The sequence below is a fragment of the Pseudomonas gingeri genome (genome assembly GCF_013386115.1).
GTDB lineage: Bacteria > Pseudomonadota > Gammaproteobacteria > Pseudomonadales > Pseudomonadaceae > Aquipseudomonas > Aquipseudomonas gingeri.
Genome location: NZ_JACAOR010000013.1, coordinates 342,749 through 400,419 on the forward strand (window position 1 = coordinate 342,749; position 57,671 = coordinate 400,419).

Here is a 57,671-nt window from a genome sequence, read left to right on the forward strand (position 1 = left end):
ACCTGGACAGCCTGCCGCTGTATCTCAATGGCGCCGACGAGCAGCCGTTCCGGCTCTACGAGCAACTGCTGGGCAATGCCTGCGCGGTCTTCGCCCGTGCCCCCGGCGGCGACTGGGTCGAACGCCTGCCGCCGGATGCCCTGCGCGCCTGCGGCTTCGATGACCGGGAAGCAGCGATGCCGGTGGTGGCCCAGGCCTTCCAGGGCTATCGGCTGCTGCAGGAATACTTCGCCCTGCCGCAACGCTACCTGTTCGTCGAGTTCGCCGGGCTGGGGCGCGCGGTCAAACGCTGCGCCGGCCAGGAGCTGGAACTGATCGTGCTGTTCGAGCGCTTCGACCAGAGTCTGGAAGGCAGCGTCGGCAGTGCGCAGTTCGTGCCCTTCTGCACGCCGGCGATCAACCTGTTTCCCCGTCGCGTGGACCGCATCCACCTTTCCGACCGGGTCAACGAGCACCATGTGATCGCCGACCGCACCCGGCCCATGGACTTCGAGATCCACTCGCTGACCGGCGTCACCGGCCACGGCACCGGGCCCGACCAGCCGTTCCTGCCGTTCTATGCCGTGCGCGATCCGTCCCGCTATGGCCGCGACCAGGCCTACTACACCCTGCGCCGCGAACCGCGGGTGCTGTCCAGCGAACAACGGCGCAAGGGCACCCGCTCGACCTATATCGGCAGCGAGACCTTCATCAGCCTGGTGGACAGCCAGCAGGCCCCGTACCGCCACGACCTGCGCCAGCTGGGCGTCAGCGCCCTGTGCACCAACCGCGACCTGCCGCTGTTCATGAACGTCGGCACCGGCAAGAGTGACTTCACCCTGGCCGACAGTGCCCCGGTGTCGGCGGTGCGCTGCCTGGCCGGGCCGAGCCGGCCGCGCGCCAGCCATGCCCATGACAACAAGGCCTGGCGCCTGATCAGCCAGCTGTCGCTGAACTACCTGTCACTCAGCGAACAGGGCCAGGGCGCCGCTGCCCTGCGCGAACTGCTGCGCCTGTACGGCGACAGCAACGACGCCGCCCTGCACTTGCAGATCGAAGGCCTGCGCGAGGTCAGCAGCAAGGCCTGCACCCGGCGCCTGCCGATGCCCGGGCCGATCGTCTTCGGCCGCGGGCTGGAGATCACCCTGGAATTTGACGAGAACGCGTTTCGCGGCACCGGGGTGTTTCTCCTCGGCGCGGTGTTCGAACGTTTCCTGGCACGCTATGTGTCGATCAACAGTTTTACCGAGACGGTGATCCGTACCACCGAACGCGGCGAGATCATGCGATGGAAAGCCAAGCCCGGACGCCGTCCGACCCTGTGAGCACGCTCACGGCGATGCAATCCGAGCCCTGGGAATACGATTTCTTCCAGGCGCTGCGGCGTATCGAGTGCGAATCGCCGCACCTGCCGCGCTTCGGCCATTCGTTGCGCCTGGCGGACGATCCGTTGCGCCTCGGCCAGCAGCTCGATTGTGCCTTCGCCCCGGCGACCCTGGCGTCGATGTCACCGGCCACCGAGACCACGCCGGCACGCCTGGAACAGTTCTTCTTCGGCCTCGGCGGCCCCAACGGCCCGCTGCCGCTGCACCTCACCGAATACATGCGCGAGCGCCAGCGCAATAACGCCGACAGCACCAGCAAGCGCTTTCTCGATGTCTTCCACCACCGCCTGCTGAGCCTGTTCTACCGGGCCTGGGCCGAAGCGCGGCCGACCGTCAGCCACGACCGCCCGGATGATGACTACTGGTCCGCGCGCCTCGCCGCCCTGAGCGGCCGGGGCATGCCCAGCCTGCTCAAGCAGGGCTTGATCCCGGATACCGCCAAGCTGCACTTCAGCGGCCACCTCGCCGCGCAGACCCGCTATCCGGACGGCCTGAAGGCGATCCTCAGCGAGTATTTCGGCCTGCCGGTGGAAATCGAGGAATACGTCGGCCAGTGGCTGGAGCTGCCGGAACGCAGCCGAGTCGGGGTCAGCGCCCACCAGCTGGGCGTGGACTTCTGCCTCGGGCGCCACGTCTGGGATCGCCAGCACAAGTTCCGGATCCGCTTCGGCCCGCTGAAGCTCGATGAATACATGGGCCTGCTGCCCGACGGCGAACCCTTCCGCCATCTGGTGGCCTGGGTCGCCGAATACCTGGGACACGAGCTGGACTGGGACCTGAACCTGGTCCTCGAACAGCCCGAAGTCCCCAGGTTGCAACTCAACGGCCGGTTCCGCCTGGGCTTCAACACCTGGGTCGGCCAACCCCGAGACGATGCCAGGGACCTGATCCTGGCCCGGCATTACGCCGAACACGCCACACCAGCCCACCACTCAAGGAGCACAGAGCATGGGTGAAATCAGTCGCGCCGCGCTGTTCGGCAAACTCAACAGCGTCGCCTACAAGGCCATCGAGGCCGCCACGGTCTTCTGCAAGCTGCGGGGCAATCCCTATGTGGAACTCGCCCACTGGTTCCACCAGTTGCTGCAATTGCAGGACTCGGACCTGCACCGGCTGGTGCGCCAGTTCAACCTCGAACCGGCGCGCCTGGCCCGCGACCTGACCGAGGCGCTGGACCGCCTGCCCCGTGGCTCGACCTCGATCACCGACCTGTCGTCCCATGTCGAGGAAGCCGTGGAGCGCGGCTGGGTCTACGGCAGCCTGATGTTCGGCGAGAGCCAGGTGCGCACCGGCTACCTGGTGCTCGGTATCCTCAAGACCCCGAGCCTGCGCCATGCGCTGCTGGGATTGTCGACGGAGTTCGACAAGATCAAGGCCGAGGCCCTGAGCGAACGTTTCGACGAATATGTCGGTGACTCGCCGGAAAACAACCTGGTCGCCAGCGACGGCTTCAATGCCGGTGCCGTGCCGGGCGAAGCCAGCGGTGCCATGGCCCCGAGCGCCATGGGCAAGCAGGAAGCCCTCAAGCGTTTCACCGTCGACCTGACCGAACAGGCCCGCAGCGGCAAGCTCGACCCGATCGTCGGCCGTGACGAGGAGATCCGCCAGCTGGTGGATATCCTCATGCGCCGGCGCCAGAACAACCCGATCCTCACCGGCGAAGCCGGGGTCGGCAAGACCGCCGTGGTCGAGGGCTTCGCCCTGCGCATCGTCGCCGGCGACGTACCGCCGGCCTTGAAGGATGTCGAGCTGCGCAGCCTCGATGTCGGCCTGTTGCAGGCCGGCGCGAGCATGAAGGGCGAGTTCGAACAACGCCTGCGCCAGGTCATCGAAGACGTCCAGGCCTCGCCCAAGCCGATCATCCTGTTCATCGACGAGGCCCACACCCTGGTCGGTGCCGGTGGCGCCGCCGGCACCGGCGACGCAGCCAACCTGCTCAAGCCCGCCCTCGCCCGCGGCACCCTGCGTACCGTGGCCGCCACCACCTGGGCCGAGTACAAGAAGCACATCGAGAAAGACCCGGCGCTGACCCGCCGCTTCCAGGTGGTGCAGGTCGCCGAGCCCTCGGAAGACAAGGCCCTGCTGATGATGCGCGGCGTCGCCTCGACCATGGAAAAACACCACCAGGTGCAGATCCTCGACGAAGCGCTGGAGGCCTCGGTCAAGCTGTCCCATCGCTATATCCCGGCGCGGCAGCTGCCGGACAAGTCCGTCAGCCTGCTGGACACCGCCTGCGCGCGGGTCGCCATCAGCCTGCACGCGGTGCCGGCGGAAGTCGATGACAGTCGCCGACGCATCGAGGCCCTGGAAACCGAGCTGCAGATCATTGCCCGCGAACACGCCATCGGCATCGATACCCGCGCCCGCCAGAACAACAGCGAGACCTTGCTGGGCAACGAGCGCGAGCGCCTGGCCGAACTGGAAAGCCGCTGGGCCGAAGAAAAAGGCCTGGTGGACGAACTGCTCGCCACCCGCGCCGAGCTGCGCGAAAGCGTCGGCGTGGTCGACAGCGAGGCCGGCACCGAACAGGGCCACGCCCTGCGGGAAAAGCTGGTCGACCTGCAACAGCGCCTCAGTGCCCTGCAAGGCGAAACCCCGCTGATCCTGCCGACCGTGGACTACCAGGCGGTGGCCTCGGTCGTGGCCGACTGGACCGGCATTCCGGTGGGCCGCATGGCCCGCAACGAACTGGAAACCGTGCTCAACCTCGACCAGCACCTGCAAAAGCGCATCATCGGCCAGGACCATGCCCTGCGGATGATCGCCAAGCGCATCCAGACCTCCCGCGCCGGCCTCGACAACCCGAGCAAGCCGATCGGCGTGTTCATGCTCGCCGGCACCTCCGGCGTGGGCAAGACCGAAACCGCCCTGGCCCTGGCCGAAGCCATGTACGGCGGCGAGCAGAACGTCATCACCATCAACATGAGCGAGTTCCAGGAAGCCCACACCGTCTCGACCTTGAAGGGCGCCCCGCCGGGTTATATCGGCTATGGCGAAGGCGGCGTGCTGACCGAGGCCGTGCGGCGCAAGCCCTACAGCGTGGTGCTGCTGGACGAGGTGGAAAAAGCCCACCCGGACGTGCACGAGATCTTCTTCCAGGTCTTCGACAAGGGCGTGATGGAGGACGGCGAAGGCCGGGTGATCGACTTCAAGAACACCCTGATCCTGCTCACCACCAACGCCGGCACCGAGCTGATCTCGCACCTGTGCAAGGACGCCAGCAACGTGCCGGACCCGGAAGAGATCGCCAAGGCGCTGCGCCAGCCGTTGCTGGAGATCTTCCCGCCGGCGCTGCTCGGGCGCCTGGTGACCATTCCGTACTACCCGCTCAGCGACAGCATGCTCAAGGCGATCACCCGCCTGCAGCTGGGCCGCATCAAGAAGCGCGTGGAGAGCACCCACAAGGTCGCCTTCGACTTCGACGACGCGGTGGTCGACCTGATCGTCTCGCGCTGCACCGAGACCGAAAGCGGCGGGCGGATGATCGATACGATCCTGACCAACAGCCTGCTGCCGGACATGAGCCGCGAATTCCTCACGCGCATGCTCGAAGGCAAGGCCCTGGCGGGCGTGCGGATCAGCGAGCGGGATAACGAGCTGCACTACCAGTTCAGCGACGCAACTTGACTACGCCATAACCTGTAGGAGCTGGCTTGCCAGCGATGATAGCGACACGGTGTCCTTCCAGACCGCATCGCCTGGATCGCCAGCAAGCCGGCTCCTACAAGTGTGTAGCGCTCCATCTATCGCATTCAACGAGATAATCGATGCAATTCACACAAGCCACCCGCCTGGCCCAGATCAACAGCCCACTCGGGCCGGACGTGCTGTTGCTCAAGGATTTCGGCGGCGGTGAGGAACTGGGTCGGCTGTTCGACTACGAATTGCACCTGACCTCCAGCGACGGCGCCATCGACCTGAACCAGTTGCTGGGCAAGCCCATGAGCCTCACCCTGCAATTGCAGGGCGGCGGCGCCCGGCATTTCCACGGCATCGTCGCGCGCTGCAGCCAGAATGTCAGCCAGGGCCAGTTCGCCAGCTACTCGGTGACCCTGCGCCCCTGGCTCTGGCTGCTGACCCGGACCTCCGACTGCCGGATCTTCCAGCACCAGAGCATCCCGCAGATCATCAAGCAGGTGTTCCGCGACCTCGGCTTCTCCGACTTCGAGGATGTTCTCAGCCAGCCCTACCGCGAGTGGGAATACTGCGTGCAGTACCGCGAGAGCAGCTTCGATTTCGTCAGCCGGCTGATGGAACAGGAAGGCATCTACTACTACTTCCGCCATGAAAAGGATCGCCACGTACTGGTCCTGGCCGACGCCTACGGCGCGCACCACCCGGCGCCGGGCTACGAGTCGCTGCCCTACTATCCGCCGGACGGCCAGCATCGCGAGCGCGACCACCTCAATGGCTGGCACCTGGCCCAGGAAGTCCAGCCGGGCTCGCTGGAACTCAACGACTACGACTTCCAGCGCCCCAGCGCGCGGATCGATGTGCGCTCGGCCATGCCGCGCTCGCACACCGCCGGTGACTATCCGCTCTACGACTACCCCGGCACCTATGTGCAGAGCCAGGACGGCGAGCACTACGCCCGCACGCGCATCGAAGCCATCCAGAGCCTGCATGAGCGCGTCGAGCTCAACGGCAACGCCCGTGGCGTCGGGGCCGGGCACCTGTTCAGCCTGACCGGCTTCGGCCGCCAGGACCAGAACCGCGAGTACCTGATCGTCGGCGCCCGTTACTACATCGCCCAGGAAAACCTCGAATCCGGCGCCACCGCGGCCGGCGCGCAGTTCGAAAGCAGCCTGACCTGCATCGACGCGCAGCAGAGCTTCCGTCCGCTGGCGAACACTACGCGGCCCATCGTCAAGGGCCCGCAGACCGCGGTGGTGGTCGGTCCCGCCGGCGAAGAGATCTGGACCGACCAGTTCGGCCGGGTCAAGGTGCACTTCCACTGGGACCGTCACGACCAGTCCAACGAGAACAGCTCCTGCTGGATCCGCGTGTCGCAAGCCTGGGCCGGCAAGAGCTGGGGCTCGATGCAGATTCCGCGGATCGGCCAGGAAGTCATCGTCAGCTTCCTCGAGGGCGATCCCGACCGGCCGATCATCACCGGCCGGGTCTACAACGCCGAGCAGACGGTGCCCTACGACCTGCCCGCCGCGGCGACCCAGAGCGGCATGAAAAGCCGTTCGAGCAAGGGCGGCACGCCGGCGAATTTCAACGAAATCCGCATGGAGGACAAGAAGGGCGCCGAGCAGTTGTATATCCATGCCGAGCGCAACCAGGACATCGTGGTCGAGGTCGATGAAAGCCACTCGGTGGGCCATGACCGCAACAAGAGCATCGGCCACGACGAAACCGTGCTGATCGGCAACAACCGGGTGCGCATCGTCAAGCAGCAGGACGTGTTGGCGGTGGGCCAGAGCAAGACCGACAGCATCAGCCAGAGCTACCTGATCGAGGTGGGCGAGAACCTGCGCCTGGTCTGCGGAGCCAGCGTGCTGGAGCTCAACGCCAGCGGCCAGATCAACCTCTGCGGCGTGCAGATCAGCTTCCATGCCAGCGGCGATGCGCAGTTCAACACCGGCGGCGTCCTGCACCTCAACAATGGCAAGGGCGCCGACGCCGCGCCCGACGGCGACGGCATGAAGGGCACGATCGACGCCAAGGTGGCGTCCGCCTTCCCCGCGCCCAAATAAGGAGCATTGCCTGCCATGACCTACCGAATCAACGAACTCCAGTTCCAGCTGCCGGACAGCGAATTGCTGGATGCCTCGATCAATATCCTCAAGTTCCCCGAGCTGGGGACCTCGCTGATCGTCAGTCGCAGCGTGCTGGCCGAGGGCGAGGACCTGCGCGGCAATTTCGACACCCAGCTCAAGCGCCTGGAGCAGCAGGTCCAGGAGCTGCGTTACCAGCCGCGCCAGGATGTGCGGCTGGGGGCCGACCAGTCCATCGACGCCATCGAATTGCGCAGCCAGTTCAGCAAGGGCACGGAGAAAGTCTTCCAGTTCCAGCTGGCGTTCGTGCCTCCCGGCACGCGCAAGATGATCGCCCTCAGCTACGTCAAGGCGCAGCCCCTGGGCGATGCCGAAACCGCGCACTGGGCCACGCTCAAGCACAGCCTGACGCTGACCTGACGGATGTCTGACGCGCTCTGGGCGGCCCGACTGGGAGACGGGCTGGAACACACCTCGGTGATGGCCGACATCCTCGGCGGCGTGCTGGAGGTGGCGGCCAACGTCGCCATCGGCGCACTGGCGACGGCGGCGGTGGTCGCGGCGACCGGCATCACGGTGGCCACCGGCGGCCTGGGCGCCTGCCTGCTGGGAGCGGTGGTCGGGGTGATCGTCGGCGTGGTCATGAGCAAGACCGGCGCCGACAAGGGCCTGAGCAGTATGTGCGAGGGCATCGGCAATGCGTTGTTCCCGCCCACGGTACAGGCGACGATCCTGACCGGCTCCACCAACACCCTGACCAACTCCATTCCCGCCGCGCGGGCAGCCGGCACGGCCCCTCCCCCGGCCCCGGCCGGCGGCGCGCCCCACAGCGAGAGCGCCGCCCCCGCCGAGGAAGAAGCACCGGCCGGGGAAGGCCCCGGTTTCCTCGATATGGCCAAGGGTTTCTTCTCGCAGATGTGGCGCCCCACCGTCGCCACCCCGGGCCCCGGCACGGAGCCCAAGCCGCTGGATCTGGTCACCTGCATGAAGCATCCGCCGATGCCACCGCAGTTTCTCGCCGAAGGTTCGGAGAAAGTCAGCATCAACGGCCAGCCGGCCATACGCAGCGGCGACCGCAGCACCTGCGATGCCAAGGTGGTAGCGTCCGGCATGGTGTCCTCGAACGTGACCATCGGCGGCGGCTCGGTGGTGGTGCGCGAGATCCGCAGCGGCAAGACGCCGGGCATCGGTCTGGCGATCACCGTGCTGATGATGCTCAAGGGCGGCAAGGGGAAGTTCATCAGCAATCTGCCGTGCATGTTGCTGTCGGGGCTCAACTCGTTCGTCGTCAGCCAGGCCACCGGGGCGTTGACCCAGGCCATCGCCGGCTCACCCAACCCGGTCCACGCCGCTACCGGTGCCAAGATACTGGGTGGCGAGGAAGAACTGGATTTCGCCCTGCCCGGCATCCTGCCCATCGACTGGCAACGGTTCTACAACAGCCGCGATGAGCGTAATGACAGCCTGCTGGGTGCCGGCTGGAGCGTGCCCTATGAAATCAGCGTACGCATCGAGCCACATCCCGAAGGCGGCGAGCGCCTGGTTTATACCGACGAGCAGGCCCGCCGCATCGACATGGGCTCGATCCCCCTGGGCGGCGCGGTATTCAGTGCCGGCGAAAGCCTGGCCGTGCGCCGTAACGGCAACGGGCAATTGCTGATCGAGAGCGATGACGGGCTGTATCGGCTGTTCGAACCGACCCTCGCGGATCCATCGTTGCTGCGCCTGAGCCAGTTGGGCGACCGCAACGACAACCGCATCTATCTCGACTACAGCGAGGCGGGCGCGCTGATCCGCTTGCGCGACACCTTCGACCAGGTCCAGGTGGAGCTGATCTACAGCGCCCGCTGGCCACGACGTGTTAGCCAGATCGAACGCCTCTATCCGGACCAGATACGTGAAATGCTGGTCAGTTACGAGTACGACCACAATGGCGACCTGGCTGAAGTTCGCGACGCACTCGGCCAGGTGCAGCGACGCTTCGCCTATGACGAAAACCGGCGGATGGTCGAACATCAACTGCCCACCGGATTGCGTTGTTTCTATCAGTGGGCGCTGGTCGACCACCGCGAATGGCGGGTGATCCGCCATTGGACCGACGAGGGTGACGAGTACCTGTTCGACTACGATCTGGACAACGGCATCACGCGCGTCACCGATGGCTTGCGGCGCATTAGTACCCGCCACTGGAACCCGCAGCACCAGATCACCGGATACACCGACAACCTGGGACAGACCTGGCAATTCGAATGGAACGACGAACGTCAGTTGCTCGGTGCCACCGATCCCCAGGGCGGGCAATATCAGTACAGCTATGACGAAGCCGGCAATCTCAGCGGCACCGTCGATCCGCTGGGGCGCAGCGAGTCGACCCTGTGGCTGGAACACTGGGCATTGCCACTGGTGGAAACCGATAGCGCCGGCAACAGCTGGCAGTACCAGTACGACCCGCGCGGCAACTGCACCCACGAAATCGACCCACTGGGACAGGTCACCCGCTACCGCTACGACAATCGCGGCCAGGCGGTGGAAATCATCGATGCCAGCGGCAAGAGCAAGACCCTGCAATGGAACGATCTCGGGCAACTGACCGAGCATGTCGACTGCTCCGGCTATGCGACCCGCTTCGGCTACGACCGACGCGGCTATCTGCACGTGGTCATCGACGCCCTCGGCGAACGAATGACCTACCAGCACGACGCACAAGGTCACCTGTTGCAGAGCACGTTGCCGGACGGTCGCGTCGAACAGTACCTGCGCGATAGCAGCGGACAGCTGACCGGCCATGTCGATCCGGCCGGACACACCACCGCTTATCAGTACGACCGGCGCGGCCAGGTCCGCCAGCGCATCGACGCATTGGGTCGGCAGGTGCAGTTCGGGTATGACGCCTATGGCCGCTTGCAGGCGCTGACCAACGAGAATGGTGAGAGCTATCGCTTTCTCTGGGATGCCAATGATCGCCTGATCGAGCAGCAGGACCTCGACGGCAGTGGCCGGCGTTATGCCTATGACGCACTGGATAACGCGACCCGTATCGAATACGTCCCGGCGCCCTTTGGCAATGGCCTGGCCGTGGTTCCCAGCGCACCGGTCAAGCCCATTGTCCATCAGTTGGAGCGCGACGCGGTCGGACGGCTGGTCGCCAAGATCACCGATGACGGGCACACCGAATATACCTACGACCCCGTCGACCAGCTGACCGCCGTGGTGTTCAGCGACAAGGAGGGCAACGAGCACAAGCTCGGTTTCGCCTACGATGCCCTCGGCCAGTTACTGGAAGAACTGAGCACGGCGGGCAGCCTGCGGCATCACTATGACGAGTTGGGCAACCTGGTCCAGACGCAGTTGCCCGACGGACGCTGGGTCAATCGCCTGTACTACGGCAGCGGCCACCTGCACCAGCTCAACCTCGACGGCCAGGTGATCAGCGACTTCGAACGCGACCGCCTGCATCGCGAAGTGCTGCGTACCCAGGGCCAGATCAGCACCCGCAGCGACTACGACCGCAGCGGTCGGCTGCGTTCCCGGATGCGCCGACCCGCCGGCCCGCCCACGGCAATGCCGGCACCGGCCCAGAAGCATTTCGACTACGACCCCGCCGACAACCTGATCGGTCGCCTCGATCAACAGCCACGGGGCGACCACCGCCAGCTCCTGCACTACGACGCCACCGGGCGCATCCTCGCCAGCCAGGACAACATCCAGGGCCAGAGCGAGACCTTCGCCTACGACGCCGCCGCCAACCTGCTCGACGGCCCGCAACAAGGCACGGGGCTGGTGGTGCACAACAAGCTGCTGACCTACCAGGACAAGCGCTACCGCTACGACGCCTTCGGGCGGATGATCGAAAAGCGCAGTGGCAGCCGGCTCGTGCAACGCTTTGCCTATGACGCCGAACATCGCCTGATCGAAGTACACAACCAGAATGGCGTACGCGAAACCGTTGTGCGCATGACCTATGACCCGCTGGGCCGGCGTATCGGCAAGAGCGAGCACGACAGCAATGGCTATCCGTTGGGCGAGACACGTTTTACCTGGGATGGCCTGCGCCTGTTGCAGGAGCATCGCAATAGCCAGACCAGCCTGTACCTGTATGCCGATAACGGTTATGAACCGCTGGCCCGAGTCGATGGCCTGGGGGCGCAGCAAAAGGTGCGCCATTACCACAACGACCTCAACGGGCTGCCGGAACAACTGACGGAAAACGACGGGCAGACGGTATGGCAGGCACGCTACAAGGTCTGGGGCAACACCCTGGAGGAAGTGCGCGAGCCGTACTATATCGAGGAACAGAACCTGCGCTTCCAGGGCCAGTACCTGGACCGGGAGATCGGGCTGCACTACAACACCTTCCGGTTCTATGATCCGGATGTGGGGCGGTTTACTACGCCGGATCCGATTGGGTTGATCGGCGGTTTCAATCTTTACCAGTATGCTCCGAACCCACTGACCTGGTCAGATCCTCTGGGATGGGCGCCCTGGGCGAATGGAAAGTTCGATGAGTGGTTCAACACCGCATCGGTCAAAGATATCAGCAGCAACAAGGAGTCGGTAAGCGCAGCCCTGCGCGGGGCCGGTGGAAAACATGAGATGTTCCCCGTGTCGCTTGCGGCCAAGGCCAAGGAGCTGGGCTTTACCGCTCAAGAGTTGAAAAAATACGTGGTCGACACCGACAGGATTACCTTTACTAACGTTACGGACTCAAAAGGCAGACCCGTACCGGATGGTGGCCATCACGGCAGCCGTGCCGGCAGGCACTTCCACAACAAATTGATTGCCGAGCTGGAAACGGCCACGAGCAAACGGCAGGCCAAAGTGATTATCGCCAGGAATCATAGAAACCATATGAAACTGAGTAGGTGCTTATAAATGTCAAATGAAAACAACAATGTCCATGTCTGGATAGGCAGCAACTTTTCGCCGGAAGCGGAGTACATGGCGTACTTCAAGCTGGATTATTCTGTTGAAGGTGACTTTGACGATCCAAACTACAAACTCTGCGGTTTCTGCAAAGACATCGGCACCCGTTGGTATGACGAAGACTTCATTGGCATCATCCCACGCTGTGACAGCGAAGTTTCGCTGGATGAGATCCTGGTCGAAGCTGCCGTCGATCAAGACGATCTACCTCTGGTAAAAGCTCGCTGCGATGCCCTGGGAATCAGGAAAGCCAATGCCATCTTCTGGTACCAGGATGCAGATCTGGTCCTCAAGCAACCCATCAAGGACAGCTATAACGGCTTGAAATACATTGGTCTGTTCCAGGGTGATTAAAGCAACCCGCCATAAGCTGCTGGCTTTGTCGCTATGCGTGATATGCGCGCCCGCAAGCGCGGCAACCTGGCAGATCTGCCGCATGGAGCTAAGCATCACCGAGGTAGTGAAACAACCGTACCCGCAGCTACAGGCCCGAATCCTGGCAGTAAGCCCGAAATCGGCTACGACGGAATGCCCGGAGCAAGGCACGAGCATCACCTTCACCCCGGAGACGAGCGACTATCAGGCCACGCTGCCACGCAAACGGTGGCCCGGCAAAGGCCAGTCGGTACGTGTCGACTACCGGTATCTGGATGGTATCTGCAAGGGCGATGGCCAGGAGTATGCGTGCCGTATCAGGCACTATCCGGTAGTGGGCCGATAGCTCGGGCAAGCTGCCCACCAGGATGGGGCGGGCTGGAATCGGTGCTGCCGACAGATACCTGAACGACTCCGCAACCGTGGTCTATCCTTCAACCGTCACCAGGATCGTCAACAGGGGAGATGGCGAATGGATGCACGAGAAAGAGCGTTGATGCGGGCCAGCGTGGCGCTGGGGTTGCTGGTCAGCACGTTGAAGAAGCATGACCTTGGCGCCCCGCTGTCCCTGGATGATCCCTTGCTCAGGAGCATGCTCGCCCAGCTTCAGGAAAACCTGCGCGAAGCCGAGGCCAACCACGCGGTGTCCAGCGCCATGGCCCCGCTGAACAAGGCTTTCGCCCAGGGCACGCTGCTCAATGCCAGCAACGTCGGCACCCTGCTCAATCACCTGAAGAAGGTCGACGCCCTGCTCAAGGATGCCGGCCATTCCGCGCCGGCCATGAGCGCCTAGCGCAGGCTCAGGCGTTCGCCGGAACGAAGTCCGGACCACCCAGCTTGTCCCGCACCATCAGCGCCGAGCGCATCAACGGGGTCCACATGCCATCCGGGCTGTTCCAGGCCGCGCCCGCCCAGCGGGTATCGGCCACCAGGTCGGCCTTGCGGCTTTCCAGTTGCCGCCTGAGCGCCACGGCGACGCTGCCCAGGTCGACATCGAACAGATCGCCATAGGGCCCCTGCGGCTGCTTGCGTTGCTTGTCCTGGCAGAAGCGGTAGTACCAGACCCAGTCATGGGCGATATAGATCGCCCGGTTGCGGTCCGGATAGGTCGCCAGGATCGTCAGCAACGCGGCCACGAAGCGGGTCGCGAAGCTCGCATCATGGGTCTGGCGCCAGTACGGCAGGATCAACTGGTCGAAGGCCGCCACCACATTCTGTGGCTCATCGTTGTCGACCTTGGCCTCGAGGAAGTAGAACGGCTCGCCCACCAGGAACTTGTCCAGTTCGTCATTGGCCAGTGCCAGCAGCAGCACGTTGTCTTGCGGGTTGCTCATTGGATTCTCACTACATCGTGGGTCGACATCAGGGCGTCGACGTCATTACCGTGGAAGATCGGCACATTATCCAGCACCGCCTCCTGCCTGCCACCGGGATGGGTCAGGCCGCCCGGGCGCCACAGCGAGTTGGCGCCGCCTTCGTTGCCGCTGGGCATCACCACCTTGGGGTTGTCCAGGCTCACCATGTAGATGTCCTTGCCCACCAGCGATCCCGGATCGTAGCCCAATGCCGTCTCCAGCACCGAGACGTCACCGGTCTTCTTGTACTCGGCCACCACGGCGTTGAGATCGGACTTGGCCATGACGAACTTGTTCGGGTTGAACGAAGTGTACTTGGGGTTGGCGATGTCGTCGGGGGTGAACAGGAAGCCGCCGCCCTCGTCGGCGAACACCTTGAGGTGCTTGTCGACGTAAGCGCCATCGAGATAGTCGCTCGCCGGCGGCCGGCTGCCCTTGGGCAGCGCCATGATATCGGCCTCGGTCATGCCCGTTTTGTAGACCGCCGCGCGCGGCTCGGGCGTCTTGCCGATCCGCGCCATCTTCGGTCCCAGGCCCAACAGCGCCATGCCCGCGACACCCTGCAACAGGTCGCGGTAACCCGGCCCCAGGCGATCGCCCAGGTCACCCAGCAAGGCCATGCCGCCCATCATCGCCCCGCCGATCACCACGAAACCGGCAAAGGCCGCGGCGCCGGCCATCGCCGCCAGCACCGCCGCCGCGCCCAGGGCCACCAGGCCAAGGGCTTCGAGACCGGTGTGCAACCAGCTTTCCAGATCGAGGACAAACGCCACGGCAATCGTCGGCCCGCCGATAAAGGTATTCGGGCTGCCGCTCTTGATATGCGCCCCGCAGACCATCTTGCTCTGCAGCCGCGCCGCCGGCTTGCCGTTGATATAGACCGAGGCACTGCCTTCGGCGATCAGCACCGGAAACGGCCAGGTCGAATGGTTCATCGGCAGCCCAGAGCAGGTGGCTGACACATCGATCCCGGCGCGCATCGCGTTGCGGGTATTGATGTAGACGTTCAGGCTGCCCATGATCAACGCCCCGGTCGTCGGCTCGGGCAGGTTGAAGATAGTGTTCAGGCCCTTGATGATCTGGAACATCGACAGGCCGCCCGCCGCGATCGAACCGGCCATGATCGCCAGCGCCGCACCGCCGGTGGCCACGGTGGCGGCCACCACCGCGGCGCCGATCAGGGCACCGGCCACCGCGCCCGCGACCATCGCGGCCACGCCAAAACCGTGGGCTATCTCGTCGCCGAGGCGGGCAGCGGCCAATACATCCATGGCGTTATCGTCGTCCCGGAAGGCTGGTCAGGCGGTCTGTGGCTGGAGCTTGAGACTCTGCATCGCCGCCTTCCACGCCGGCTCATGGTACACGAGGTCGTCCGGCGTGGTGGTCAGGGTGGTGATCAGCACCACGGGTTTGCGGTCGATAAAGACCTGGCGCAGCATCAGCTCGCGGCCCTCGCGTTGCCAGCTGTAATCGAGCAGCGCGGCGGCATGCTCATGCAGCACGAAGTCCCAGCGCTTGACCAGGTTGAAGCCCGGCAACTGCTGCTCGGCACTTTTCAACTGGGCAGCGACATAGTCGGCGAACACCGCATCGCCCCGGCTCGGATCACGACTGATGACAAAACTGGCTTCCCTGGCACCGCCCACGGCGGGCAGCTTGAAGATATTGATGCTCTGATCCTGCCAGGTATCGGGGATCTCGAGATCGGCTTCCTGAAGACGGTATGCGGTCATGGTACGGGGCGCTTTCCATGCAGATGAGTGACGCGATGGGCCGCAAATCTTCAAGCAATAACTGGTAACAATCAAGGTGCGCCGACCAGGCGTTCACCGGGTCATGACGCCGCTCTCATTTTTGCCGGCAGATCGAAGCCGCGGGCAATAAAAATGGGCACCCGATCCCATCGGTGTGCCCATTTTCCTGTAGCGCTCCCCTTGCTCCGGGAGTCCAGCCTGGTGCTTACGGGTTGACGCTATCTTTGAGCGACTTGCCCGGTTTGAAGGCAACGGTATTGCTGGCCTTGATTTTCACCGGCTCGCCGGTTTGCGGGTTCTTGCCGGTGCGGGCACCGCGATGACGCTGCAGGAAAGTGCCGAAACCCACCAGGGTGACGCTGTCTTTGCGGTGCAGCGCGCCGGTGATTTCTTCGAGAACGGCGTTGAGAACGCGGTTGGCCTGTTCTTTGGTGAGATCCGCTTTTTCAGCGATTGCAGCGGCGAGTTCTGGTTTACGCATAAGTGAAGCCTCTTTGACGGTTTTTTGTTGTTATGTCCGTGCTGTTCTTCCGGAACAGCGCCCAAGGCGCCGCAGGCTCTACTCTGCGGCAGACGGGAGTGAGGATGGCACGGCGCCGGGCCCCGCGCCAGTCTGCCAGCGACCTTTAGCAGGGCAAAAGCAGGGTGTTTGCGACAGAACGCCCGCTATTTACGCCAGCAGCGGTGGGAGTTCTTTGTTGAGGGCCAGTTTTTCCATGACCGCACCGCCGGTCAGGGCGTAGCCGAGCAGGCGACCACTGGCATCGCGGCACAATGCCTTGATGTCCGCACCCTGCCCTTCGACGGTCCACACACCCTCCATTCCCCGTGGTGGTGGCGAAACGACCAGCGGGCAGACCGGTGTCTTCACCGTGACGGGCATGGCGCCATAGGTCACCGCGGTGGCGTTGCCGGCCAGGGTCTGGGCCAGGGCGCGGGCACAGCTCATCAGCGGCATGACGTACAGCAGGTTCAGGCCGTCGACCTCGGCACAGTCGCCCAGTGCATAGATATTGGCGTGGGAGGTTTTCAGCTGGCGGTCCACCACTACCCCACGGTTGACCTGCAAGCCCGCCGCCGCGGCCAGGTCGATGCGCGGGCGCAGGCCGATGGCCGAGACCACCACGTCGCAAACCAGGGTTTCACCGTCGGACAGGTGCGCTTCCAGGTGATCGCCGGCACGTTGCAGGCGGGTCAGCACCGGACCGAGGTGGAAACGTGCGCCGATGCCCTCCAGGCCGGCCTGCACCGCTGCCGCCGCCGCTGGATGCAGCAGGGTCGGCATGACCTGTTCGCACGGGGCCACCAGGTCGACTTCGTAGCCGCCGAGGATCAGGTCGTTGGCGAATTCACAGCCGATCAGCCCGGCGCCCAGCAGCAGCACGCGCTTTTTACCGGCGGCGGCGGCACGAAACCGGGCGTAGTCTTCCAGGTCGTTGATCGGGAAGATCGCCTCGGGGGCGTCGCCTTCCACCGGCACCCGCACGGTTTCCGCGCCCCAGGCGAGGATCAGGTCGCGGTAGTTCACCGCCTCTTCGCCGATCCACAGGCGCTTGTGGCCCGGATCGATGCCACTGATGCGGGTGTGGGTGCGGATCTCGGCCTTGAGCTGCTCGGCCATGGCGCCGGGTTCGGCCATGCTCAGTCCGTCGGCTTCCTTGTTCTTGCCGAAGCCGGTGGACAGCATGGGCTTGGAGTAGGAACGCCCGTCATCGGCGGTGATCAGCAACAGCGGGGTTTCGCCGTCGAGCTTGCGAAACTCCCGGGCCAGGTTGTAGCCGGCCAGTCCGGTGCCGACGATCACGACAGGTGCACTCATTCCTTTCTCCAGGTCCATTGAGAGGTGTTTAAAAATTGATCAATCAGGCGATTTCGATCATCTCGAAATCCATCTTGCCGACGCCACAGTCCGGGCACAGCCAGTCTTCCGGAACATCCTGCCAGAGAGTGCCGGGTGCGATGCCGTCATCCGGCCAACCCTCGGCCTCGTTGTAGATCAGGCCGCAGACCACACATTGCCACTTCTTCATTTCGCTACCTTCATTTCAATGCTTCCTCGGTTCCCAGGCGTTTTACGGCGCGGACGATCGATGGATGCAGCGTTGCCGTCCGGCTCAGGGCGTTTTGTACTGATCGAAGCCGGCAGATGCAAGCACGATCGCTAGCAGTGGCCGCCCAAGCGCTCTAATTGGCCGGACACCCTGTGATAAGCTCGCCGCCTCACTGGCTGCCAATCAACTGCCCATCGTGCCGTACAAAGCCCCATTCCCGGCGTCTCCCACCTGGCTCCCACAGAGCCGGCTGGCGACCCCGCCCGATGCCCACACCCTCGACTGGCTGTTCGACGAGGGCTCGCTGACCCGCCGTCTGACCGGACTTTCCGACAATGCCTTCAGTGTCACGCCGCTGTTCGAAGGCTGGCAACCGCTGCGCGACGACGAGTGCGGTGCCCTGGACCTGCCCGCCGCCAGCCTCGGCTGGGTGCGCGAGGTGTATCTGCGCGGCCATGGCCAGCCCTGGGTGTTCGCCCGCAGCGTGGCGGCGCAGAGCGCCCTGCGGCAAGGCGGACTGAACATGGACGAGCTGGGCAGCCGCTCGCTGGGTGAATTGCTGTTCTGCGACCAGGCGTTCGAACGCCAGGCCATCGAGGTCTGTCGCTACCCGGCGCAGTGGTTGCCCACGGAATATCGCGTGGATGACCTCTGGGGCCGGCGCTCACGCTTCAATCGCGGCCCCTTGAGCCTGCTGGTGGCGGAAATCTTCCTGCCGAGCCTGTGGCAGGCCGTGAATGCCGACCGGGAGGCCTGCTGATGTACCTGAACCTGCTCAAGTCCATGAACCGCCTGCACCCGCGCGCCTGGGACTTCCTGCAACTGACGCGGATGGACAAGCCCATCGGCATCTACCTGCTGCTGTGGCCGACCCTCAGCGCGCTGTGGATTGCCGCCAAGGGCGCGCCATCGCTGAGCCACCTGCTGATCTTCACCTTCGGCGTGGTACTGACCCGGGCGGGCGGCTGCGCGATCAACGATTTCGCCGACCGCAAGGTCGACGGCCACGTCAAGCGCACCGAGCAGCGACCGCTGGCGGCGGGCCGGATCAGCGGCAAGGAAGCGGTGGCGGTGTTCGCCCTGCTGATGGGCATCAGTTTCCTGCTGGTGCTGTGCACCAACGCGACCACGGTCTGGCTGTCCTTCGGCGCGCTGGCCCTGGCGGCCTGCTACCCGTTCATGAAGCGCTACACCTATTACCCGCAGGTGGTGCTGGGGGCGGCGTATTCCTGGGGCATCCCGATGGCGTTCACCGCCCAGGACGGCAACCTGCCCATGGCGGCCTGGCTGCTGTATATCGCCAACCTGATGTGGACGGTGGCCTTCGACACCTATTACGCGATGACCGACCGCGAGGACGACCTGAAGATCGGGGTGAAATCCACCGCCATCCTGTTCGGCGACGCCGACCGAGTGATTATCCTGACCCTGCAGGGCCTGATGCTCGGCTGCCTGCTGCTGGCCGGCGCGCGCTTCGAGCTGGGCGGCTGGTTCCATGCCGGCCTGCTGGTGGCCGCGGCGTGTTTTGCCTGGGAGTTCTGGAGAACCCGCGACCGCGATCCGCAACGCTGCTTCCAGATGTTCCTGCACAACCACTGGGCCGGGTTGGCGATCTTTATCGGCGTGGTGCTGGATTACGCGCTGCGCTGACCGGCCGGGTCCGAAGGGACACAACCCGACCCGTGGGAGCCGGCTTGCCAGCGAAGACGATGCAAGCTACGCCACCGCTATCGCCAGCAAGCCGGCTCCTACAGGACGGTGTGTCACCGCCGAACATCGTCAAGCCCGGGACCTTGTGGGAGCTGGCTTGCCAGCGATGACGATGCAAGCTACGCCACCGCTATCGCCAGCAAGCCGGCTCCTACAGGGCGGTGTGTCACCGCCGAACATCGTCAAGCCCGGCTCCTACAGGAGACCGGGTCGGATCAGTGCTTGGCTACGTGCCACATGCCGCCTTTACCGTCGCCATTGATGTCGCCAGGCTTGGTGTCGTCCTTGTAGGTGTACATCGGCTTGCCATCATGCGCCCACTGCATCTTGTTGTCGGCGCGCTTGATCAGTGTCCACTTGCCTTCGGGCTTGGCGCCCTCCGCAGCGATCATCGGTGGCCAGTTCTCGGCACACTTGTCATTGCACATGGATTTGCCGCCGGCGTCCTTGTCAAAGGTGTACAGGGTCATGCCCTTGCCATCGACCATCTTGCCGTCTTTCATCATGGCCGGCTCGGCGGCGAACCCCAGGGTCGGCAGCGTCAATGCCGCCGTTACCATCAGGGCTTTCAGTGAAAACGAAGAATGAGTCATCAGAACCTTCCTTTTGTGGTTGTAGATTCGAACTCCCAGCGTAGCCCATGGAAATGACAATCGTCGGCCTCGCGGAAAAGCTGTCACATGACTGCAATAATTTCGTTATCTAATGCGGCGCAAGACAGTTAAATGACAAGAGGATTAAGGGATATGGTTGGCAGGAGCATTCTGATCGTCGACGACGAAGCCCCGATTCGGGAGATGATCGCTGTCGCCCTGGAAATGGCCGGCTATGACTGCCTGGAAGCCGAAAACTCCCAGCAGGCCCATGCGATCATCGTCGACCGCAAACCTGACCTGATCCTGCTCGACTGGATGCTGCCCGGCACCTCGGGTATCGAACTGGCCCGGCGCCTCAAGCGCGACGAACTGACCGGCGATATCCCGATCATCATGCTCACCGCCAAGGGTGAGGAAGACAACAAGATCCAGGGTCTTGAAGTCGGCGCCGATGACTACATCACCAAGCCCTTTTCCCCCCGCGAGCTGGTCGCCCGCCTGAAGGCCGTGCTGCGCCGCGCCGGTCCGACCGACGGTGAAGCGCCGATCGAAGTCGGTGGCCTGCTGCTCGACCCCATCAGCCATCGCGTGACCATCGACGGCAAGCCCGCGGAAATGGGCCCCACCGAATACCGTCTGTTGCAGTTCTTCATGACCCACCAGGAACGCGCCTACACCCGCGGGCAGTTGCTGGACCAGGTCTGGGGCGGCAACGTCTATGTCGAAGAGCGTACCGTTGATGTGCATATCCGCCGTCTGCGCAAAGCCCTCGGCGATGCCTACGAGAATCTGGTACAAACGGTGCGCGGCACCGGCTATCGGTTTTCCACCAAGGGCTGAGCCGCTTTTCGCGCAATGATTGCTGACAAGGACGCATGTTGAAGTGAATCAAAACTGGCATGGCACCCTGATCCGCCATCTGTTGTTGCTGGTGACCGCCTGCCTGCTGGTCGGCCTGATCAGCGGCTATTACGGCTGGGCGCTGGCTGCCGGCCTGGGGATTTACCTGGGCTGGACCCTCAAGCAGTTGCTGCGCCTGCACGAATGGCTGCGTCAGCACAAACCCGACGAAGCACCGCCGGACGGCTATGGCCTGTGGGGCGATGTATTCGACAGCATCTATCACCTGCAACGCCGCGACCAGCGCGTGCGCGGGCGCCTGCAAGCGGTGATCGACCGGGTCCAGGAGTCCACCGCCGCCCTCAAGGACGCGGTGATCATGCTCGACAGCGACGGCAACCTGGAATGGTGGAACCGCGCCGCGGAAACCCTGCTCGGCCTCAAGACCCCGCAGGACAGCGGCCAGCCGGTGACCAACCTGGTCCGCCACCCGCGCTTCAAGGAATATTTCGAGCAGGACAGCTACGCCGAGCCGCTGGAAATCCCGTCGCCGACCAACGACCGCATGCGCATCCAGCTGTACATCACCCGCTACGGCAATAACGAACACCTGATGCTGGTGCGCGACGTCACGCGCATCCACCAGCTGGAACAGATGCGCAAGGACTTCATCGCCAACGTTTCCCACGAACTGCGCACCCCGCTGACGGTGATCTGCGGTTACCTGGAAACCCTGCTGGATAACGTCGAGGAAGTGAACCCGCGCTGGGTCCGCGCGCTGCAGCAAATGCAGCAGCAGGGCGGGCGCATGCAGACCCTGCTCAATGACCTGCTGTTGCTGGCCAAGCTGGAAGCCACCGACTACCCGTCGGACAACCAGCCGGTGCGCATCGACACCCTGCTGCAGTCGATCCGCAACGATGCCCAGGCCCTCTCCGGGCAGCGCAACCAGACCATCACCCTAGAGGCCGACGACAGCGTCCGGCTCAAGGGCAGCGAGGCGGAATTGCGCAGCGCGTTCTCCAACCTGGTGTTCAACGCCGTCAAATACACCCCGGCCGAAGGCAATATCCGCATCCGCTGGTGGGGCGACGAACACGGTGCCCACCTCAGCGTGCAGGATTCGGGCATCGGCATCGACAACAAACACCTGCCGCGCCTGACCGAGCGCTTCTACCGCGTCGACTCCAGCCGCAACTCCAACACCGGCGGTACGGGCCTGGGCCTGGCCATCGTCAAGCACGTGCTGCTGCGCCATCGCGCCCGCCTGGAAATCAGCAGCGTACTGGGCCACGGCAGCACCTTCACCTGCCATTTCGTCCCCGCGCAAGTGACCCGCGCGCACAAAAACAACCTGTCCGCCTGAGCACCGATGGTGCCAGGCCACTAGGCAACGGGCCCATGTGCCGCTACATTGGATGACTTGTGCCTGCCCTTCAGGTACCGAAACACACCTCAAATTGAAATACGGAACCCGTAAAACTCCATCATGGACCCTTCCCCTAGTAGCTTGACCCTCGCCACGATATTCGCCGATTTCGGCATGATTCTCTTTGCTCTGATCCTGGTTCTGCTCAACGGCTTCTTCGTTGCGGCCGAATTCGCCATGGTCAAGCTGCGCTCGACCCGGGTCGAGGCCATCGCCCACAAGAACGGCTGGCGCGGACAGATCCTGCGCACCGTGCACAGCCAGCTGGACGCCTACCTGTCCGCCTGCCAGCTGGGTATCACCCTCGCCTCCCTGGGCCTCGGCTGGGTCGGTGAGCCGGCCTTCGCCCACCTGCTGGAGCCGGTGCTCGGCGCCGTCGGCGTAAACTCTCCCGAAGTGATCAAGGGCGTGTCGTTCTTCACCGCGTTCTTCATCATTTCCTACCTGCACATCGTGGTCGGCGAGCTGGCCCCGAAATCCTGGGCAATCCGCAAGCCGGAACTGCTCTCGCTGTGGACCGCGGTACCGCTGTACCTGTTCTACTGGGCGATGTACCCGGCCATCTACCTGCTCAACGCCAGCGCCAACGCCATCCTGCGGATCGCCGGCCAGGGTGAGCCCGGCCCCCATCACGAACACCACTACAGCCGCGAAGAACTGAAGCTGATCCTGCACTCCAGCCGTGGCCAGGACCCGAGCGACCAGGGTATGCGCGTGCTGGCCTCGGCCGTGGAAATGGGCGAGCTGGAAGTGGTCGACTGGGCCAACTCCCGGGAAGACCTGGTGACCCTGGACTGCAACGCGCCGCTCAAGGAAATCCTCGCCCTGTTCCGTCGCCACAAGTTCAGCCGTTATCCGGTGTACGACGCCGAACGCAACGTGTTCGTCGGCCTGTTGCACATCAAGGACCTGCTGCTGGAACTGGCGGCCCTGGACCACATTCCCGAGTCGTTCAACCTGGCCGAGCTGACCCGCCCGCTGGAGCGCGTGTCCAAGCACATGCCGCTGTCGCGCCTGCTGGAACAGTTCCGCCAGGGCGGCTCGCACTTCGCCCTGGTGGAGGAAGCCGACAGCAAGGTGATCGGCTACCTGACCATGGAAGACGTGCTGGAAGTCCTGGTGGGCGATATCCAGGACGAACACCGCAAGGCCGAGCGCGGCATCCTCGCCTACCAGCCGGGCAAGCTGCTGGTGCGGGGTGACACGCCGCTGTTCAAGGTCGAACGCCTGCTGGGCATCGATCTGGACCATATCGAAGCCGAAACCCTCGCCGGGCTGATCTACGAAACCCTGAAACGGGTGCCGGAAGAGGAAGAAGTGATGGAAGTCGAGGGCCTGCGCATCATCATCAAGAAGATGAAGGGCCCGAAGATCATCCTGGCCAAAGTGCTCAAGCTCGACTGATACCCGCGGTCCTTGTAGGAGCCGGCTTGCTGGCGATAGCGATCCAGCAGCCGACGTGCCTACCGACTGACACACCGCAATCGCCGGCAAGCCGGCTCCTGCAGCGGCTGTGTATTCAAGTCGGCGGTGTCACTGCCCGCCTACCGCGAAGTTCGGCAAGGCTTCCACCGGCTGGTTGAACTGGTACGGAATCGATACCAGCCCCAGCCCGGTATTGCGCTGCACCACGAAATGCAGGTGCGGCCCGGTGCTGTTGCCGGTATTGCCCGACAGCCCCAACGGGCTACCCACCGCCACGTGCTGGCCTTCGCGCACGCTGACCGAACCTTGCTTGAGGTGCAGATAGACGCCCATGGTGCCGTCGTCGTGCAGCACCCGAACGAAGTTGCCGGAAGGGTCCGAGCCACGCCCGGACTGGGCATTCTCGGTCTTGACCACCACCCCGCCGCGCGCCGCGATGATCGGCGTGCCCACCGGCATGGCGATGTCCATCGCATAGCGGCTCTTGGCGCCGAAGTGGCTGTAGGGACCGTTCGGACCCTGGGTCAGGCGAAACGGCCCGCCGCGCCACGGCAACGGGTAACGATAGCCCTGGGCCTGCCCCGAGGGATCGCCGAGGGAATAGCGGAACTTGGGGGTATACAGGAACGGCTGCCCGGGGCGGGTCGCGGTGAGCAGCGCCAAGCGCTGGCTGCTGCGGGCCGGCAACACCTTGCGGATCGGCTGCAGCGGCGCGCCGCTGACGTTCTTCAGCGCGCCGAAACCCAGCTCGATCTCCACCGGCGCATACAGGTCGTTGCGCACATAGACGCTGTCGCCCCCTTTCTGCTTGCGGATATCCAGGTGCACCTGGCGTTCCAGGTGCTCGACCATCCGATCGCGGAACACAAACACCTGCGCACCGGGCGCCGGACGATCGCTGTACGAGACCACGCCATTGGCGTCCACGTACTTGTAGATCGTCATGGCCGCAGCCGAGGTGGCGACCATCAACAGGCCGCAGGAAAACAGCAAGCGCAGCAGCATAAGCGGAAATCGCCGAATCGAACGTGAGCGCCAGCCTAGCAGGTGGAGATGGAGCTTGTGTTAATCACGCAGGCATCGGCGACTGTCGGAAAGCAGCGACCAGGGGGACGGACAACGCGGCGCATCAGGCGCACCGCGTTATCAGGCAAGGCCTCAGGCCCCGGGTACGAAGTGCTTCTGGGCGGTGCCGCGGGCGATCAGGCGGGAGATGTAGTCGAGCTTCTGGGCATCCTGGTCGATAAACCGGAAGGTCAGTTGCAGCCAGTCGCTGTCCGGCTTCGGTTCGTGGGCAACGATCGCGTGCAGGTAGCCGTTCAGGCGGGCGATCTCGGCGTTGTCGCCCTGCTCCAGGTCGAGCACGGCGCTTTCGAGCACTTGCGGCAGAACCTCGCTACGGCGCACCACCAGCAAGGCTTCCTTGATGCTCAGCGCCTTGATCACGCATTGCTGGGTGCCGCTGGACAGGCGCAACTGGCCCTGGCCGCGACCACCGGTGGCCGCACTGGCTGCCGGCGCCGCAGCGGGGCGTACCGGCGGGCTGTTGAGCAAACCCTTGCTCGGGGCCGGGGCAGGCGCGGCAGCGGCCGCAGGCGCCACCACAGCGGCCTTGCCGCCGGTCAGCGCACTGAGGGAGTCGTTGGCAAAGGCCGAGTTGGCCTTGGTCGGGGCACTGTTCATCAGGGCATCGAGCTTGCCGACCTTGTGCAGCGCCTGCTTGACCTTGGTCAGCAACTGCTCGTTGGTGAAGGGCTTGCTGACGTAGCCGGACACACCGGCCTGGATCGCCTGCACCACGTTCTCTTTATCGCCACGGCTGGTGACCATCACGAACGGCATGGTCTTGAGGTTGTCCTGGGCACGGCACCAGGTCAGCAGTTCCAGACCGGACATCTCGGGCATTTCCCAATCGCACAGCACCAGGTCGAACGCTTCGCGCGCCAGCAGCGCCTGGGCCTTGCGACCGTTGACGGCGTCTTCGATCCGGATGCCCGGGAAGTAGTTGCGCAGGCACTTTTTCACCAGATCGCGGATGAACGATGCGTCATCCACCACCAACACACTGACTTTACTCATTGACCATTCCTCTAAAAATCCCGGCCAGCATACTGGCTAATGGCTATTTGCCCAAAACTGATGAGTCACGCCGGGACTTTATCGTTCGCGGGTGCGCGTAAAATTCATGCGCCACAAACAAAAACGCCCGACCTAAGGCCGGGCGTTTCTCTCGGGCAATCTTACTTATCGTCAGCTTCGCCGGGAACATTAGCGGTTTCGGACAAGGTACCCTCAACTTCCTGGCGCATGCGCTTGAGGCCCATGTGCCGCACGTCGGTGCCGCGAACCAGGTAGATCACCAGTTCGGAAATATTGCGCGCGTGGTCGCCGATCCGCTCCAGCGAGCGCAGCACCCAGATAATGCTCAGGACCCGCGAGATAGAGCGCGGGTCTTCCATCATGTAGGTTGCCAGCTCACGCAGGGCGGTCTTGTATTCACGGTCGATGATCTTGTCGTACTGCGCCACGGACAACGCCAGCTCGGCGTCGAAGCGGGCGAAGGCGTCCAGTGCGTCGCGCACCATGTTGCGCACCTGGTCGCCGATATGCCGGACCTCGACATAACCACGCGGCGCCTCGCCTTCCTCGCACAGCTGGATGGCGCGCCGGGCGATCTTGGTCGCTTCGTCGCCGATGCGCTCGAGGTCGATCACCGACTTGGAGATGCTGATGATCAGCCGCAGATCGGACGCCGCCGGCTGGCGACGCGCGAGGATGCGCAGGCATTCCTCGTCGATATTGCGTTCCATCTGGTTGATCTGGTCATCGATCTCGCGCACTTGCTGGGCCAGGCCCGAATCGGCCTCGATCAGCGCGGTGACCGCGTCGTTGACCTGCTTTTCCACCAGCCCGCCCATGGCCAGCAGGTGGCTGCGTACTTCTTCCAGCTCCGCATTGAACTGCGCGGAGATATGGTGGGTAAGACCGTCTTTATCAATCATCGGGATTCGCTCCGCGAAACAGGCAGCTTTCAGGCTGCACGTTTCAAGCAGTTATGGGTTGATCTGAACTCGCTCGGCTTCCATTGCGCCGCTTCTTGGCCCGCGGCTCGCCACTGCTCCTAGCCATAACGACCGGTGATGTAGTCTTCGGTCTGCTTCTTCGCCGGATTGGTGAACAGGGTATCGGTGTCGCCAAATTCAACCAGCTTGCCCATGTACATGAACGCGGTGTAGTCGGAAACCCGAGCCGCCTGCTGCATGTTGTGGGTCACGATGACAATGGTGAACTTGGATTTCAATTCGTAGATCAGTTCTTCGACCTTGAGGGTCGAGATCGGATCGAGCGCCGAGCACGGTTCGTCGAGCAGCAGGACTTCCGGCTCCACGGCGATGGTCCGGGCGATGACCAGGCGCTGCTGCTGGCCACCGGACAGGCCGAGTGCCGAATCGTGCAGGCGGTCCTTCACTTCATCCCACAGGGCCGCGCCCTTGAGCGCCCATTCCACGGCCTCGTCGAGGATGCGCTTCTTGTTGATGCCCTGGATGCGCAGGCCATAGACCACGTTTTCATAGATGGTCTTGGGGAACGGGTTCGGCTTCTGGAACACCATGCCGACCTTGCGGCGCAGCTCGGCGACGTCCTCGCCCTTGCGGTAGATGTTGTTGCCGTAGAGGTTGATCTCGCCCTGTACGCGGCAGCCGTCGACCAGATCGTTCATCCGGTTGAAGGTGCGCAGCAGGGTCGACTTGCCGCAGCCGGACGGGCCGATGAAGGCGGTCACGCGCTGCTTGGGGATGTTCATGCTGACGTCGAACAACGCCTGCTTCTCGCCGTAGAACAGGCTCAGGCCGGGGACTTCGATGGCCACGGTTTCGCTTGCCAGGTCCAGGCTCTGTTTGCTGCGGCCCAGGGCGGACATGTTGATGCCGTGGGTATGGGTTTCATGCTGCATGGGTAAACTCCCTGCGCTGACAAATTCATTTCGGAACGCCGCTTCGCGGGCTCCCGGTCAATATCTGGCTGGACGCGGACTACTGTGGGAGCGGGCTTGCCCGCGAAGTTTCTGGCGACCGTGATGGCCCCTTCGCGGGCAAGCCCGCTCCCACAAGCTGCATGCCAACCTGTTAACTATCCAGCGCCTTGTACTTCTCGCGCAGGTGGTTGCGGATCCACACGGCCGACAGGTTCAGCGTGGCGATCACCAGCACCAGCAGCAACGCCGTGGCATACACCAGCGGACGCGCCGCCTCGACGTTCGGGCTCTGGAAGCCAACGTCGTAGATGTGGAAACCCAGGTGCATGATCTTCTGGTCCAGGTGCAGGTACGGATAGTTGCCATCCACCGGCAGCGACGGCGCCAGTTTCACCACACCCACCAGCATCAGCGGTGCCACCTCACCGGCGGCGCGGGCCACGGCGAGGATCATGCCGGTCATCATCGCCGGGCTGGCCATCGGCAGGACGATCTTCCACAGCGTCTCGGCCTTGGTCGCGCCCAGGGCCAGCGAACCTTCACGCACGGTGCGGGGAATCCGCGCCAGGCCTTCCTCCGTCGCCACGATCACCACCGGCACCGCCAGCAGCGCCAGGGTCAGCGAGGCCCAGAGCAGGCCCGGGGTACCGAAGGTCGGCGCCGGCAGGGCTTCGGGGAAGAACAGCCGGTCGAGCGAACCGCCCAGCACGTAGACGAAGAAGCCCAGGCCGAACACGCCGTAGACGATCGCCGGAACGCCCGCCAGGTTGTTCACGGCAATGCGGATCACCCGGGTCAGGGTGTTCTGCTTGGCGTATTCACGCAGGTAGACCGCCGCCAGTACGCCGAACGGTGTCACGATCATCGCCATGATGAGGGTCATCATCACGGTACCGAAGATCGCCGGGAAGATCCCGCCCTCGGTGTTGGCTTCACGCGGGTCGTCGCTGAGGAATTCCCAGACCTTGCTGAAGTAGAACCCCACCTTGGTCATGGTGCCCATGGCATTCGGCTGGTAGGCATGGACCACCTTGCCGATGCCGATCTCCAGTTCCCTGCCGTTACCATCGCGGGCCGTCAGGCTGTCGCGGTTGAACTGGCTGTGCAGGTCGCCGAGGCGGGCCTCGATGGCCTGGTAACGGGCATTGAGCTCGGCCTTCTCGGCATCCATGTCGGCCTGGGCAGTGGCGTCGAGCTTGCCTTCAAGCTCGAGCTTGCGGCCATGCAGGCGAATCCGCTCGAGGCCGGCGTTGATCGCGCCGATATCGGTTTTTTCCAGGCTCTTGAGCTGCTTGGCCAGGTCGTTCACACGGTCGATACGCGCCTGCAGCTCAGGCCAGGCGGCCTGCCCTTCGGCGATGATCTTGCCGTTTTCCTTGACGTTGACCAGGGTGCCGTAGAAGTTGCCCCACTCACGACGCTCGACGGTCATCAGATCCGCCGGCGTGCTCTGGTCGGTCAGCCACTCGCCGACGACCCAGGTGAAGTCGTTGCCGTTCAGGTCGCGGTTACCGACCTTGATCAGTTCCCGGGTCATGAACTCGGGCCCCTGATCCGGCACCGGCAGGCCGGCCGACTTGAGACGCGCACGCGGCACTTCTTCCTTCTGCACCACTTCGCCGACCACGACCTGGGCGGTCTGGCCCGGCACGCTGTACTGGGCGTGGACCACGTCCGCCGGCCAGAAGTGGCCCAGGCCACGAACCGCAATCACCGCCAGCAGGCCGATGGTCATGATGACCGCGATGGACACCGCACCACCGCTGATCCAGACGCCAGGGGCGCCGCTCTTGAACCAACTGTTCAGGGAGTTCTGTTTCACAGACTTCTACCTTTATTAAAGCGACGAGTATTTCTTGCGCAGACGCTGACGAATCAGTTCCGCGAGGGTGTTCATGATGAACGTGAACAGCAGCAGCACCAGTGCCGAGAGGAACAGCACGCGGTAGTGACTACCACCCACTTCCGACTCCGGCATCTCCACCGCCACGTTGGCCGCCAGGGTGCGCAGGCCTTCGAACAGGTTCATCTCCATCACCGGGGTGTTGCCGGTGGCCATCAGCACGATCATGGTCTCGCCGACGGCACGGCCCATGCCGATCATCAGCGCCGAGAAGATGCCCGGGCTGGCGGTGAGGATCACCACCCGGGTCATGGTCTGCCATGGCGTGGCGCCCAGGGCCAACGAGCCCAGGGTCAGGCCGCGCGGCACGCTGAACACGGCGTCTTCGGCGATCGAATAGATGTTCGGGATCACCGCGAAACCCATGGCCAGGCCGACCACCAGGGCGTTGCGCTGGTCGTAGGTGATGCCCAGGTCGTGGGAAATCCACATGCGCATGTCACCGCCGAAGAACCAGGTCTCCAGGTGCGGGCTCATGAACAGCGAGAGCCAGCCGACGAACAGGATCACCGGGATCAGGATCGCGCTTTCCCAGCCATCCGGCACCCGCAGGCGCAGCGACTCGGGCAGGCGGCTCCAGGCGAAACCGGCGACCAGGATGCCGATCGGCAGCAACATCAGCAGGCTGAAGATCCCCGGCAGGTGCCCTTCGACATACGGCGCCAGGAACAGACCGGCGAAGAAGCCGAGGATCACCGTCGGCATCGCTTCCATCAGCTCGATCACCGGCTTGACCTTGCGGCGCATGCCCGGGGCCATGAAGTAGGCGGTGTAGATCGCGGCGGCGACGGCCAGCGGTGCGGCCAGCAGCATGGCGTAGAACGCGGCCTTCAGGGTCCCGAAGGTCAGCGGCGACAGGCTCAGCTTGGGCTCGAAGTCGGTGTTGGCGGCGGTCGATTGCCAGACGTACTTGGGTGCGTCGTAGTTCTCGTACCAGACCTTGCTCCACAGCGCGCTCCAGGAAACTTCCGGGTGCGGGTTGTCGAGTTCCAGCGGCTGGATCTTGCCACCCTGCTCGACGATCACCCGGTTGGCCCGCGGCGACAGGCCGAAGATACCCGGGCCGTCGACCACCTGGTCCACCAGCAGTGTGCGGTGCGCGGTACTGTGGAACACACCGAGCTTGCCGGAGGCATCCAGGGCGACAAAGCCCTTGCGACGTTCTTCGGCAGTGATCTCGACGATTGGCGTGGTGCCCATCTGGAAGCTGCGGATCGGTTTCAGGCGCAGCTCGCCATCCGGGTCGCGGGCCATGAACCACTGGCCGAGACCACCCTTGGAGTCACCGATGATCAGCGAGATACCGCCCACCAGTTGCGTACTGGCGGTCACTTCGGTGTTGGCATCGTCCAGCAGCTTGTAGCGACCGTTCAGGCTCTTGTCGCGCAGGCTGAACACGTCGGCCTGGGCGCGCCCGTTGATCACGTACAGCCATTGCTGGCGCGGATCGATGTAGATGGCTTTCACCGGCTCGGTCATCTGCGGCAGATCGATGCTCTTCTGCTCGCTGGTGACCTCGCCGGTCATCATGTTCTCTTCCTTGGTCAGCGCCAGCACGTGCAGTTGCGCACCGTTGGAGCCCACGGCGACCAGTGTCGTATCGCTGGCGTTGAGGTTCACGTGCTCAAGCGCGTGGCCCTGGCCATCGAGGGTGATCGGGGTTTCGCCGTAGGGGTATTCGACCGCCGGGGAAATGGTCTTCTTGCCGTCCGGGTACGTCACTTTATAGGTGTGACGGAACACCAGGGCCTGGCCATTGGACAGACCGACGATAACCAGCGGGATGCCCGGCTGGTCCTTGCTGATGGAGGTCACCTTGGTGCCCGCCGGAAGCGGCAGGTTCACCCGCGACAGTTCAGTGGCATCGGCAACGGAGAAGAACAGCACCTGCCCCTGGTCGGAAACCCGCATGCCCACCTGGTTCTGTTCTTCCAGGGAGATCATCAGGGGGTTGCCGGCATCGCGCATCCAGGCCGGGGTAATGGCTTTTTCCGCGGTCAGCGAAGCGCCCTGGAACAGGGGCAGGACCACATAGGCGAGAAAGAAGAAGATCAGCGTGATCGCCGCCAGGACGGCCAGGCCGCCGACAAACACATACCAGCGGGTCAGGCGGTCCTTGAGCGCGCGAATGCGACGCTTGCGCTTGAGTTCAGGCGTATTGAAGTCAATGCGCTTCGGGGGAGAAGTTGTAGTCATGGTGGAATTGGCCAGATCGTTCATGCGCACACCCTAGCGATCCTGTATGACAGAAAGATGACAGTGCAGTGACGCACGGAAGCCGCCGCCCAGCGTGGCTGGCAGCGGATTCGGAAATTGGTGTGTGGGAGCGCGGTTATCCGCGAAGGTGCCCCGGGGACACCACAAGCTCCGCGGGCAAACCCGCTCCCACATGCCGGAGCCTGGGGCTCCGGCTCAAGGCTTACTTCTTGGCGACGTTGCCGCCTTCGCTCAAGCCCAGGTCAGCCAGTGCCTTGGCGGCAACCTTGGCTGGCAGTGGGATGTAGCCGTCCTTCACGACAACTTCCTGGCCCTGCTTGGACAGAACCAGCTTCACGAACTCGGCTTCCAGCGGGGCCAGAGGCTTGTTCGGTGCCTTGTTGACGTAGACGTAGAGGAAACGCGACAGCGGGTATTTGCCGTTCAGTGCGTTTTCTTCGCTGTCTTCGATGAACTCGGTGCTGCCTTTCTTCGACAGGGCAACGGTTTTCACGCTGGCGGTCTTGTAGCCGATACCCGAGTAGCCGATACCGTTCAGCGAGGAGCTGATGGACTGCACGACGGAAGCCGAACCAGGTTGTTCGTTCACGTTAGGCTTGTAGTCGCCTTTGCACAGGGCTTCTTCCTTGAAGTAGCCGTAGGTGCCGGATACCGAGTTACGACCGAACAGCTGGACCGGCTTGTTGGCCAGGTCGCCGGTCACGCCCAGGTCGCCCCAGGTCTTGACGTCGGCCTTGGCGCCGCACAGACGAGTCGAGGAGAAGATCGCGTCGACCTGTTCCATGGTCAGGTGCTGGATCGGGTTGTCCTTGTGCACGAATACCGCCAGGGCGTCCACAGCGACCGGGATGGCGGTCGGCTTGTAGCCGTACTTCTGCTCGAAGGCAGCCAGTTCGGTGTCCTTCATCTTGCGGCTCATCGGGCCCAGGTTCGACGTGCCTTCAGTCAGGGCAGGTGGCGCGGTAGCGGAACCGGCGGCCTGAATCTGGATGTTCACGTTCGGGTATTCTTTCTTGTAGCCCTCGGCCCACAGGGTCATGAGGTTTGCCAGGGTATCGGAACCGACGCTGGACAAGTTGCCCGACACGCCTTGTACTTTTGTATAGGCCGGAATGGACGGGTCTACACCAGCGGCCACCGCGTGGGCAGTCGCGACGCCAGCAGCGACAAAAGTCATTGCCGCCATCAAACGTTTCAGTTTCATGCCTTGCTCCTAGCAGAGAGGGTTAAGTTGGATCGGGGCCAAGTATCGGCAGGCCGCATGAACACTCTATGACTGGTATGTGACAATTAGATGAAAGGCCAGCATCCATTCGGACGACCGGCCTTTACCTCTGAAACGCCTGGACCCCAGGTAATACGGGGCTTAGCGGCCCTTCGCCCACAGGTAGCCGCCGACCAGCACGCCGACGCTGCAAATTATTGCAACATAATACGCAGGGCCCATCGGGCTTTCCTTGAGCAGCAGGGTGACGACCATCGGTGTCAGGCCGCCAAAGATCGCGTACGCCAGGTTGTAGGAGAACGACAGGCCGCTGAAGCGCACCACCGCCGGGAAAGCCTTGACCATGACATAAGGCACGGCGCCGATGGTGCCGACGAACAGGCCGCTCAGGGCATACAGCGGGAACAGCCACTCGGGGTGGGTCGGCAGGCTGCTGTAGAAGGTCCAGAACGTTGTCATCAGCGCCAGGCTGCCGACCACGAACACGCGGCCCGCGCCGAAACGGTCGGCCAGTGCGCCGGAGATGATGCAGCCCAAGGTCAGGCAGACCGTCGCCAGGCTGTTGGCCTCCAGCGAGACGGTCGGGGCGAAGTGGTAGGCGGTCTGCAGCACGGTCGGGGTCATCAGGATCACCACCACCACGCCGGCCGACAACAGCCAGGTCAACAGCATCGAGATCACGATCGCCCCGCGGTGATCACGCAATACCGCGCCCAGGGGAATGCCTTCGGACAAGGCCTTGCGCTGCTGCAGCTCGGCGAACACCGGGGTTTCATGCAGCCAGCGACGCAGGTATACCGAGAACAGGCCGAACACACCGCCCAGCAGGAACGGGATCCGCCAGGCGTAATCGCTCACTTCGACCGGGGTGTAGACACTGTTGATCAGCGTCGCCACCAGCGAGCCCAGCAGGATGCCAGCGGTCAGGCCCGACGTCAGGGTGCCGCAGGCAAAGCCGATCTGCCGCTCCGGAACGTGCTCGGCGACGAAGACCCAGGCGCCCGGCACTTCACCGCCGATTGCGGCGCCCTGGATCACCCGCATCAACAGCAGCAGGATCGGCGCCCAGATGCCGATCTGCGCGTAGGTCGGCAGCAGGCCCATGATCAGGGTCGGCACGGCCATCAGGAAAATGCTCAGGGTGAACATTTTCTTGCGCCCCAGCAGGTCGCCGAAATGCGCCATGACGATTCCGCCCAGCGGCCGCGCCAGGTAGCCGGCGGCGAAGATGCCGAACGTCTGCATCAGGCGCAACCACTCGGGCATGTCCGCCGGGAAGAACAACTTGCCCACCACAGCCGCGAAGAACACGAAAATGATGAAGTCGTAGAACTCCAGCGCACCTCCCAGGGCAGACAGCGACAACGTCTTGTAGTCATTACGGGTCAGCGGGCGCGAAGGTTGCGCAAGGCTGGGAGACACAGTGCTCATTGCAAGGCTTCTCTTATATTAATAGTCAGGGTGGTTATCCGGCCTCAACGGTCGTTTCTCCACAGGTAGGCGCCGACCAGCAAGCCCACGCCGCCTATGATCAATACATAGTAAGCCGGGCCCAATGGGCTTTCCTTGAGCATCAGAGTCACGATCACCGGTGTCAGGCCACCAAAGATCGCATAAGCCAGGTTGTAGGAAAACGATAAACCGGTAAAACGTATCGCCGCCGGGAACGCATTGACCATCACGAACGGCACGACACTCACCGTGCCGGTCAGCAAACCGCTCAGGGCATAGAGCGCGAACAGCCATTGCGGATGGTCCTGCAGACTGTTGTAGAAGGTCCAGAAGCTCAGCATCAGCAGCGCGCAACCGATCATCAGCACCCGACCCGCGCCGAAGCGGTCCACCAGGGTGCCGGCCAGGATGCAGCCGATGGCCAGGCTGATGGTCGCCAGGCTGTTGGCCTGCAACGTCACCAGCGGCGCGAAATGGTAGACGGCCTGCAGCACGGTCGGGGTCATGAGGATCACCACTACCACGCCGGCCGACAGCAGCCAGGTCAGCAGCACCGAGATCACGATGCCTTCGCGATGACCGCGCAATACCGTGCGCAGAGGGACTTCCGCCGCGAGCGCCTGGCGCTGCTGCAAGGCCAGGAACACCGGCGTTTCATGCAGCCAGCGACGCAGGAAGGCCGACAGCAGGCCGAACACCCCGCCCAGCAGGAAAGGAATCCGCCAGGCGAAGTCGGCGATGTCCACCGGGCTGTAGTTGCGGTTGATCGCGGTCGCGACCAGCGAGCCCAGGAGAATCCCGATGGTCAGGCCAAACGTCAGGATCCCGCAGGCCAGGCCCATGCGCCGCTGCGGCGCGTGCTCGGCGACGAACACCCAGGCCGCCGGCACTTCACCCCCAATCGCCGCGCCCTGGATCAGGCGCATCAGCAGCAACAGGATCGGTGCCCACAGGCCGATCTGTGCATAAGTGGGCAGCAGGCCCATCACCAGGGTCGGCACGGCCATCAGGAAAATGCCCAGCGCGAACATCTTCTTGCGACCCAGCAGGTCGCCAAAATGCGCCATGACGATGCCGCCCAGTGGACGGGCGACGTATCCGGCGGCAAAAATGCCAAACGTTTGCGTCAATTGCAGCCACTGAGGCATTTGCGGTGGAAAAAACAGCTTCCCGACCACCGCCGCGAAAAACACGAAGATGATGAAGTCATAGAACTCCAGCGCTCCCCCCAGGGCCGACAACACAAGCGTCCTGTAGTCATCCCGATTCAACGCACGGGCAGGCTGCGCAGCACTCAAAGGCATGGTGGTCATGAAGATATCCCGGGGATCGATACGGACGGAGTCGCTGCGGAGAGGTGCACAAGGCGGAAAAAAGATAACAAAATGTTTCAGAAAGTAAATGATGGCCCGATATAGAGCGATCGAAAGGGCTTTCTGATGGTCGTAGTCGAGCGGGTCGATCGATATACTGGTCAGTGTCGCCCTGATGGATGCTGTGCAAAAACGTCGTTGGAAACCCATTCCAGCCGGTTTCGCAGAGTTTCCCTTTAGTACGTCTTAGAGAAACGTGACGAACGTAGTATGTTCGAGCTGAATCGTTTTTCCTGAAGACGGCTATTCACCGGCAGTACCAACGTAGCGTCACGGGTCAGAGGCACCCCCCGTATGATCGAACTCGAACAAGAAGACCCAATCCCGCAAGGCGACCTCGCCCTGCAAATCACCGCGCTCCCGCGTGAAACCAATGGTTTCGGCGACATCTATGGCGGCTGGCTGGTCAACCAGATGGACCTCGCCGGCACGGCGATGGCCAGCAAGGTGGCCGGCGGGCGCGTGGCCACGGTCGCCATCGACCGCATGGCGTTCCTGGTGCCGGTCGCGGTCGGCGCGCAGTTGTCCTTTTATACCCAGGCCCTGGAAATCGGCCGCAGCTCGATCAAGATGATGGTCGAGGTGTGGAGCGACGACCCACTGTCCAGCGAATGGCGCAAGGTCACCGAGGCGGTGTTCGTGTTCGTCGCCATCGACGGCAGCGGTCGCACCCGCTCCGTACCGCCACGGCGCTAAACCCGGGCGGTTTTTTGCGGTCCATTGCAGTTCCTGTTGCCGAGCGAGAACACCATGAGTACGCCCTACGTTGAAACGGTCAAGCTGGATGAACTGAACTGCTGGCGGATCCGCCACGGTCAGGCCGAATTGCTGGTAGCCCAGCAAGGCGCGCATATCCTCAGTTATCAGTTGGCCGGGCAACCACCGCTGATCTGGCTCAACGACCAGGCCGAGTTCAAGTACGGCAAGAGCATTCGCGCCGGTGTACCGGTGTGCTGGCCGTGGTTCGGGGTCTTCGCGCGCAACCCGGACAGCGTCCAGGCGATGCGCCAGAGCAGCGAGCCGCCAACCGCCCATGGCTTCGTCAGGACGCTGGAGTGGACATTGCTCGGTATCCAGGCCGACGACGACGGCGTGCTGGCGGAGTTCGCCGTGCCGGTGCCCGAAGGTGGCTTTGCCGGCTGGCCGCACAAGGTCGGCCTCAAGCTGGCGATTCACCTGGGCGAACGGTTGCGGATCAGCCTCACCAGCGAAAACCTCGACGATCATCCGGTCACCCTCAGCCAGGCGCTGCACACCTATTTCGCCGTCAGCGATGTGCGCAACGTGCATGTCGAAGGCGTGGACGGCCTGGCCTATATCGACACGGCGGATGACTGGAAGCCGGCCCGGCAACAGGGCGAGTTGCGTTTCGTCGGTGAAACCGACCGCATCTACCAGGATGCGCCGGCGCAGTTGAGCATTGTCGACCCGACCTGGGAACGGCGGATCGAGCTGGACACCAGCGGCTCGCGCTCGGCGGTGATCTGGAACCCGTGGATCGGCCGCGCCAGCCAGTTCACCGACATGGCCGACGACGGCTGGCAGAAGATGCTCTGCATCGAAACCGCGAACGTGATGGATGACGTGGTGACGCTGGCACCGGGTGCCAGCCATACGCTGGGCGTGACTATCGGCAGCAGCCCGCTGGCCTGACATGAGGCGAGCGGGCTTGCCCGCTCGCCACCCTCAAAGATCCGACTCCTTCACCACCCGCACCTTACCCGCATCCAGCGCATACGCCGCATCGGCCAGGTCGTTGCTGACCTTCTCGATCTTCAGGGTCCCGGTCACCCACAGCGGCGTGTAGATATCGTCCAGCTTCAGGCCCTTGGGATAACGCACCAGCACCAGCTGGTTCGGCGGTGGTGGCGGCACGTGGATGCAGGCACCCGGATAGGGAACCAGGAAAAACAGGGTACTGCGGCCCTTGGCGTCGGTTTCCAGCGGCACCGGATAGCCACCGATACGAATGTCCTTGCCGTTCATGGCGGCGACGGTCTTGGTCGAATACATCACCGCCGGCAGGCCCTTGCTCTGCTTCAAGCCGCCCTTGGCGGTAAAGGTGCCGTTGGCTTCAGGCGAGTCATGGCTGATTTCCGGCATTTCTTCGAGGGCTTTCTGGTCCGACTTGGGCATCAGTTCCAGCCAGTCGGTTTCCGGCAGCTCGCCGGCGTGGGCCAGGCCGCTGCCCAGCAAAAGGAGTGTCAACAGAAGACGGCGCATGAGGGGCTCGGCAACAGGAAGTCAGGGCGAGCATTCTAGTCCTCTCCACGCGCCGCGCGGAGAGGACCTGGTCAGTTCGATCAGTTCTTTTTGATCAGACCGTAGATCACCAGCAGGACAATCGCACCGACGACCGCGCCGATAAAGCCCGCGCCTTGCCCGGCCTGGTAGATGCCCAGCGCCTGGCCACCGTAGGTCGCCGCCAGCGAACCGCCGATCCCCAGCAGGATGGTCATGATCCAGCCCATGCTGTCGTCGCCCGGCTTGAGAAAGCGCGCCACGAGGCCGACGATAAGACCGATGAAAATGGTTCCGATGATACCCATGACGTTGCCTCTGAGTGAGTGAGCCACACGCCAAAGCCTAGTCAGCACTTTGGCATCCTGCCATCAGAGGCTGGCGGGATCCGATGGTTCCCGCCGCGCAGGGATATCTTTACTCGGCGATCAGCGCTTCGACCCGCAGGATCTGCTGTTGCAGCGTGGCCTTGTCGGCGCAACGCAGGTTGGCGTGGCCGACCTTGCGCCCGGCCTTGAAGGCCTTGCCGTAGTGGTGCAGGTGGCAGTCGGCGATGGCGATGACCTTCTCCACCGGCGGCACGCTGCCGATAAAGTTCAGCATCGCGCTCTCGCCGACCTTGGCGGTCGAGCCCAGCGGCAGGCCGGCTACCGCCCGCAAGTGGTTCTCGAACTGGCTGCACTCGGCGCCTTCGGTGGTCCAGTGCCCGGAGTTGTGCACACGCGGGGCAATCTCGTTGGCCTTGAGGCCGCCGTCGACTTCGAAGAACTCGAAAGCCATCACGCCGACATAGTCCAGTTGCTTGAGCACCCGGCTGGAATAGTCTTCGGCCAGGGCCTGCAACGGGTGGTCGGTGCTGGCGATCGACAGCTTCAGAATGCCGCTCTCGTGGGTGTTGTGCACCAGCGGGTAGAAGCGGGTTTCGCCATCGCGGGCACGCACGGCGATCAGCGAGACTTCGCCGGTGAACGGCACGAAACCTTCCAGCAGGCAGGCGACGCTGCCCAGCTCGGCAAAGGTGCCGACCACATCGGCCGCGGTGCGCAGGACTTTCTGGCCCTTGCCGTCGTAACCCAGGGTACGGGTCTTCAACACGGCCGGCAGGCCGATGCTGGCGACCGCTGCATCCAGGTCCGCCTGGGACTGGATATCGGCGAAGGCCGGGGTCGGGATCCCCAGGTCCTTGAACATGCTTTTTTCGAACCAGCGATCGCGGGCGATACGCAGGGCTTCGGCGCTTGGATAGACCGGCACGAACTGCGACAGGAAGGCCACGGTTTCCGCGGGGACGCTTTCGAACTCGAAAGTCACCAGGTCGACTTCATCGGCCAACTGGCGCAGGTGATCCTGATCGCCGTAGTCGGCTCGCAGATGTTCGCCCAGGGCGGCTGCACAGGCATCCGGCGCCGGGTCGAGGAAAGCGAAGTTCATCCCCAGCGGCGTACCCGCCAGGGCCAACATGCGGCCGAGCTGGCCGCCACCGATTACACCGATCTTCATCGTCAAAAACCTCAGGCGACGCGCGGGTCTGGATTATCCAGCACGCTGTCTGTCTGTTCAGCACGGAATTTTTTCAGCACGGTATGAAAGTGCGGATGCTTGGCGCCCAGGATGCTCGCCGACAGCAGCGCGGCGTTGATCGCGCCGGCCTTGCCGATGGCCAGGGTGGCGACCGGGATGCCCGCGGGCATCTGCACGATCGACAGCAGCGAGTCCACGCCCGAGAGCATCGACGACTGCACTGGCACGCCCAGCACCGGCAGGTGGGTCTTGGCCGCACACATGCCCGGCAGGTGGGCCGCGCCACCGGCACCGGCGATGATCACCTCGATGCCACGGGACTCGGCCTCTTCGGCGTACTGGAACAGCAGGTCCGGGGTGCGATGGGCCGAAACCACTTTCACCTCGTAAGGGATGCCGAGCTTTTCCAGCATATCGGCGGTGTGGCTAAGGGTGGACCAATCGGACTTGGAGCCCATGATCACGCCAACCAGTGCGCTCATCGTCGTGCCTCTTCTCTTGGGCGCCCGCAGGCGCGTCAAAAAACAACAAGCCACGCGGGAAGACCGGCGTGGCTTGTTATGCGAATTATGGCCGGGCGAACCGGCCGAAGGCCGCGCAGTATACCGAAAAATCCGCGTCGTACGCACTTTCTGCGACCGTCTGTCGTTCGCTGGATTTTAGCCGCTGAAGGCCGGTTTACCTGACTTTCAGGTCAATCCAGGACATTGTGGGAGCTGGCTTTCCAGCGATTGCGGCCGCAAGAGCAATGCAAGGCTCAAGGGCCTCATCGCCGGCAAGCCGGCTCCTACAAGGTCCCAGGCTGGACGACAGCCCGTGGTGAACCCCGATCCTGTGGGAGCTTCAGGTCGGGGCCGGCGTCTGCGCCGCAGCGCCTTCCAGCTTGCGCCACAACAGGCGCACATTCGCCTTGCGCACCAGCGCGCAGCGATACAGGCGGATCTCCAGCGGCACATGCCATTGCGCGCCGCCACAAACCACCAGTTCGCCCCGCGCCAGCTCGGCCCGCACGCTCAACTGCGGCACCCAGGCGATGCCCAGGCCCTCCAGCGCCATGCTCTTGAGGCTGTCGGCCATGGCCGTCTCGTACACCGTGGTGAAACGCAGGTTGCGCTGGCGCAGCAGCAGGTTCACCGAACGCCCGAGAAATGCCCCGGCGCTGTAGGCCAGCAACGGCACGCTGGCCTCGCCTTCCAGGTCGAACAGCGGCTTGCCGTCCGGCCCCGCCGCGCACACCGGGAGCATTTCGGTATGCCCCAGGTGCAACGACGGAAAGATCTCCGCGTCCATCTGCAACGCCGCATCCGGGTCATAGAACGCCAGCATCAGGTCGCAACCGCCCTCGCGCAGCGCATGCACCGCGTCGCCAACGTTGGTCGCCACCAGCCGCGTGGCGATGTTCAGCCCTTCGTTGCGCAACTGCGCGATCCACCGCGGGAAGAAGCCCAGCGCCAGGGAGTGCGCCGCCGCCACCTGCATGACTTCGCCCTGCCCGCCTTCCAGATGATGCAGATGGCGCACCACCTCGCCCAGTTGCTCGACCACCGTTCGCGCCGTCACCAGGAACAGCTGGCCGGCCGCCGTCAGCTCGATCGGCGTGCGCGAGCGATTGACCAGGGTCAGGCCCAGCGCCGCTTCCAGGCTGCGAATCCGTCGGCTGAACGCCGGCTGCGTGACGAAGCGACGCTCGGCAGCCTGGGAAAAGCTGCGCGTCGCCGCCAGGGCACTGAAATCTTCCAACCATTTGCTTTCGAGATTCATTGGCCCTTCCCTCCTCCAAGCGCACCATTTTGGTTCACACGCTCGCCACACACAATGCGTCACATCGGCATTATGCCGTTTGTGCATAGGGCAGCGCCGAACAGCATTGGCCCAAAAATTCCCTCAAGCCTAGCATTGCCAACGTTCCGGCATTGACCGGGTCCATTTCGAGATGATTTCTATCATGTCCTCCGCTGCATCTTTCCGCTCAGAAAAAGACCTGCTTGGCGTACTCGACGTACCTGCCGACGCGTACTACGGCATCCAGACCCTGCGAGCGGTGAACAACTTCCGCCTCTCCGGCGTTCCGATTTCGCACTACCCGAAACTGGTCGTGGCCCTGGCCATGGTCAAGCAAGCCGCCGCCGACGCCAACCGCGAGCTGGGGCATCTGAGCGAAGCCAAGCACGCCGCCATCAGCGAGGCCTGTGCCCGCCTGATCCGCGGTGATTTCCACGAGCAGTTCGTGGTGGACATGATTCAAGGCGGCGCTGGCACTTCAACCAACATGAATGCCAACGAAGTCATCGCCAACATCGCGCTGGAGGCCATGGGCCACGGCAAGGGCGAATACCAGTACCTGCACCCGAACAACGACGTGAACATGGCGCAGTCGACCAACGACGCCTACCCGACGGCCATCCGCCTGGGTCTGCTGCTGGGCCACGACGCCCTGCTCGCCAGCCTCGACAGCCTGATCCAGGCCTTCGCCGCCAAGGGTGAAGAGTTCAGCCACGTCCTGAAAATGGGCCGCACCCAGTTGCAGGACGCCGTGCCGATGACCCTCGGCCAGGAATTCCGCGCCTTCGCCACCACCCTGAGCGAAGACCTGGCCCGCCTGAAGACCCTGGCACCGGAAGTGCTGACCGAAGTCAACCTGGGCGGCACCGCCATCGGCACCGGCATCAACGCCGACCCGCGCTACCAGCAACTGGCCGTCGACCGCCTGGCGATCATCAGCGGCCAGCCGCTGGTGCCGGCCGCCGACCTGATCGAAGCCACCTCCGACATGGGCGCCTTCGTGCTGTTCTCCGGCATGCTCAAGCGCACCGCGGTCAAGCTGTCGAAGATCTGCAACGACCTGCGCCTGCTGTCCAGCGGCCCACGTACCGGCATCAACGAAATCAACCTGCCGGCGCGCCAGCCGGGCAGCTCGATCATGCCCGGCAAGGTCAACCCGGTGATCCCGGAAGCGGTCAACCAGGTGGCTTTCCAGATCATCGGCAACGACCTGGCCCTGACCATCGCGGCCGAAGGCGGCCAGTTGCAACTGAACGTAATGGAGCCGCTGATCGCCTTCAAGATCTTCGACTCGATCCGCCTGCTGCAACGCGCCATGGACATGCTGCGCGAACACTGCATCGTCGGCATCACCGCCAACGAAGCACGCTGCCGCGAACTGGTGGAACACTCCATCGGCCTGGTCACCGCGCTGAACCCGTACATCGGCTATGAAAACGCCACCCGTATCGCCCGCATCGCCCTCGAAAGCGGCCGCGGCGTACTGGAACTGGTGCGCGAGGAAGGCCTGCTCGACGATGCGATGCTCGCCGACATCCTGCGCCCGGAAAACATGATTGCCCCGCGTCTGGTTCCACTGAAGGCCTGACCCTCAGTGACAGATCGCAAACCGCTCACCAGGTCGAGGGACTAGACACCTCTCACCTTTTGAGGGCCTGAAGGTCACTCTTCAGGCCCTTTTTTTTAACTGATTTTTCATGGCAACACCGTTCCCGACAACCGTTCAGCAGACGCGCATTACTCGCCAACCGACTGGCGAGGCTTCTAGGACAGCGGTTCCAGGGTGCAAAGATGAAAAATGACAGGCCGTGCAGACGTTGGCGGTCCTGATCGGTATAGTGCCGCCCCTCTTCGCGTAAGCGATCCGCGGCACAGTGGAACCGAAACACGCGAAACAACACTAAAAACAACCCGCGAAAGCTCGGGACGATTTATCGCCAGCCCACACTGCCCTGCAACACCGGGTGTAACGCGATATTTCAAACGAGCCGCCTTTGCATCAAAAACAGCGAGGAACCATCCATGCTCGAAGTCATTAACGACTTCCTCTCAGGGAAAGTACTGATCGTGCTCATTGTCGGGCTCGGTAGCTACTTCACGATCCGCTCACGGTTCGTCCAGTTTCGCCATTTCGCCCACATGTTCACGGTCTTCAAGGAATCCCTGCGCGGTCAGGCGGGCCAACTCAGCTCCTTCCAGGCCCTGATGCTGAGCCTGGCCGGCCGCGTCGGCGCCGGTAACATCGCCGGTGTCGGCATCGCCGTGACCCTCGGCGGCCCGGGTGCCGTGTTCTGGATGTGGGTCACCGCACTGGTGGGCATGTCCAGCAGCTTCTTCGAATGTACGCTGGCCCAGGTCTACAAGCGCGCCGATGGCGACGGCCTGTACCGTGGTGGTCCGGCCTACTACATCCAGCATGGCCTGAAGCTCAAGGGCATGGCGGTGATATTCTCCATCCTGCTGCTGGTCACCTACGGCTTCGCCTTCAACGGCCTGCAGTCGTACACCGTCACCCACTCCCTGCAGAACGCCTTCGGCTTCGACCCGGCCCACACCGGTATCGCCCTGGCCGTGCTGCTGGCAATCGTCTTCCTCGGCGGCATCAAGCGCATCGCCGCGGTCTCCGACCTGCTGGTTCCGATCAAGACCCTGGCCTACATCGGCGTCACCCTGTACGTGATCGGCAGCCAGATCGAGCACGTTCCGGCCATGCTGGAAACCATCTTCAAGAGCGCCTTCGGCCTTGACCCTGCGTTCGGCGGCCTGCTCGGCAGCGCCATCGTCATGGGCGTGAAGCGTGGCGTGTTCGCCAACGAAGCAGGCCTGGGCAGCGCCCCGAACGTCGCCGCCGTGGCCGCCGTGAAACACCCGGGCGCCCAGGGCGTGGTCCAGGCGTTCAGCGTGTTTCTCGACACCTTCGTGATCTGCACCTGCACCGCCCTGCTGATCCTGCTGTCGGGCTTCTACACGCCGGGCTTCGAAGGTGACGGCATCGTCCTGACCCAGAACTCCCTGGCCGCGGTGGTCGGTGACTGGGGCCGCGTGTTCGTCAGCGTCGCCCTGTCGCTGTTCGTGTTCACCTGCATCCTCTACAACTACTACCTGGGCGAGAACAGCCTGCAGTTCCTGACCCGCAACCGTGTCGTGCTGATGGTCTACCGCGCCCTGATCCTGGCCCTGGTGGTCTGGGGTTCGGTGCAGAACCTGGGAACCGTGTTCGCTTTCGCCGACATCACCATGACCTGCCTGGCCTTCGTCAACCTGATCGCCCTGGCCATGCTGTTCAAGGTCGGCCTGCGCGTGATGCGCGACTACGACGGACAGCGCCGCGCCGGCGTTGGCCAGCCGGTGTTCGATTCCAGCAAGTTCGCCGACCTGGATCTGGACCTGAAAGCCTGGCCGGCCAATCCGGACCAGCCAGTGTCCCGCGAGCAGGAAGCAGCCCAGGGCGTGCCCGCCACGCAACGCTGATCGCAGCCCCTCGGGCGGCGCCCTGCCGTCCGATGCGAAAGATCCACCGGGTGGCGTCCCAGCCGCCCGACGTGACACACCTTGCGTCCGCAGGCATGCTGCGGCGCAAGGTGTATTCGTCCAGGAGAACCATCAATGAACCCCGTCACTTATCCCGCCGCGCGGCACGTCATGGTGCTCTACACCGGCGGCACCATCGGCATGCAGGCCAGTGCCGGCGGCCTGGCCCCGGCTTCCGGTTTCGAAGCGCGGATGCGCGAGTACCTGCTCAGCCAGCCGGCACTGGTCGTTGCGCAATGGCGCTTTCGTGAGATGGCGCCGCTGATCGACAGCGCCAACATGACCCCCGAGTACTGGCTGCGCCTGCGGGACGCGGTGGTCGATGCGGTCGAGCAGCAACAGTGCGACAGCGTGCTGGTCCTGCACGGCACCGATACCCTGGCCTACAGCGCGGCGGCCATGAGCTTCCAGTTGCTGGGGCTGCGGGCACCGGTGGTGTTTACCGGCTCCATGCTGCCGGCGGGCGTGCCGGACAGCGATGCCTGGGAAAACGTCTGCGGTGCGCTGGTCGCCCTCGGCCAGGGCCTGGCGCCGGGGGTGCATCTGCATTTCCATGGCGAAATGCTCTCGCCGACCCGCTGCGCGAAGATTCGCAGCTTTGGCCGTCATCCGTTCGCGGCCCTCGCTCGTACCGGTGGTGCGGCCAGGGCCACTGACCTGCCGGCGCAACTGGACTACCACCAGGCCCGCCAGCTGACGACGGTCGGCGTCCTGCCACTGGTGCCGGGCATCGGCGCCGCGCAGCTGGACGCGATGATCGACAGCGGTATCCAGGCCCTGGTGCTGGAGTGTTTCGGCAGCGGCACCGGACCGAGCGACAACCCGGCGTTCCTCGCCAGTCTCCAGCGGGCGCAGAAGCGGGGCATAGTGGTGGTGGCGATCACCCAGTGCCATGAAGGCGGTGTCGAGCTGGACGTCTATGAGGCCGGCAGCCGTCTGCGCGGCGTCGGCGTGCTGTCCGGCGGCGGCATGACCCGGGAAGCGGCGTTCGGCAAACTGCATGCCCTGCTCGGGGCCGGCCTGGAGTCGGCTGAAGTGCGACGCCTGGTCGAACTCGATCTGTGCGGCGAACTGCGCTGACAATCGCCTGCCGATCCCTGCGACACCCGACCTCCAGTGAGCCCCGCGCACTGGAGGTCAATTCTTCCTTCCTACCCAGCCAATCTGATCAGTCCGATATATACGTAGGATTATTCTCATACACCATTCCTACGCTACTCCTGCCCAATCGCCTCGGGTAGGCTGGTCAAAGTTGCAAATCACAAACAACCTTGTTTGAACTTCGTATTTTAAATACGCAGCTTGCAACTAAAAAAGCAGAAGTTCCATCAATACCCGTATTGAACGGCTTGTTACTTTAACGCGGAAACTTCGGATAACTCGCCGACGCAGTGTCACGCCTGTCCATAAGTGTCGACTTCTGTATGTGTCTTGTTCATCCGTCGCCAGCGCACCAAAGCGCAGCGGCCCGGCCCCCGGGCATCACCTGGATAATGCGGGCCTCCCGTTTCGAACGGATCGAGTGTGCGGTCATGGAAGCCTTGGCTCTTTCTTATTCAGACGCTGTCAGGACAGCCATGGGAAAACCAGAGAGAAACCATGAGAAAACATATCGCAATAACCGCACTGTGCAGTCTTTTTTCCGTATCGGCCTTTGCGGCCAAACCGCAGGCCTGCAGTCCGGTGGAAACTTCAGGAATTGAAAGTCTGTTCGACGATTGGAACAATGCGTTACAGACGGGCGATGCCCGGAAAGTTGCCGACAGGTATCTGCCGGACGCGGTGCTGTTGCCCACGGTCTCGAACAAGGTCCGCTTGACCGACGCCGAGCGGATCGACTACTTCGAGCATTTCCTGGCCAACAAGCCGGTGGGCAAGATCGACAGCCGGACCATCCGCATCGGCTGCAACGAGGCCATCGACACCGGCACCTATACCTTCGCCTTCAAGGACCAGTCGACCGTGTCCGCCCGCTACACCTTCACCTACGCCTGGAATGGCCAGGACTGGAAAATCTCCACCCACCACTCCTCGGCCATGCCGGAGAAATAACCGGCTCCTCTGCGCCCATGCCATGCGGTGAATCTGCCGACCGGCACTAAACTTGCTCGATTCCCACACCTCCCAAGGCCGGAATCGAGCATGCTCCACTCCCACCTCACCACCCTCAACGCCGTGTCCCTGGTGCTCAATGCCTTTCGTGACGAAGGCCTGTCCAGCGATGTGCTCCTGGCCGGCAGCGGCATCAGCGCCGCCGACCTGAGCCGCGCCGATACCCGCATCACCACCAACCAGGAGATGCAGGTATGCGCCAATGCCGTGGCCCTGCGCCGGGAAATCGGCCTGGAACTGGGCCGGCGGATGCACGTTTCATCCTACGGCATGCTCGGCTACGCCCTGCTCACCAGTGCCACCTTCGGTGACGCTTTGCGCCTGGCCCTGCGCTATCCGGCGCTATTGGGAACACTCTTCGAACTGAGCCTGGACGAAGACGGCGAGCGGATCTGGTTCACCGCCAGCGATTACCGGGAGAATCCGGTGCTGGCCGTCTTCAATGTCGAGTTCTGCCTGGTGTCGCTGAAAGTCATCTGCGACGACCTGCTCGGACGCCCGCTGCCGCTGCTGGCCGCGCGCTTCGAACATGAGGCGCCGGACTACCGCGCCAACTACGCCGACAGCTTCGACTGCCCACTGCAGTTCTCGGCCACCCGCAACGCCTTCGCCTTCGACAGGCGCTGGCTCGACCAGCCGCTGCCCCTGGCCGATGCCATCACCCACCAGGCCATGGCCGAACGCTGCCGCAAGCAGAACCTGGAGTTCACCGGCCGCCAGGCCTGGCTGGGACGTATCCGCCAGCTGCTCGCCGCCCAGTTGCACACCGCCCCGGGCCTGGAAGGCCTGGCCGAACAGATGAACTGTTCGGCACGGACCCTGCGCCGTCACCTGCATGACCTGGGCTGCAGCTACCAGGAACTGCTCGACGAGCTACGCTTCGAGCGGGCCAAGCAACTGCTGGCGGACGACCAGCTACCGATCCATCGGATCGCCGACGAGCTGGGCTTCAGCGAAACCGCCAGCTTCCGTCACGCCTTCGTCCGCTGGAGCGGCGTCAGCCCCAGCCAGTTCCGCCCCTGATCGGCACCGCCCCGCAAAGGAGCGGCGCTGCCTCATTGAGGGGCGAAATTCGGACACACCTTTTGGCCATATCGATCCCCTTTTGGCCGCTCCTGCCGTTCTCCGAACCGCGTCGGGCATCAAGAATGAGCCCACGTCCACGCTATCGGAGAACAATAAATGCTGACGGTCTACTCAGACGATCACCACCTGCACCATGGCCGCTGCGAGCTGATCGACGGGCAACTGATGCCCTGCTTCGAGATGCCTTCGCGCGCCGACCACGTGCTGGCCCGCGTGCGGCACCAGGCCCTGGGCCCGGTCCGTGAGCCCGAGGATTTCGGCCTGGAACCGATCCGCCGCGTCCACGACGACGCCTACCTGACGTTCTTCAAGAGCGCCTGGGAGCGCTGGGCCGAACTCGGTCATGACGGCGACCTGCTGCCCTTCACCTGGCCGGCACGGACCCTGCGCAAGGTGATCCCGAGAAACCTGCACGGCGAACTCGGCTACTACAGCTTCGACGGTGGCGCCCCGATCACCGCCGGCACCTGGCAGGCGGCCTACAGCGCGGCCCAGGTGGCCCTGACCGCCCAGGCGGAAATCCAGCGCGGTGCCCGCAGTGCCTTCGCCCTCTGCCGTCCACCCGGACACCATGCCGCCAGCGACCTGATGGGCGGCTACTGCTACCTGAACAACGCGGCCATCGCCGCCCAGGCCTTTCTCGACCAGGGCCACGGGAAAGTCGCGATTCTCGATGTCGACTACCACCACGGCAACGGCACCCAATCGATTTTCTACGAGCGCAGCGACGTGCTCTTCACTTCGATCCACGGCCACCCGGAAGCGGAGTTCCCGTTCTTCCTCGGCTATGCCGACGAGCTGGGCGAAGGCGCCGGCGAAGGCTTCAACTTCAACTACCCGCTGGCCGCCGGCAGCGGCTGGGAGCGCTGGAGCGCGGCCCTGGAACAGGCCTGTGGGGAAATCGAGCGCTACGCCGCCGATGTCCTGGTGGTCTCCCTCGGCGTGGACACCTTCAAGGACGATCCGATTTCGCAGTTCAAGCTCGACAGCCCCGACTACCTGCGCATGGGCGAACGCATCGCCCGCCTGGGCAAGCCGACGCTGTTCGTGATGGAAGGCGGCTATGCGGTGGAAGAAATCGGCATCAATGCCGTGAACGTACTCGAAGGTTTCCAGAACGCCCAATGAGGAACTAGAAGAATGAACAGACTCAAGCGTTTTATCGCCCCGGCCCTGTGCGCCGCCGTGCTCAGCGGCGCAGTCCAGGCCGAGGACCGCACCCTGCGGGTCTACAACTGGTTTGACTACATCACGCCCAAGGCCCTGGAAGACTTCAAGGCCCAGAACAGCCAGGTCAAGCTGGTCTACGACATCTTCGACACCAACGAGGCGCTGGAGGCCAAGCTGCTCACCGGCAACTCCGGCTATGACGTGGTGGTGCCGTCCAACGTGTTTCTCGCCAAGCAGATCGAAGCCGGGGTGTTCCAGCCGCTGGATCGCAGCAAGTTGCCGAACTGGAACCACCTCGATCCCAAGCTGATGAAGCTGATCGAAGCCAACGACCCGGGCAACAAGTTCGCCGTGCCCTACATGTACGGCACCATCCTGATCGGCTTCAACCCGGCCAAGGTCAAGGCGGCGCTGGGCGATAACGCGCCGGTGGACAGCTGGGACCTGATCTTCAAGGAAGAGAACATCAGCAAGCTCAAGCAGTGTGGCGTCGCCCTGCTCGACTCGCCTTCGGAAATCCTGCCGCTGGCCTTGCAGCACCTGGGCCTGAACCCCAACAGCAACAATCCCAAGGATTATGAAAAAGCCGAGGCGCTGCTGCTGAAGATCCGTCCGTACATCACCTATTTCCACTCGTCCAAATACATGGCGGATATCGCCAACGGCGACATCTGCGTGGCCGTCGGCTACTCCGGCAGCTTCTCCCAGGCCGCCAACCGGGCCAAGGAAGCCAAGAACGGCGTAGTGGTGGACATGCGCCTGCCCAAGGAAGGCGCGCCGATCTGGTTCGACATGCTGGCGATCCCCAAGGGTGCGAAGGACCCGGAAGATGCCTACACCTTTATCAACTACCTGCTGCAACCCCAGGTGATCGCACCGATCAGCGACTTTGTCGGTTATCCCAACCCGAACAAGGACGCCACCGAAATGGTCGACCCGGCGATCCGTACCAATGCCAACCTGTACCCGACCGAAGCGGCGATGAAGACGCTCTACACCCTGCAGCCGCTGGACCAGAAGGCCGAACGGGCACGGACGCGGGCCTGGACCAAGATCAAGTCGGGGACCTGAGTATCGAGCTGCGCTCTACCGGCGTTTCGCGCTGAAACACCACTGCGTGGGAGCCGGCTTGCTGGCGATGGCGTCCGGACAGTCAATGCGAGACTCACCGGCCTCATCGCTGGCAAGCCAGCTCCCACAGGTTTTTTGGCAGGGCGATATTTTGCCGGCAGACACCTGATTCTAGGAGCCGGCTTGCTGGCGATGGCGTCCGGACAGTCGATGCGAGACTCACCGGCCTCATCGCTGGCAAGCCAGCTCCCACAGTTTTTTTGGCAGGGCGATATTTTGCCGGCAGACACCTGATTGTAGGAGCCGGCTTGCTGGCGATGGCGGCCGGACAGTCGATGCGAGACTCACTGGCCTCATCGCTGGCAAGCCAGCTCCTACAAGGGCAGCGTGGGCAATCTTCAGCCACTCAGCGACAGGAACAGCGTGGCGGCGGTCTCGGCGTCGATCGGTCCACGCCAGATGGGCGTGACGTTCACACCCGCGGCCTCCTGGGCACTCTGAAAACTGATGCCCAGATGGCGTTGCTGGAGGGTCTTGAGGTGCGCCTTGCCGTACTCGGCCAGCGGTTTGCTCGCGGTGTCGTAATGGAAGTGCGCGTACCACAACGGCCGGCCCTGCCGGTCGCGGATCTCGTACTCCTCGAGAAAGTCGGGTTTCTTGCCGCCGGGGATAGCCCGGCGCCCCCCCAGCTTGCGGATCGTGATCTGTTCCTGCTCCCGCAGAAACCTGATCGCGGTGACGGTCGGCAAGGCTTTGCGGGTCAAGCTGATCCGCAGGTTCAGCCCCTCGTTGGCCAGGATACTGGCCGCCTCCTCCAGCTCGGCAATCAGCGCGCGGGGCGACTGCGTCAGTCCGCGGGTCAATCCTCGCAGCTCCTGGATGACCTCCTCGAAAGGCTGCGCCTTGGTCTCGAGGATGTGCTGGATATCGAGAGGCGAATGCACGACTTTCGCGGTGCGCTCGGCGCCCGCCAGCAGCGCCGGCAAGGTCGCCAACAGATCACGGCCCCTCTTCTCCAGGGACTTGAGCTTCTTCGCCGCACGCACGCTCAACTCTCCCACGCCGCCCAGCAGGCGCAGGCCACGATCCAACCGCCAGAGCCCCGAGCTGTCGCGACGCAACCAGGGGCCCTGGCGCGCCGGATGCCGGTCATTGATGATCACCACCCCATCGAGCCTGCGCGACACCCGAAACCACGCCCCCTCGACACGGGCATAGAAAAGTTTGTCATGCTGATACAGGCCCTTCCATTCGCCCGACTCCAGCAAGGTACCGGGAGAATCGTCCAGCGACAGCTTGAAGGACTCCAGCCTGACCAGTTCGGAGGCCGTGAAAGGTCGATCCGGGCGGGTCCAGGCAAACACCAGCTGGCTGGAAACCTTGATGACGGGGTCCTTGACCACCGCGTTACCGAGGGGGACGGCGACCGGCACAGGGGACCGCGCCTGCGCAACGAACGACCGGCGGTGATAGACCAGCACCACAGCCAGGCTCAGCAAGACATCGGCGAACGCCGACCAGGGTTCGGAAGCGTTCGGATCGACGAAGGTCTTGAGATCGGACATCAGTTGCACGAGCAACCCGACCTCTGCCAGGGGCGCGGGCGCAAAAGGCACCAGCAGGTTGAACAGCGTCCATCCCAGGTCCGCGAAACGGTTCCAGCGGTCTTCGGCGTCGGAGACGGAAATCGCCTCGGCATGGGCGATCAGTGCCTCGACGGTGGCGGCGAACAGCGCCGCGCCGAACGCCCCGGGCAACTCGCTGGTATCGAGCGAAGCCGGCTTGGGAACGGCCGGCAAGTCCTCATCCAGGCGCGTGACCCGGACCACGTGCGGCTCCTTGAATCCGCCCTGGTCATAGATTGCGCGCCTGTTGCTGTCGAGGCCGCCGAGGACCGACTGCTGCAACACCCCTGGCGCCTGAACGGCCGCCAACAGTTCGTCAAGGGAGGCAAACTCAAGCATGAGCCTGGCGCTGCCCGGACGAAACAGCACCTGCGGCCCCTGGTCCGTGGGCTGCGGGCCGATCACGAACATGTTGCGCACCCGGTCCGGGGTGGCCTGCGGTTGTGCGACGAAAGCCAGGGGCCTGACCACGATGGGCTGGCCCCGGACCTCCTGCACGCCGTTATCGTGGGTCACCACCGCCTCGACATACAGGCGAGCGGTCTCCGTCAGTTGCCGTTCGAACCGCAACTCCAGTGCCAGCATCGGCAGCAGGACACGCAGGTAGTCGCTGAAAAGCCCCTCTTGCCGCACTCGCTCGCCCTGGTCGCGCTGCAATCTCTGCGCAAGCAGCTCAGGGTAGGTCCGACCGACATCGGCATCGCTCACCGCCATGCGCAGCGCGTCATAGGTCATCCAGGGAGGCGCCGCCTGGCCCTGGTAAAGAACCAGTGCCGCTGCCCCCAGAGGAAATGCCTCGAGGTTCTCCAGCGCCATGGCGACATAATCCCGGGTCTGTGACTCGTAGCGGACGTCGGAAGCGCTCTCGACCATTTCGAGCGGGCGGTTGGCGATACGCGTCAAGGTCACGCTGATGTCGCTGACCGACACGGTCGCGGCCTGCGGATATTTCGCCAGCAAACTCGCCTGCAACGACTCGCCAGCGAAGGTCGCGATATCGGGAATGCCATCGAGAAACGTCTTGCCGGCATGACGCCGATAAACCGCCGCGAGCGCCACCACATAATGACCATAGAGGGTGCGATCCGACGCCGAAGCATTGCGCAAACCCTCCGGGAGCAAGTCACGCAGGCGCCCCAGTTTCGCCTCGTGACCGGAACGGAAGGCCCCGAACAATGCCTGCAGGCCGGTCAGCTCCCGCAGATGCTGCTCAAGGGCTTGCGGGTCGCGATAGTCAGCCGGCCTGATGGCGTCGATAGCCTCCAGCTGTCGTGCCAGCAGGGTCACGGTCAGGGCATCGAAGACGTGATGATCGGGCGAATAATTTCTGAATTCCGAATCCTGCCCGTTCAGGGTCACCTCCAGGGAGCTCTCGAGCGCTTGCGTGGAATCGAACACTTCGATCCCGCCGAACAGCGTGTAAAGCAAGACGATCTGGCGCTTGCCGACCCAACGGCTCATGGCGAGCGCCTGCACCGGCAAGGGATCGGCGTCCTGCGCGCGGCTATCGATGATGGGGATATAGGCCTGCGCGCAATCGGCTCCGAACCTGGCCTGGCGCTCCTTCAGGTCGGGGTAGTCGAGCACCGCCTGCACGGTACTCTGTTCGTCGCCCGACAGCGCCGTGCTCGCCTGGCGCAATTGCTCCGCGAAGAACTCGGAGAGCCGCTGCCAGGGTGCGACATCCTCCGTCGACGGCGAACTCCAGAAGTCGACCAGGTCCTGTTTGTAAGCCTCCAGCAGCAACGGCGCCCACTCCTTCAGGAGCACGTCGACCGCCGCGACACTCAGGGACAGTTGCTCCGGATGCTCCGCGCCGGGATAGAGCGTCAGGTAGCTGCCGTCCGGATGAGCCAGTTGCTCTTCGCCGAGGAAGCGTTCGATCAGCAGGTGCGCCAGGGTCAGGACCCGGTATTCCACCTCGTCCCCGCAAGGCTGCGGCTCGATAAGCGCGGCATGGGCAAGCCGTTCGCCGAGCAACGGGTACTCGGCCTCCAGCATGTCGCGGACAAGGCCGGGGGTCGCGCTTTCCAGGGTCGGTCGGCGGGCGAAACAGTCACTGAGGGTGTAGACCAGCGCAGCCTGTTCGCTGTCGCTCAAGGTCGTGCCGGGAAGTGGGGACGTCATGTTCATTTATCCTGGTTTCGGGTTCCCGGACCAGATAAACATCGACTGCCCACTTGTCTGCGATAGCCGGTTAATACCCGACGCGGCTAGCGCTTCCAGACCTTGCCCAGGCGTGCCAGCGCCGACTCGATATCGGCCTCGGGCACCGCGGCAAACCCCAGCACCAGGCCGGCACGCCGGTCTTCGGGCGGCAGCGGCTGGGTCATCCAGTAGCTGCTCAGGGGGCTGATTTCCACCCCAACGCTCTCCGCCAGCGCGATCAGTTCCTGTTCCCGCTCCAGGCTCTCCACCGGGACCGTCACGTGCAGGCCCGCCGCGACCTCCGCCAATGGACCGCACCCCGCGATAGCCTTCGGCCAATGAGCCAGCAGGGTGTTGCGCCGGCTCAGGGCGGCCCTGCGCATGCGGCGGATATGCCGCTGGAAGTGCCCGGCGGCCATGAACTCGGCCATCACCGCCTGGGTACTGACCTCCGAGTGCCGCATATCCAGTGCCCGCCGCTGGGAAAAGGCCTCGACCAGCGTCGGCGGCAGCACCAGGTAGCCGAGGCGCAACGCCGGAAAGGCAATCTTGCCGAAGGTGCCGACATACAACACCCGCCCCTGTCGATCGAGTGCGGCCAGGGGGGCCAGGGGCGCGCCGCTGTAGCGGTACTCACCGTCGTAGTCGTCCTCGACGATCCAGCCGCCGCTGCGCTCGGCCCAGGCCAGCAGTTCCAGGCGCCGGGCCAGACTCATGATCACCCCGGTGGGGTATTGATGGGACGGCGTCACATAGGCCAGCCGACAGTCCGGCAATTGCGCGAGTGCGGCGCAGTCCAGGCCCTCGTGGTCCACCGCCACGCCATGCAGTGTGGCCCCCGCCACCGCGAAGGCCAGCCGCGCCGCGCGGTAGCCGGGATTTTCCACAGCGACGCCATCGCCGGGGTCCACCAGCAACTGTGCACAAAGGCTGATGCCCTGTTGTGCGCCGCTGGTGATCACAATTTGTTCAGGCGTGCAGGACAAGCCTCGGGAACCGCGCAGATAAGCTGCGATCAGGCCGCGCAGGCGCTCCTCCCCCGCCGACTGGCCGTAGCACAGCAGCTGCAAGTCCGGTTTGCGCCAGAAAGCCGCCTGCAGCTTGGCCCAGACGCCAAAAGGGAACAGATCGAACGCCGGTACGCCGACCCGGAAAGCCCGCGGCGGACCCGATGGCGGTGCGTGCAAAGGGTTGTTCTCGATCCGCTGCAAGGCACGATTGTGGATAACTTTACTGGATGTAATCCCAGCGGTTTCAGTCGTTTTTGTGGATAACCCTGTGGGTAAGCCTGTTGAAAACCCTGTGGATACTTTTGTGGACAACTTTTTGATCGGCAGAGACTTTTCCGGCAACTGGGCAACGTAGGTGCCGTCGCCGATGCGGCCCTCGATAAAGCCTTCGGCGTACAGCTGGTCATAGGCGCGCACGACACTATTGCGGGAAATCGCCAGGGCTGCCGCCAGGTCGCGACTGGCCGGCAAGCGGCTGCCGCTGGCCAGGCGTCCGTCCAGCACCCGCAGGCGCAGGGCCTGGTAGAGCTGGTGACTCAGTCCCTTGGCCGGGTCCAGGTAAATCCCGGCGGGATCGAACGGCAGCGGCAATGAAGGACTGGGCATAGCGTTGCACCTGTGAAATGGATCGATGAAATGGACCTACGAAAATCATCACTAATGGCTCTTACAAGCAACCAATAGCCTGCCTAGGATGCAGGCATTCGCCAAGGAAAATCTCCATGTACACACCGAGCGCTTTTTCCGAGCAGGATCTGCTCACCTTGCAACGGCATATTCAGGACACCCGCCTGGCGACGCTGGTCACCCACGGCAAGCTTGGCCTGCAAGCCAGCCACGTGCCGCTGCTGCTGGACCCCGGGCAAGGTCCCAACGGCACGCTCTACGGCCATCTGGCCCGGGCCAATCCGCAGTGGCGGGAACTGGCCGAGGGCGGCGAAATCCTGGTGATCTTCGCGGGAGCCGACGCCTATGTCAGCCCGTCCTTCTATCCTGCCAAGGCCGAGCACGGCAAAGTCGTGCCGACCTGGAACTACGTGGCCGTGCATGCCTACGGCGAGGCCGAGGTGTTCGACGATGCCGAGCGCCTGCGCAACCTGGTCAGTGCCCTGACCGACCGGCATGAAGCGGGTCGGGACCAGCCCTGGAAAGTCGACGACGCCCCCGCGCCGTACATCGACAGCATGCTCAGGGCCATCGTCGGCTTTGCCCTGCCGATCCAGCGCCTGGAAGGCAAGCGCAAGCTCAGCCAGAACCGCAGCGCCGCCGACATCGCCGGTGTACAACAAGGGCTGGCGGCCAGCGCCGACAGCCAGGACCAAGCCCTCGCCCATTTGATGCGTTAAGGAGTCTGCATGAGCACCCTCGAAATCCGTCCGGTCAGCGCCGCCGACCAGGCCGCCTGGCGTCCCTTGTGGCAGGCCTACCTGAAGTTCTACGAAACCGAGCTGCCGGACGCGGTCTACCAGTCGACCTGGCAGCGTTTTCTCGACCCGGCCGAAACCACCCATGCCGCCCTCGCCTGGCAGGACGGCAAGGCGGTGGGCCTGGTGCATTTCATCTACCACCGCTCGAACTGGAGCGTGCAGAATTCCTGCTATCTTCAGGATCTGTTCGTCGCGCCCGGCCAACGCGGGACGGGCCTTGGCCGATTGCTCATCGAGCACGTCTATGCCACGGCGGCCCGGGCCGATTGCAGTAAAGTGCACTGGCTGACCCACGAAACCAATGCCACGGCCATCCAGTTGTACGAGCGGATTGCCGAGCGCCCCGGTTTCATTCAATTTCGCCACGCGTTGTAAGCCCCCGAGGAAAGCGTCATGTCCACACCCGTAGCCAACTGGCAAGGCGCGCCGACGCCATCCACCCGCCACCTCGAGGGGCGCTTCATCACCCTGGAAAAGCTCGACCCCGCGCGCCATGGCGATGACCTGTTTCGCGCCCTGGAAGGCCCCGGCGCCGACCCGAAGCTGTGGAACTACCTGCCCTACGGGCCGTTCCCGCAACGCAGCGCGTTCAATGACTGGCTCGACGGCCATGCGGCGAGCGCCGACCCGTATTTCTTCGCCGTCATCGACAAGGCCAATGGCGAGGTCCAGGGCCTCCTCAGCCTGATGTCGATCGTCCCGGCCCAGGGCCGTATCGAGATCGGCCACGTCACCTTCGGCGCACCGATGCAGCGCTCGCCCAAAAGTACCGAGGCGGTCTACCTGCTGGCCCGAGAAGCCTTCGCCCTGGGTTACCGGCGCCTGGAGTGGAAGTGCAACAACGACAACGCCCGCTCCCGGGCGGCGGCCGAGCGGCTGGGCTTCCAGTTCGAAGGCGTGTTCCGCCAGCACATGGTGGTCAAGGGCAAGAACCGCGACACGGCCTGGTACAGCATCATCGATTCGGAATGGCCGGCGGTGAATGCCGGATTCGAGCGCTGGTTGTCGGAAGAGAACCTCGGCGCGGTCGGCCAGATCAAGACCCTGGCCGAGTGCCGCGGTTAACCCGCACAGCCCCCAAGCACAGCGCCCGCCACCCCGAAAACGCGGTGACTGACACCTCGGCCACCGCTGGCCCACACGCCTCCGCAGACGCCACCAAATCGCCGCGCAAGCGGCGACATCTCGCGCAAAAGACGGGTAAAAAGCCCGACATTTATCGATTACATGGATAGATACATTTCCGCCTCGATTTA

48 protein-coding genes (1 of these 48 cut by a window edge) are annotated in these 57,671 nt (G+C 63.7%); 25 read left to right on the plus strand and 23 right to left on the minus strand.

The window, feature by feature from the left end:
• The 8 genes from tssF to HX881_RS25720 form a co-directional block, all read left to right on the plus strand.
• On the plus strand, positions 1 to 1,304 hold the 3' portion of the coding sequence (gene tssF, locus HX881_RS25685) for a type VI secretion system baseplate subunit TssF (protein ID WP_177087260.1). It extends 556 nt beyond the left edge of the window; 1,304 of the gene's 1,860 nt are visible here — the last part of the coding sequence; the start codon falls outside the window, past its left edge; its stop codon occupies positions 1,302 to 1,304.
• Complete coding sequence (tssG, locus tag HX881_RS25690; protein ID WP_042935125.1) at positions 1,268 to 2,320, plus strand: type VI secretion system baseplate subunit TssG; 1,053 nt, start codon at positions 1,268 to 1,270, stop codon at positions 2,318 to 2,320. Before tssF ends, tssG begins: the two co-directional genes overlap by 37 nt.
• A complete protein-coding gene (gene tssH, locus HX881_RS25695) occupies positions 2,313 to 4,991 on the plus strand; it encodes a type VI secretion system ATPase TssH (protein WP_177087262.1) in 2,679 nt (892 codons plus the stop codon). Before tssG ends, tssH begins: the two co-directional genes overlap by 8 nt.
• A gap of 140 nt (positions 4,992 to 5,131) precedes the next feature.
• Positions 5,132 to 7,066 carry a type VI secretion system Vgr family protein gene (locus HX881_RS25700; protein ID WP_177087264.1) on the plus strand — a complete coding sequence of 645 codons (1,935 nt, stop codon included), beginning with the start codon at positions 5,132 to 5,134 and terminating at the stop codon, positions 7,064 to 7,066.
• Positions 7,067 to 7,081: 15 nt separating this feature from the next.
• Positions 7,082 to 7,507 (plus strand): DcrB-related protein, encoded by a 426-nt coding sequence (locus HX881_RS25705; RefSeq protein ID WP_177087266.1) that lies wholly within the window; start codon positions 7,082 to 7,084, stop codon positions 7,505 to 7,507.
• A gap of 3 nt (positions 7,508 to 7,510) precedes the next feature.
• Complete coding sequence (locus tag HX881_RS25710) at positions 7,511 to 11,959, plus strand: RHS repeat-associated core domain-containing protein (protein WP_246356581.1); 4,449 nt, start codon at positions 7,511 to 7,513, stop codon at positions 11,957 to 11,959.
• Entirely contained in the window at positions 11,960 to 12,364 is a 405-nt protein-coding gene (locus tag HX881_RS25715) for an immunity 22 family protein (protein ID WP_177087268.1), read from the plus strand.
• Positions 12,365 to 12,857: 493 nt separating this feature from the next.
• Complete coding sequence (locus HX881_RS25720; protein WP_246356582.1) at positions 12,858 to 13,178, plus strand: hypothetical protein; 321 nt, start codon at positions 12,858 to 12,860, stop codon at positions 13,176 to 13,178.
• 7 nt (positions 13,179 to 13,185) lie between these two features.
• On the opposite strand, the gene HX881_RS25725 is transcribed toward HX881_RS25720, so the two are convergent.
• From HX881_RS25725 to HX881_RS25750, 6 genes are all read right to left on the minus strand, one after another.
• Positions 13,186 to 13,719: a hypothetical protein gene (locus tag HX881_RS25725; protein ID WP_017125588.1), complete on the minus strand. Its 534-nt coding sequence runs from the start codon at positions 13,717 to 13,719 to the stop codon at positions 13,186 to 13,188.
• Positions 13,716 to 15,011, minus strand: a complete 1,296-nt coding sequence (locus tag HX881_RS25730) for a PAAR domain-containing protein (protein WP_017125589.1) — start codon at positions 15,009 to 15,011, stop codon at positions 13,716 to 13,718. Before HX881_RS25730 ends, HX881_RS25725 begins: the two co-directional genes overlap by 4 nt.
• A gap of 27 nt (positions 15,012 to 15,038) precedes the next feature.
• Positions 15,039 to 15,473, minus strand: coding sequence for a DUF1795 domain-containing protein (locus HX881_RS25735; protein ID WP_017125590.1), 435 nt, complete (start codon positions 15,471 to 15,473; stop codon positions 15,039 to 15,041).
• A gap of 226 nt (positions 15,474 to 15,699) precedes the next feature.
• Positions 15,700 to 15,975 carry an HU family DNA-binding protein gene (locus tag HX881_RS25740; protein ID WP_003213368.1) on the minus strand — a complete coding sequence of 92 codons (276 nt, stop codon included), beginning with the start codon at positions 15,973 to 15,975 and terminating at the stop codon, positions 15,700 to 15,702.
• Positions 15,976 to 16,164: 189 nt separating this feature from the next.
• Positions 16,165 to 17,313 (minus strand): NAD(P)/FAD-dependent oxidoreductase, encoded by a 1,149-nt coding sequence (locus HX881_RS25745; RefSeq protein WP_177087270.1) that lies wholly within the window; start codon positions 17,311 to 17,313, stop codon positions 16,165 to 16,167.
• 43 nt (positions 17,314 to 17,356) lie between these two features.
• The gene (locus HX881_RS25750; protein ID WP_017125592.1) at positions 17,357 to 17,524 is read right to left on the minus strand and encodes a rubredoxin; all 168 of its coding nucleotides are present in this window, start codon (positions 17,522 to 17,524) and stop codon (positions 17,357 to 17,359) included.
• Positions 17,525 to 17,741: 217 nt separating this feature from the next.
• Between HX881_RS25750 and HX881_RS25755 the strand changes: the two genes are divergently transcribed.
• Positions 17,742 to 18,305 carry a chorismate lyase gene (locus HX881_RS25755; protein ID WP_177087272.1) on the plus strand — a complete coding sequence of 188 codons (564 nt, stop codon included), beginning with the start codon at positions 17,742 to 17,744 and terminating at the stop codon, positions 18,303 to 18,305.
• Complete coding sequence (ubiA, locus tag HX881_RS25760) at positions 18,305 to 19,195, plus strand: 4-hydroxybenzoate octaprenyltransferase (RefSeq protein WP_017125594.1); 891 nt, start codon at positions 18,305 to 18,307, stop codon at positions 19,193 to 19,195. Before HX881_RS25755 ends, ubiA begins: the two co-directional genes overlap by 1 nt.
• 275 nt (positions 19,196 to 19,470) lie before the next feature.
• Here ubiA and HX881_RS25765 read toward each other — a convergent pair whose 3' ends face one another.
• Positions 19,471 to 19,848: a COG4315 family predicted lipoprotein gene (locus tag HX881_RS25765; protein ID WP_017124188.1), complete on the minus strand. Its 378-nt coding sequence runs from the start codon at positions 19,846 to 19,848 to the stop codon at positions 19,471 to 19,473.
• A 153-nt stretch (positions 19,849 to 20,001) separates the two neighbouring features.
• Between HX881_RS25765 and phoB the strand changes: the two genes are divergently transcribed.
• The 3 genes from phoB to HX881_RS25780 all read left to right on the plus strand — a co-directional run bounded on the left by phoB (position 20,002) and on the right by HX881_RS25780 (position 23,524).
• Positions 20,002 to 20,691, plus strand: coding sequence for a phosphate regulon transcriptional regulator PhoB (phoB, locus tag HX881_RS25770; protein ID WP_003176964.1), 690 nt, complete (start codon positions 20,002 to 20,004; stop codon positions 20,689 to 20,691).
• Positions 20,692 to 20,734: 43 nt separating this feature from the next.
• Positions 20,735 to 22,057: a phosphate regulon sensor histidine kinase PhoR gene (gene phoR / locus HX881_RS25775; protein WP_017124187.1), complete on the plus strand. Its 1,323-nt coding sequence runs from the start codon at positions 20,735 to 20,737 to the stop codon at positions 22,055 to 22,057.
• Positions 22,058 to 22,180: 123 nt separating this feature from the next.
• Positions 22,181 to 23,524, plus strand: a complete 1,344-nt coding sequence (locus tag HX881_RS25780; RefSeq protein WP_042934555.1) for a hemolysin family protein — start codon at positions 22,181 to 22,183, stop codon at positions 23,522 to 23,524.
• A 129-nt stretch (positions 23,525 to 23,653) separates the two neighbouring features.
• On the opposite strand, the gene HX881_RS25785 is transcribed toward HX881_RS25780, so the two are convergent.
• From HX881_RS25785 to HX881_RS25825, 9 genes are all read right to left on the minus strand, one after another.
• Positions 23,654 to 24,550, minus strand: a complete 897-nt coding sequence (locus tag HX881_RS25785) for a peptidoglycan DD-metalloendopeptidase family protein (protein ID WP_017124185.1) — start codon at positions 24,548 to 24,550, stop codon at positions 23,654 to 23,656.
• A 153-nt stretch (positions 24,551 to 24,703) separates the two neighbouring features.
• Positions 24,704 to 25,624, minus strand: a complete 921-nt coding sequence (locus HX881_RS25790; RefSeq protein WP_017124184.1) for a response regulator — start codon at positions 25,622 to 25,624, stop codon at positions 24,704 to 24,706.
• A gap of 161 nt (positions 25,625 to 25,785) precedes the next feature.
• A complete protein-coding gene (gene phoU, locus HX881_RS25795; RefSeq protein ID WP_017124183.1) occupies positions 25,786 to 26,547 on the minus strand; it encodes a phosphate signaling complex protein PhoU in 762 nt (253 codons plus the stop codon).
• A 119-nt stretch (positions 26,548 to 26,666) separates the two neighbouring features.
• Positions 26,667 to 27,500, minus strand: coding sequence for a phosphate ABC transporter ATP-binding protein PstB (gene pstB, locus HX881_RS25800; RefSeq protein WP_017124182.1), 834 nt, complete (start codon positions 27,498 to 27,500; stop codon positions 26,667 to 26,669).
• A gap of 172 nt (positions 27,501 to 27,672) precedes the next feature.
• Positions 27,673 to 29,343: a phosphate ABC transporter permease PstA gene (gene pstA, locus HX881_RS25805; protein ID WP_017124181.1), complete on the minus strand. Its 1,671-nt coding sequence runs from the start codon at positions 29,341 to 29,343 to the stop codon at positions 27,673 to 27,675.
• A gap of 15 nt (positions 29,344 to 29,358) precedes the next feature.
• Positions 29,359 to 31,392, minus strand: coding sequence for an ABC transporter permease subunit (locus HX881_RS25810; RefSeq protein ID WP_177087469.1), 2,034 nt, complete (start codon positions 31,390 to 31,392; stop codon positions 29,359 to 29,361).
• Positions 31,393 to 31,843: 451 nt separating this feature from the next.
• Entirely contained in the window at positions 31,844 to 32,845 is a 1,002-nt protein-coding gene (locus tag HX881_RS25815; protein WP_017124179.1) for a phosphate ABC transporter substrate-binding protein PstS, read from the minus strand.
• Between the two features lie 162 nt (positions 32,846 to 33,007).
• Positions 33,008 to 34,297: an MFS transporter gene (locus HX881_RS25820; RefSeq protein ID WP_017124178.1), complete on the minus strand. Its 1,290-nt coding sequence runs from the start codon at positions 34,295 to 34,297 to the stop codon at positions 33,008 to 33,010.
• Positions 34,298 to 34,341: 44 nt separating this feature from the next.
• Complete coding sequence (locus tag HX881_RS25825) at positions 34,342 to 35,631, minus strand: MFS transporter (RefSeq protein WP_042934554.1); 1,290 nt, start codon at positions 35,629 to 35,631, stop codon at positions 34,342 to 34,344.
• A 354-nt stretch (positions 35,632 to 35,985) separates the two neighbouring features.
• On the opposite strand from HX881_RS25825, the gene HX881_RS25830 reads away from it, so the two are divergent.
• Both HX881_RS25830 and HX881_RS25835 read left to right on the plus strand, forming a co-directional pair.
• Entirely contained in the window at positions 35,986 to 36,387 is a 402-nt protein-coding gene (locus tag HX881_RS25830) for an acyl-CoA thioesterase (protein WP_017124176.1), read from the plus strand.
• 54 nt (positions 36,388 to 36,441) lie between these two features.
• Positions 36,442 to 37,344, plus strand: coding sequence for a D-hexose-6-phosphate mutarotase (locus HX881_RS25835; protein ID WP_177087274.1), 903 nt, complete (start codon positions 36,442 to 36,444; stop codon positions 37,342 to 37,344).
• A gap of 33 nt (positions 37,345 to 37,377) precedes the next feature.
• Here the strand turns inward: HX881_RS25835 and HX881_RS25840 are convergent, their stop codons facing one another.
• The 5 genes from HX881_RS25840 to HX881_RS25860 form a co-directional block, all read right to left on the minus strand.
• The gene (locus HX881_RS25840; RefSeq protein ID WP_017124174.1) at positions 37,378 to 37,914 is read right to left on the minus strand and encodes a DUF3299 domain-containing protein; all 537 of its coding nucleotides are present in this window, start codon (positions 37,912 to 37,914) and stop codon (positions 37,378 to 37,380) included.
• A gap of 80 nt (positions 37,915 to 37,994) precedes the next feature.
• A complete protein-coding gene (locus HX881_RS25845) occupies positions 37,995 to 38,240 on the minus strand; it encodes a GlsB/YeaQ/YmgE family stress response membrane protein (RefSeq protein ID WP_017124173.1) in 246 nt (81 codons plus the stop codon).
• A gap of 109 nt (positions 38,241 to 38,349) precedes the next feature.
• The gene (locus tag HX881_RS25850; protein ID WP_017124172.1) at positions 38,350 to 39,432 is read right to left on the minus strand and encodes a 5-(carboxyamino)imidazole ribonucleotide synthase; all 1,083 of its coding nucleotides are present in this window, start codon (positions 39,430 to 39,432) and stop codon (positions 38,350 to 38,352) included.
• A gap of 11 nt (positions 39,433 to 39,443) precedes the next feature.
• On the minus strand, positions 39,444 to 39,935 hold the full coding sequence (gene purE, locus HX881_RS25855) for a 5-(carboxyamino)imidazole ribonucleotide mutase (protein WP_017124171.1): 492 nt from the start codon (positions 39,933 to 39,935) through the stop codon (positions 39,444 to 39,446).
• Between the two features lie 361 nt (positions 39,936 to 40,296).
• Entirely contained in the window at positions 40,297 to 41,214 is a 918-nt protein-coding gene (locus HX881_RS25860; protein WP_017124170.1) for a LysR substrate-binding domain-containing protein, read from the minus strand.
• A gap of 184 nt (positions 41,215 to 41,398) precedes the next feature.
• On the opposite strand from HX881_RS25860, the gene aspA reads away from it, so the two are divergent.
• The 7 genes from aspA to HX881_RS25895 all read left to right on the plus strand — a co-directional run bounded on the left by aspA (position 41,399) and on the right by HX881_RS25895 (position 50,205).
• The gene (aspA, locus tag HX881_RS25865; protein ID WP_017124169.1) at positions 41,399 to 42,823 is read left to right on the plus strand and encodes an aspartate ammonia-lyase; all 1,425 of its coding nucleotides are present in this window, start codon (positions 41,399 to 41,401) and stop codon (positions 42,821 to 42,823) included.
• A gap of 434 nt (positions 42,824 to 43,257) precedes the next feature.
• A complete protein-coding gene (locus tag HX881_RS25870; RefSeq protein ID WP_017124168.1) occupies positions 43,258 to 44,706 on the plus strand; it encodes an alanine/glycine:cation symporter family protein in 1,449 nt (482 codons plus the stop codon).
• A gap of 135 nt (positions 44,707 to 44,841) precedes the next feature.
• Positions 44,842 to 45,846 carry an asparaginase gene (locus HX881_RS25875; protein ID WP_177087276.1) on the plus strand — a complete coding sequence of 335 codons (1,005 nt, stop codon included), beginning with the start codon at positions 44,842 to 44,844 and terminating at the stop codon, positions 45,844 to 45,846.
• A gap of 519 nt (positions 45,847 to 46,365) precedes the next feature.
• Positions 46,366 to 46,818 carry an SgcJ/EcaC family oxidoreductase gene (locus tag HX881_RS25880; protein ID WP_017124166.1) on the plus strand — a complete coding sequence of 151 codons (453 nt, stop codon included), beginning with the start codon at positions 46,366 to 46,368 and terminating at the stop codon, positions 46,816 to 46,818.
• A 90-nt stretch (positions 46,819 to 46,908) separates the two neighbouring features.
• On the plus strand, positions 46,909 to 47,901 hold the full coding sequence (locus HX881_RS25885) for an AraC family transcriptional regulator (protein WP_177087278.1): 993 nt from the start codon (positions 46,909 to 46,911) through the stop codon (positions 47,899 to 47,901).
• A gap of 159 nt (positions 47,902 to 48,060) precedes the next feature.
• Positions 48,061 to 49,092, plus strand: a complete 1,032-nt coding sequence (locus tag HX881_RS25890) for a histone deacetylase family protein (RefSeq protein WP_177087280.1) — start codon at positions 48,061 to 48,063, stop codon at positions 49,090 to 49,092.
• Between the two features lie 12 nt (positions 49,093 to 49,104).
• Complete coding sequence (locus HX881_RS25895; protein ID WP_017124163.1) at positions 49,105 to 50,205, plus strand: polyamine ABC transporter substrate-binding protein; 1,101 nt, start codon at positions 49,105 to 49,107, stop codon at positions 50,203 to 50,205.
• Between the two features lie 398 nt (positions 50,206 to 50,603).
• Here HX881_RS25895 and HX881_RS25900 read toward each other — a convergent pair whose 3' ends face one another.
• Both HX881_RS25900 and pdxR read right to left on the minus strand, forming a co-directional pair.
• Complete coding sequence (locus tag HX881_RS25900; RefSeq protein WP_177087282.1) at positions 50,604 to 53,957, minus strand: dermonecrotic toxin domain-containing protein; 3,354 nt, start codon at positions 53,955 to 53,957, stop codon at positions 50,604 to 50,606.
• An 86-nt stretch (positions 53,958 to 54,043) separates the two neighbouring features.
• Complete coding sequence (gene pdxR / locus HX881_RS25905) at positions 54,044 to 55,594, minus strand: MocR-like pyridoxine biosynthesis transcription factor PdxR (RefSeq protein WP_177087284.1); 1,551 nt, start codon at positions 55,592 to 55,594, stop codon at positions 54,044 to 54,046.
• A gap of 116 nt (positions 55,595 to 55,710) precedes the next feature.
• Here pdxR and HX881_RS25910 point away from each other — a divergent pair, with 116 nt between their 5' ends.
• From HX881_RS25910 to HX881_RS25920, 3 genes are read left to right on the plus strand one after another with little or no spacing between them, the layout of a single operon-like run.
• Complete coding sequence (locus tag HX881_RS25910) at positions 55,711 to 56,334, plus strand: FMN-binding negative transcriptional regulator (protein WP_177087286.1); 624 nt, start codon at positions 55,711 to 55,713, stop codon at positions 56,332 to 56,334.
• 9 nt (positions 56,335 to 56,343) lie between these two features.
• Positions 56,344 to 56,790, plus strand: a complete 447-nt coding sequence (locus HX881_RS25915) for a GNAT family N-acetyltransferase (protein WP_177087288.1) — start codon at positions 56,344 to 56,346, stop codon at positions 56,788 to 56,790.
• Positions 56,791 to 56,808: 18 nt separating this feature from the next.
• Complete coding sequence (locus HX881_RS25920; RefSeq protein ID WP_177087290.1) at positions 56,809 to 57,480, plus strand: GNAT family N-acetyltransferase; 672 nt, start codon at positions 56,809 to 56,811, stop codon at positions 57,478 to 57,480.
• Positions 57,481 to 57,671 lie beyond the last annotated feature (191 nt).

Coding starts and splice junctions, on each gene's coding strand:
- tssG (WP_042935125.1), top strand. CDS start 1,268: ATGGAAAGCCAAGCCCGGACGCCGTCCGACCCTGTGAGCACGCTCACG.
- tssH (WP_177087262.1), top strand. CDS start 2,313: ATGGGTGAAATCAGTCGCGCCGCGCTGTTCGGCAAACTCAACAGCGTC.
- HX881_RS25700 (WP_177087264.1), top strand. CDS start 5,132: ATGCAATTCACACAAGCCACCCGCCTGGCCCAGATCAACAGCCCACTC.
- HX881_RS25705 (WP_177087266.1), top strand. CDS start 7,082: ATGACCTACCGAATCAACGAACTCCAGTTCCAGCTGCCGGACAGCGAA.
- HX881_RS25710 (WP_246356581.1), top strand. CDS start 7,511: ATGTCTGACGCGCTCTGGGCGGCCCGACTGGGAGACGGGCTGGAACAC.
- HX881_RS25715 (WP_177087268.1), top strand. CDS start 11,960: ATGTCAAATGAAAACAACAATGTCCATGTCTGGATAGGCAGCAACTTT.
- HX881_RS25720 (WP_246356582.1), top strand. CDS start 12,858: ATGGATGCACGAGAAAGAGCGTTGATGCGGGCCAGCGTGGCGCTGGGG.
- HX881_RS25725 (WP_017125588.1), bottom strand. CDS start 13,719: ATGAGCAACCCGCAAGACAACGTGCTGCTGCTGGCACTGGCCAATGAC.
- HX881_RS25730 (WP_017125589.1), bottom strand. CDS start 15,011: ATGGATGTATTGGCCGCTGCCCGCCTCGGCGACGAGATAGCCCACGGT.
- HX881_RS25735 (WP_017125590.1), bottom strand. CDS start 15,473: ATGACCGCATACCGTCTTCAGGAAGCCGATCTCGAGATCCCCGATACC.
- HX881_RS25740 (WP_003213368.1), bottom strand. CDS start 15,975: ATGCGTAAACCAGAACTCGCCGCTGCAATCGCTGAAAAAGCGGATCTC.
- HX881_RS25745 (WP_177087270.1), bottom strand. CDS start 17,313: ATGAGTGCACCTGTCGTGATCGTCGGCACCGGACTGGCCGGCTACAAC.
- HX881_RS25750 (WP_017125592.1), bottom strand. CDS start 17,524: ATGAAGAAGTGGCAATGTGTGGTCTGCGGCCTGATCTACAACGAGGCC.
- ubiA (WP_017125594.1), top strand. CDS start 18,305: ATGTACCTGAACCTGCTCAAGTCCATGAACCGCCTGCACCCGCGCGCC.
- HX881_RS25765 (WP_017124188.1), bottom strand. CDS start 19,848: ATGACTCATTCTTCGTTTTCACTGAAAGCCCTGATGGTAACGGCGGCA.
- phoB (WP_003176964.1), top strand. CDS start 20,002: ATGGTTGGCAGGAGCATTCTGATCGTCGACGACGAAGCCCCGATTCGG.
- HX881_RS25780 (WP_042934555.1), top strand. CDS start 22,181: ATGGACCCTTCCCCTAGTAGCTTGACCCTCGCCACGATATTCGCCGAT.
- HX881_RS25785 (WP_017124185.1), bottom strand. CDS start 24,550: ATGCTGCTGCGCTTGCTGTTTTCCTGCGGCCTGTTGATGGTCGCCACC.
- HX881_RS25790 (WP_017124184.1), bottom strand. CDS start 25,624: ATGAGTAAAGTCAGTGTGTTGGTGGTGGATGACGCATCGTTCATCCGC.
- phoU (WP_017124183.1), bottom strand. CDS start 26,547: ATGATTGATAAAGACGGTCTTACCCACCATATCTCCGCGCAGTTCAAT.
- pstB (WP_017124182.1), bottom strand. CDS start 27,500: ATGCAGCATGAAACCCATACCCACGGCATCAACATGTCCGCCCTGGGC.
- HX881_RS25810 (WP_177087469.1), bottom strand. CDS start 31,392: ATGCGCGATGCCGGCAACCCCCTGATGATCTCCCTGGAAGAACAGAAC.
- HX881_RS25815 (WP_017124179.1), bottom strand. CDS start 32,845: ATGAAACTGAAACGTTTGATGGCGGCAATGACTTTTGTCGCTGCTGGC.
- HX881_RS25820 (WP_017124178.1), bottom strand. CDS start 34,297: ATGAGCACTGTGTCTCCCAGCCTTGCGCAACCTTCGCGCCCGCTGACC.
- HX881_RS25825 (WP_042934554.1), bottom strand. CDS start 35,631: ATGACCACCATGCCTTTGAGTGCTGCGCAGCCTGCCCGTGCGTTGAAT.
- HX881_RS25830 (WP_017124176.1), top strand. CDS start 35,986: ATGATCGAACTCGAACAAGAAGACCCAATCCCGCAAGGCGACCTCGCC.
- HX881_RS25835 (WP_177087274.1), top strand. CDS start 36,442: ATGAGTACGCCCTACGTTGAAACGGTCAAGCTGGATGAACTGAACTGC.
- HX881_RS25840 (WP_017124174.1), bottom strand. CDS start 37,914: ATGCGCCGTCTTCTGTTGACACTCCTTTTGCTGGGCAGCGGCCTGGCC.
- HX881_RS25845 (WP_017124173.1), bottom strand. CDS start 38,240: ATGGGTATCATCGGAACCATTTTCATCGGTCTTATCGTCGGCCTCGTG.
- HX881_RS25850 (WP_017124172.1), bottom strand. CDS start 39,432: ATGAAGATCGGTGTAATCGGTGGCGGCCAGCTCGGCCGCATGTTGGCC.
- purE (WP_017124171.1), bottom strand. CDS start 39,935: ATGAGCGCACTGGTTGGCGTGATCATGGGCTCCAAGTCCGATTGGTCC.
- HX881_RS25860 (WP_017124170.1), bottom strand. CDS start 41,214: ATGAATCTCGAAAGCAAATGGTTGGAAGATTTCAGTGCCCTGGCGGCG.
- aspA (WP_017124169.1), top strand. CDS start 41,399: ATGTCCTCCGCTGCATCTTTCCGCTCAGAAAAAGACCTGCTTGGCGTA.
- HX881_RS25870 (WP_017124168.1), top strand. CDS start 43,258: ATGCTCGAAGTCATTAACGACTTCCTCTCAGGGAAAGTACTGATCGTG.
- HX881_RS25875 (WP_177087276.1), top strand. CDS start 44,842: ATGAACCCCGTCACTTATCCCGCCGCGCGGCACGTCATGGTGCTCTAC.
- HX881_RS25880 (WP_017124166.1), top strand. CDS start 46,366: ATGAGAAAACATATCGCAATAACCGCACTGTGCAGTCTTTTTTCCGTA.
- HX881_RS25885 (WP_177087278.1), top strand. CDS start 46,909: ATGCTCCACTCCCACCTCACCACCCTCAACGCCGTGTCCCTGGTGCTC.
- HX881_RS25890 (WP_177087280.1), top strand. CDS start 48,061: ATGCTGACGGTCTACTCAGACGATCACCACCTGCACCATGGCCGCTGC.
- HX881_RS25895 (WP_017124163.1), top strand. CDS start 49,105: ATGAACAGACTCAAGCGTTTTATCGCCCCGGCCCTGTGCGCCGCCGTG.
- HX881_RS25900 (WP_177087282.1), bottom strand. CDS start 53,957: ATGACGTCCCCACTTCCCGGCACGACCTTGAGCGACAGCGAACAGGCT.
- pdxR (WP_177087284.1), bottom strand. CDS start 55,594: ATGCCCAGTCCTTCATTGCCGCTGCCGTTCGATCCCGCCGGGATTTAC.
- HX881_RS25910 (WP_177087286.1), top strand. CDS start 55,711: ATGTACACACCGAGCGCTTTTTCCGAGCAGGATCTGCTCACCTTGCAA.
- HX881_RS25915 (WP_177087288.1), top strand. CDS start 56,344: ATGAGCACCCTCGAAATCCGTCCGGTCAGCGCCGCCGACCAGGCCGCC.
- HX881_RS25920 (WP_177087290.1), top strand. CDS start 56,809: ATGTCCACACCCGTAGCCAACTGGCAAGGCGCGCCGACGCCATCCACC.